The organism is Mesorhizobium sp. NZP2298, assembly GCF_013170825.1.
Taxonomy (GTDB): domain Bacteria; phylum Pseudomonadota; class Alphaproteobacteria; order Rhizobiales; family Rhizobiaceae; genus Mesorhizobium.
The window spans coordinates 5,722,188-5,778,411 of sequence record NZ_CP033365.1 but is presented as its reverse complement, the minus strand read 5'-3'; the positions used below and the strand labels follow the sequence as shown (position 1 = coordinate 5,778,411).

The 56,224-nt window shown below is 63.6% G+C and carries 54 protein-coding genes (2 of these 54 only partly in view); 26 read left to right on the top strand and 28 right to left on the bottom strand.

All coding sequences use genetic code 11. The features are described 5' to 3' along the window. Both EB231_RS27940 and EB231_RS27935 read right to left on the bottom strand, forming a co-directional pair. Window positions 1-1,342, bottom strand: the 5' portion of a protein-coding gene (locus tag EB231_RS27940) for an NAD-dependent succinate-semialdehyde dehydrogenase (protein ID WP_172351653.1). 152 nt of this gene lie to the left of the window's left edge; only the first 1,342 of its 1,494 coding nucleotides appear in the window; the start codon lies at window positions 1,340-1,342; its stop codon lies beyond the left edge, outside the window. Between the two features lie 130 nt (window positions 1,343-1,472). Then, window positions 1,473-1,964: an Lrp/AsnC family transcriptional regulator gene (locus EB231_RS27935; RefSeq protein ID WP_172351652.1), complete on the bottom strand. Its 492-nt coding sequence runs from the start codon at window positions 1,962-1,964 to the stop codon at window positions 1,473-1,475. An 83-nt stretch (window positions 1,965-2,047) separates the two neighbouring features. Between EB231_RS27935 and ehuR the strand changes: the two genes are divergently transcribed. From ehuR to EB231_RS27870, 13 genes are all read left to right on the top strand, one after another. Further along, window positions 2,048-3,433 (top strand): MocR-like ectoine utilization transcription factor EhuR, encoded by a 1,386-nt coding sequence (gene ehuR / locus EB231_RS27930; RefSeq protein ID WP_172351651.1) that lies wholly within the window; start codon window positions 2,048-2,050, stop codon window positions 3,431-3,433. Window positions 3,434-3,558: 125 nt separating this feature from the next. Next, window positions 3,559-4,344 (top strand): ectoine/hydroxyectoine ABC transporter ATP-binding protein EhuA, encoded by a 786-nt coding sequence (gene ehuA, locus EB231_RS27925; RefSeq protein ID WP_281411402.1) that lies wholly within the window; start codon window positions 3,559-3,561, stop codon window positions 4,342-4,344. Window positions 4,345-4,423: 79 nt separating this feature from the next. Continuing rightward, entirely contained in the window at window positions 4,424-5,275 is an 852-nt protein-coding gene (ehuB, locus tag EB231_RS27920) for an ectoine/hydroxyectoine ABC transporter substrate-binding protein EhuB (protein WP_172351650.1), read from the top strand. A gap of 120 nt (window positions 5,276-5,395) precedes the next feature. Continuing rightward, entirely contained in the window at window positions 5,396-6,055 is a 660-nt protein-coding gene (gene ehuC, locus EB231_RS27915) for an ectoine/hydroxyectoine ABC transporter permease subunit EhuC (protein ID WP_172351649.1), read from the top strand. Window positions 6,056-6,088: 33 nt separating this feature from the next. Next, entirely contained in the window at window positions 6,089-6,748 is a 660-nt protein-coding gene (ehuD, locus tag EB231_RS27910; protein WP_172351648.1) for an ectoine/hydroxyectoine ABC transporter permease subunit EhuD, read from the top strand. A gap of 3 nt (window positions 6,749-6,751) precedes the next feature. After that, window positions 6,752-7,531, top strand: a complete 780-nt coding sequence (gene eutA / locus EB231_RS27905; RefSeq protein WP_172351647.1) for an ectoine utilization protein EutA — start codon at window positions 6,752-6,754, stop codon at window positions 7,529-7,531. 5 nt (window positions 7,532-7,536) lie between these two features. Further along, the gene (gene eutB / locus EB231_RS27900) at window positions 7,537-8,523 is read left to right on the top strand and encodes a hydroxyectoine utilization dehydratase EutB (RefSeq protein WP_172351646.1); all 987 of its coding nucleotides are present in this window, start codon (window positions 7,537-7,539) and stop codon (window positions 8,521-8,523) included. Continuing rightward, window positions 8,520-9,512, top strand: coding sequence for a cyclodeaminase (locus tag EB231_RS27895; protein WP_172351645.1), 993 nt, complete (start codon window positions 8,520-8,522; stop codon window positions 9,510-9,512). The genes eutB and EB231_RS27895 overlap by 4 nt, the downstream gene beginning before the upstream one ends. Window positions 9,513-9,601: 89 nt before the next feature. Beyond that, window positions 9,602-10,780 carry an ectoine hydrolase DoeA gene (gene doeA / locus EB231_RS27890; RefSeq protein WP_172351644.1) on the top strand — a complete coding sequence of 393 codons (1,179 nt, stop codon included), beginning with the start codon at window positions 9,602-9,604 and terminating at the stop codon, window positions 10,778-10,780. A 5-nt stretch (window positions 10,781-10,785) separates the two neighbouring features. Beyond that, a complete protein-coding gene (gene doeB / locus EB231_RS27885) occupies window positions 10,786-11,787 on the top strand; it encodes a N(2)-acetyl-L-2,4-diaminobutanoate deacetylase DoeB (protein ID WP_172353042.1) in 1,002 nt (333 codons plus the stop codon). Between the two features lie 98 nt (window positions 11,788-11,885). Continuing rightward, window positions 11,886-12,593: a GntR family transcriptional regulator gene (locus tag EB231_RS27880; RefSeq protein ID WP_246740732.1), complete on the top strand. Its 708-nt coding sequence runs from the start codon at window positions 11,886-11,888 to the stop codon at window positions 12,591-12,593. A gap of 86 nt (window positions 12,594-12,679) precedes the next feature. Next, complete coding sequence (locus EB231_RS27875; RefSeq protein ID WP_172351643.1) at window positions 12,680-13,474, top strand: DeoR/GlpR family DNA-binding transcription regulator; 795 nt, start codon at window positions 12,680-12,682, stop codon at window positions 13,472-13,474. 77 nt (window positions 13,475-13,551) lie between these two features. After that, a complete protein-coding gene (locus EB231_RS27870) occupies window positions 13,552-16,026 on the top strand; it encodes a GcvT family protein (RefSeq protein ID WP_172351642.1) in 2,475 nt (824 codons plus the stop codon). Here EB231_RS27870 and EB231_RS27865 read toward each other — a convergent pair. Beyond that, the gene (locus EB231_RS27865) at window positions 16,023-16,892 is read right to left on the bottom strand and encodes a LysR substrate-binding domain-containing protein (protein ID WP_172351641.1); all 870 of its coding nucleotides are present in this window, start codon (window positions 16,890-16,892) and stop codon (window positions 16,023-16,025) included. The genes EB231_RS27870 and EB231_RS27865 overlap by 4 nt on opposite strands. Before the next feature lie 266 nt (window positions 16,893-17,158). Here EB231_RS27865 and EB231_RS27860 point away from each other — a divergent pair, with 266 nt between their 5' ends. The 9 genes from EB231_RS27860 to EB231_RS27820 all read left to right on the top strand — a co-directional run bounded on the left by EB231_RS27860 (window position 17,159) and on the right by EB231_RS27820 (window position 27,920). Continuing rightward, entirely contained in the window at window positions 17,159-18,358 is a 1,200-nt protein-coding gene (locus EB231_RS27860; RefSeq protein ID WP_172351640.1) for a 2-aminoethylphosphonate--pyruvate transaminase, read from the top strand. Between the two features lie 24 nt (window positions 18,359-18,382). Next, window positions 18,383-19,642: a phosphonoacetate hydrolase gene (gene phnA, locus EB231_RS27855; protein WP_172351639.1), complete on the top strand. Its 1,260-nt coding sequence runs from the start codon at window positions 18,383-18,385 to the stop codon at window positions 19,640-19,642. Between the two features lie 261 nt (window positions 19,643-19,903). After that, on the top strand, window positions 19,904-21,361 hold the full coding sequence (gene phnY, locus EB231_RS27850; RefSeq protein ID WP_172351638.1) for a phosphonoacetaldehyde dehydrogenase: 1,458 nt from the start codon (window positions 19,904-19,906) through the stop codon (window positions 21,359-21,361). Window positions 21,362-21,433: 72 nt separating this feature from the next. Then, complete coding sequence (gene pbfA / locus EB231_RS27845) at window positions 21,434-22,792, top strand: (R)-1-hydroxy-2-aminoethylphosphonate ammonia-lyase (protein ID WP_172351637.1); 1,359 nt, start codon at window positions 21,434-21,436, stop codon at window positions 22,790-22,792. Window positions 22,793-22,794: 2 nt separating this feature from the next. Further along, on the top strand, window positions 22,795-23,805 hold the full coding sequence (locus EB231_RS27840) for a 2-hydroxyacid dehydrogenase (RefSeq protein WP_172351636.1): 1,011 nt from the start codon (window positions 22,795-22,797) through the stop codon (window positions 23,803-23,805). 255 nt (window positions 23,806-24,060) lie between these two features. Further along, window positions 24,061-25,092, top strand: coding sequence for a 2-aminoethylphosphonate ABC transporter substrate-binding protein (locus EB231_RS27835; RefSeq protein WP_172351635.1), 1,032 nt, complete (start codon window positions 24,061-24,063; stop codon window positions 25,090-25,092). Between the two features lie 32 nt (window positions 25,093-25,124). Continuing rightward, window positions 25,125-26,270: an ABC transporter ATP-binding protein gene (locus EB231_RS27830; protein WP_172351634.1), complete on the top strand. Its 1,146-nt coding sequence runs from the start codon at window positions 25,125-25,127 to the stop codon at window positions 26,268-26,270. Further along, window positions 26,263-27,120 (top strand): 2-aminoethylphosphonate ABC transporter permease subunit, encoded by an 858-nt coding sequence (locus tag EB231_RS27825; protein ID WP_172351633.1) that lies wholly within the window; start codon window positions 26,263-26,265, stop codon window positions 27,118-27,120. Before EB231_RS27830 ends, EB231_RS27825 begins: the two co-directional genes overlap by 8 nt. Before the next feature lie 2 nt (window positions 27,121-27,122). Beyond that, window positions 27,123-27,920, top strand: a complete 798-nt coding sequence (locus tag EB231_RS27820; protein WP_172351632.1) for an ABC transporter permease subunit — start codon at window positions 27,123-27,125, stop codon at window positions 27,918-27,920. A 14-nt stretch (window positions 27,921-27,934) separates the two neighbouring features. Here the strand turns inward: EB231_RS27820 and EB231_RS27815 are convergent, their stop codons facing one another. From EB231_RS27815 to EB231_RS27780, 8 genes are all read right to left on the bottom strand, one after another. Next, on the bottom strand, window positions 27,935-28,390 hold the full coding sequence (locus tag EB231_RS27815) for a MaoC/PaaZ C-terminal domain-containing protein (protein WP_172353040.1): 456 nt from the start codon (window positions 28,388-28,390) through the stop codon (window positions 27,935-27,937). Continuing rightward, window positions 28,387-29,463, bottom strand: a complete 1,077-nt coding sequence (locus EB231_RS27810; RefSeq protein WP_172351631.1) for a Gfo/Idh/MocA family protein — start codon at window positions 29,461-29,463, stop codon at window positions 28,387-28,389. Before EB231_RS27810 ends, EB231_RS27815 begins: the two co-directional genes overlap by 4 nt. Further along, a complete protein-coding gene (locus EB231_RS27805; RefSeq protein ID WP_172351630.1) occupies window positions 29,456-29,785 on the bottom strand; it encodes an L-rhamnose mutarotase in 330 nt (109 codons plus the stop codon). The genes EB231_RS27810 and EB231_RS27805 overlap by 8 nt, the downstream gene beginning before the upstream one ends. A 9-nt stretch (window positions 29,786-29,794) precedes the next feature. Beyond that, window positions 29,795-30,907 carry a mandelate racemase/muconate lactonizing enzyme family protein gene (locus EB231_RS27800; protein WP_172351629.1) on the bottom strand — a complete coding sequence of 371 codons (1,113 nt, stop codon included), beginning with the start codon at window positions 30,905-30,907 and terminating at the stop codon, window positions 29,795-29,797. A 3-nt stretch (window positions 30,908-30,910) separates the two neighbouring features. Then, a complete protein-coding gene (locus EB231_RS27795; RefSeq protein ID WP_172351628.1) occupies window positions 30,911-32,008 on the bottom strand; it encodes an ABC transporter ATP-binding protein in 1,098 nt (365 codons plus the stop codon). Window positions 32,009-32,012: 4 nt separating this feature from the next. After that, complete coding sequence (locus EB231_RS27790) at window positions 32,013-32,879, bottom strand: carbohydrate ABC transporter permease (RefSeq protein ID WP_172351627.1); 867 nt, start codon at window positions 32,877-32,879, stop codon at window positions 32,013-32,015. Then, window positions 32,879-33,775 carry a carbohydrate ABC transporter permease gene (locus tag EB231_RS27785; RefSeq protein ID WP_172351626.1) on the bottom strand — a complete coding sequence of 299 codons (897 nt, stop codon included), beginning with the start codon at window positions 33,773-33,775 and terminating at the stop codon, window positions 32,879-32,881. Before EB231_RS27785 ends, EB231_RS27790 begins: the two co-directional genes overlap by 1 nt. 124 nt (window positions 33,776-33,899) lie before the next feature. Continuing rightward, window positions 33,900-35,219, bottom strand: a complete 1,320-nt coding sequence (locus EB231_RS27780; RefSeq protein ID WP_172351625.1) for an ABC transporter substrate-binding protein — start codon at window positions 35,217-35,219, stop codon at window positions 33,900-33,902. Window positions 35,220-35,386: 167 nt separating this feature from the next. On the opposite strand from EB231_RS27780, the gene EB231_RS27775 reads away from it, so the two are divergent. After that, a complete protein-coding gene (locus EB231_RS27775) occupies window positions 35,387-36,172 on the top strand; it encodes an IclR family transcriptional regulator (RefSeq protein ID WP_172351624.1) in 786 nt (261 codons plus the stop codon). A 66-nt stretch (window positions 36,173-36,238) separates the two neighbouring features. Next, window positions 36,239-37,078: an amidohydrolase family protein gene (locus EB231_RS27770; protein WP_172351623.1), complete on the top strand. Its 840-nt coding sequence runs from the start codon at window positions 36,239-36,241 to the stop codon at window positions 37,076-37,078. Between the two features lie 6 nt (window positions 37,079-37,084). On the opposite strand, the gene EB231_RS27765 is transcribed toward EB231_RS27770, so the two are convergent. From EB231_RS27765 to EB231_RS27730, 8 genes are all read right to left on the bottom strand, one after another. After that, entirely contained in the window at window positions 37,085-38,053 is a 969-nt protein-coding gene (locus EB231_RS27765; protein WP_172351622.1) for an ABC transporter permease, read from the bottom strand. A 1-nt stretch (window position 38,054) separates the two neighbouring features. Beyond that, entirely contained in the window at window positions 38,055-39,005 is a 951-nt protein-coding gene (locus tag EB231_RS27760) for an ABC transporter permease (RefSeq protein WP_172351621.1), read from the bottom strand. Further along, entirely contained in the window at window positions 39,002-39,751 is a 750-nt protein-coding gene (locus EB231_RS27755) for an ATP-binding cassette domain-containing protein (RefSeq protein WP_172351620.1), read from the bottom strand. The genes EB231_RS27760 and EB231_RS27755 overlap by 4 nt, the downstream gene beginning before the upstream one ends. After that, the gene (locus EB231_RS27750) at window positions 39,744-40,481 is read right to left on the bottom strand and encodes an ATP-binding cassette domain-containing protein (RefSeq protein ID WP_172351619.1); all 738 of its coding nucleotides are present in this window, start codon (window positions 40,479-40,481) and stop codon (window positions 39,744-39,746) included. The genes EB231_RS27755 and EB231_RS27750 overlap by 8 nt, the downstream gene beginning before the upstream one ends. Window positions 40,482-40,547: 66 nt before the next feature. Beyond that, entirely contained in the window at window positions 40,548-41,735 is a 1,188-nt protein-coding gene (locus EB231_RS27745) for an ABC transporter substrate-binding protein (RefSeq protein ID WP_172351618.1), read from the bottom strand. 24 nt (window positions 41,736-41,759) lie between these two features. Beyond that, entirely contained in the window at window positions 41,760-42,905 is a 1,146-nt protein-coding gene (locus tag EB231_RS27740; RefSeq protein WP_172353039.1) for an extracellular solute-binding protein, read from the bottom strand. Between the two features lie 14 nt (window positions 42,906-42,919). Continuing rightward, window positions 42,920-44,080: a CaiB/BaiF CoA transferase family protein gene (locus tag EB231_RS27735; protein WP_172351617.1), complete on the bottom strand. Its 1,161-nt coding sequence runs from the start codon at window positions 44,078-44,080 to the stop codon at window positions 42,920-42,922. A gap of 2 nt (window positions 44,081-44,082) precedes the next feature. After that, a complete protein-coding gene (locus EB231_RS27730; RefSeq protein WP_172351616.1) occupies window positions 44,083-44,634 on the bottom strand; it encodes a MaoC family dehydratase in 552 nt (183 codons plus the stop codon). Window positions 44,635-44,832: 198 nt separating this feature from the next. Here EB231_RS27730 and EB231_RS27725 point away from each other — a divergent pair, with 198 nt between their 5' ends. Next, window positions 44,833-45,930: a lactonase family protein gene (locus tag EB231_RS27725; protein ID WP_172351615.1), complete on the top strand. Its 1,098-nt coding sequence runs from the start codon at window positions 44,833-44,835 to the stop codon at window positions 45,928-45,930. A 36-nt stretch (window positions 45,931-45,966) separates the two neighbouring features. Here the strand turns inward: EB231_RS27725 and EB231_RS27720 are convergent, their stop codons facing one another. From EB231_RS27720 to EB231_RS27710, 3 genes are all read right to left on the bottom strand, one after another. Continuing rightward, window positions 45,967-46,968, bottom strand: a complete 1,002-nt coding sequence (locus EB231_RS27720) for a Tim44 domain-containing protein (RefSeq protein WP_172351614.1) — start codon at window positions 46,966-46,968, stop codon at window positions 45,967-45,969. A 75-nt stretch (window positions 46,969-47,043) separates the two neighbouring features. After that, entirely contained in the window at window positions 47,044-47,337 is a 294-nt protein-coding gene (locus EB231_RS27715) for a TFIIB-type zinc ribbon-containing protein (RefSeq protein ID WP_172351613.1), read from the bottom strand. A gap of 229 nt (window positions 47,338-47,566) precedes the next feature. After that, a complete protein-coding gene (locus tag EB231_RS27710; RefSeq protein ID WP_172351612.1) occupies window positions 47,567-48,556 on the bottom strand; it encodes a zinc-dependent alcohol dehydrogenase family protein in 990 nt (329 codons plus the stop codon). Between the two features lie 102 nt (window positions 48,557-48,658). On the opposite strand from EB231_RS27710, the gene EB231_RS27705 reads away from it, so the two are divergent. Then, window positions 48,659-49,561 (top strand): LysR family transcriptional regulator, encoded by a 903-nt coding sequence (locus tag EB231_RS27705; protein ID WP_172351611.1) that lies wholly within the window; start codon window positions 48,659-48,661, stop codon window positions 49,559-49,561. Window positions 49,562-49,582: 21 nt separating this feature from the next. Here EB231_RS27705 and EB231_RS27700 read toward each other — a convergent pair whose 3' ends face one another. The 6 genes in view from EB231_RS27700 to EB231_RS27675 are tightly spaced (at most 52 nt apart) and all read right to left on the bottom strand, a layout consistent with a single transcriptional unit that may run on beyond the window. Continuing rightward, window positions 49,583-51,610, bottom strand: a complete 2,028-nt coding sequence (locus EB231_RS27700; protein ID WP_172351610.1) for a CocE/NonD family hydrolase — start codon at window positions 51,608-51,610, stop codon at window positions 49,583-49,585. A 48-nt stretch (window positions 51,611-51,658) separates the two neighbouring features. Beyond that, window positions 51,659-52,636, bottom strand: a complete 978-nt coding sequence (locus EB231_RS27695; protein ID WP_172351609.1) for an ABC transporter ATP-binding protein — start codon at window positions 52,634-52,636, stop codon at window positions 51,659-51,661. After that, window positions 52,633-53,616, bottom strand: coding sequence for an ABC transporter ATP-binding protein (locus EB231_RS27690; protein ID WP_172351608.1), 984 nt, complete (start codon window positions 53,614-53,616; stop codon window positions 52,633-52,635). The genes EB231_RS27695 and EB231_RS27690 overlap by 4 nt, the downstream gene beginning before the upstream one ends. Further along, window positions 53,613-54,503, bottom strand: a complete 891-nt coding sequence (locus EB231_RS27685; protein WP_246740731.1) for an ABC transporter permease — start codon at window positions 54,501-54,503, stop codon at window positions 53,613-53,615. Before EB231_RS27685 ends, EB231_RS27690 begins: the two co-directional genes overlap by 4 nt. Next, window positions 54,481-55,428 carry an ABC transporter permease gene (locus EB231_RS27680; protein WP_172351607.1) on the bottom strand — a complete coding sequence of 316 codons (948 nt, stop codon included), beginning with the start codon at window positions 55,426-55,428 and terminating at the stop codon, window positions 54,481-54,483. Before EB231_RS27680 ends, EB231_RS27685 begins: the two co-directional genes overlap by 23 nt. A 52-nt stretch (window positions 55,429-55,480) precedes the next feature. After that, a protein-coding gene (locus tag EB231_RS27675) for an ABC transporter substrate-binding protein (protein ID WP_172351606.1) crosses the window boundary here: on the bottom strand, window positions 55,481-56,224 show its final stretch. Its footprint extends 816 nt past the window's final position; only the last 744 of its 1,560 coding nucleotides appear in the window; its start codon lies beyond the right edge, outside the window; the stop codon is at window positions 55,481-55,483.

The window sequence follows — 56,224 nt, the reverse complement described above, 5'->3', positions numbered from 1 at the left end:
CGAGCGCCCGGCCCATGCGCTGCTGGCGCGCGCCGTTCTCTGTCACGACATAGGCGACCAGGCCGTATTCGGTGGCGTTGGCGCGTCCGATGACCTCGTCCTCGCTGTCGAAGGGCGTGACCGCCGCGACCGGCCCGAAGGTCTCTTCGTGCATGATCAACGCCTCATCGGCGACATCGGCCAGCAGTGTCGGCTGGTAGAACAATGGCCCAGCCTGATGCCGCTTGCCGCCAGTGAGACAGCGCGCGCCATGGGCAAGCGCATCGGCGACCTGTTCCTCGACCTTTGCGACGGCGCGCTCATGCATCAGCGGTCCGATGTCGGTTTTATCGGCAAGGCCGTTACCGGTCCGCAGCGCCTCGATGCGCCTCGCAAAGGCGGCACAGAAGCGCTCGTAGAGCGGACGCTGGACATAGATCCGGTTGGCGGCAAGGCAATCCTGGCCCGATGTGGCGAATTTGGCATCGATGGCAATGCCTACCGCTTTGTCCAGATCGGCATCGGCAAAGACGATCAGTGGCGCGTGGCCGCCAAGCTCCATCACCAGCCGCTTCATCGTCGGCGCACTCTGTGCCGCGATCAGCCTGCCGATCTCGGTCGAGCCGGTAAAGCTCATGCCACGGATTCGCGGATCCTCGCACATCCGCCCGATGATGGTCGCGGCCCTGCCTGTGACGATGTTGAAGACCCCGGCCGGCAGACCGGCGCGCTCGCCAAGTTCGGCCAGCGCCAGCGCCGACAGCGGCGTTTCCGAGGACGGGTGCGCGACGATGGTGCAGCCGGCGGCAAGGGCGGCGGCCGCCTTGCGGGTCAACATGGCCGACGGAAAATTCCACGGTGTGACGACGCCGACGACGCCGAGCGGTTCGCGGCGTATCATCATTTCCGCGTTCGGCAGATGGCTGGTGACGCTCTCGGTGTTGAGGCGCTTGGCTTCCTCCGCGTACCATTCGACGAAGGAGGCGGCGTAGTCGATCTCGCCGAGCGACTCCTGCAGGGGCTTGCCCTGCTCCAGCGTCATCAGCAGAGCCAGATCGTCTTTCGCTGCGATGATCAGCTCGAACCATTTTCGCAGGATTCTTGACCGCTCCTGCGGCAGCAGCGACCGCCAGGCAGGAAAGGCGCATGCGGCGGCATCGATCGCTTTTGTCGTTTGCCGCGCATCCAGCGCGGCAACGAAGGCGACCGTGGTGCCGGTCGCCGGATCGGTGACCTCAAAACTTTCGGCGGCCTCGCTCGCCGTCCAGTGGCCGTCGACATAGGCCAACTCGCGCAGCAGCCGGCGGTCGGCGAGGCGGTCGAGCGCTTCGTGGCGATGCGAGCGGGCGAAATGCGCGGACATGGTCGAGGCCTCCCGGTTCGGACTGGTACGGGAAGACTATCCGCCATGCGCAGACAGAGAGGCTGTTTGGGCGTCCTGAAGGAGAGAGATTCTCTCTATTGTGCCGCCTCCGCAGACGATCTCTCCGGCACTACGGCGACGCCGGCAGCAACTCGGCGATGGGAAGCACGATCTCTTCCTTCACCGTCTTGGTCACGATGTAGGTGAAATAGCGGTCGATCCCGATCTCGCGCTCGAGCAAGCCGTCGACCAGCCGCTGGTAGGCATCGATGTCGCGCGCCATCACCTTCAGCAGATAATCGACGCCGCCACCCACCGACCAGCAGGCAACGATCTCGGGGATGTCGCGGATGACGCGCTCGAAGCGGTCGAAATCAGCCTGGCGGTGGCTGGCAAGCGTCACCTCCATCAGCACGGTGGCGACCGGCGCCACGACGCGCATGGCGATCCGGGCGTGATAGCCCGAAACGATGCCGGCCTTTTCCAGCTTGCGCAGCCGCATCCAGCACGGCGTCGGCGACAGCCCCACCTGCTCGGCCAGCGCCAGCTTGGTGATGCGCCCGTCGCGCTGGATGGCGTCCAGGATTTTGAGGTCGATCGCGTCGAGTTTCGCTGCAGTCATCAGAGCCCACTTTTTCGTCCACGGTAGCATGATGGCGCATTATTTCGATTGTCAATTGCACTGATTTCGATCTCTAATAAGTCATGACATTGTGGCAACCAGATCCCGCGCTCATCCGGCGGCCAGCCTATCAATCGCTGGCCGACCAGTTCGCGCGCGCCATCCATGACGGGCGTCTTGCCAATGGCGCCCGTCTGCCCACGCATCGCCGGCTGGCCGATGACCTCAAACTGTCGGTGCAAACGGTCAGCCGCGCCTATGAGGAACTGATCCGGCGCGGCCTGATTTCGGGCGAGATCGGCCGTGGCAGCTTTGTCCAGACGCAGCGCCGCGAACCGGAACCGCCCTATCTGCCGGAGCGTCTTGGCGAGGTCATCGACCTTTCCATCCTGAAGCCGGTCTGCGAGCCGATGCATCTGGAGCGGTTGAAGCAGGCATTGGGGTGGCTCGCCGAAAACCTGCCGTCGAGTTCGGCGCTATCCTTCCGGCCGAATATGGTGTTTCCGCGCCACCGTGCCGTGGCGGTCGAATGGCTGAAACTGTGCGGGCTCGATGCCTCCGCGCAGAATATCAGCCTGACCAACGGCGCCACCGCCGGCATGACGGTGGCGCTGATGAGCGTGGCGCCGCCGGGATCGACCGTCGCCACCGAGGCGATCGGCCATCACACGCTGGTGCCCCTGGCGCGCTATCTCGGCTTCAACCTCGAAGGCCTGCCGATCGACGACAATGGCCTGATCCCGGAAGCGCTGGACGAGGCCTGCCGGCTTTCCGACATCCGCGCCGTGTTTGTGCAGCCTTCGGTGATCAATCCGACGGCAACGCTGATGGATGCGGCTCGACGCGCCGAGATCGCCGCGGTCGCGCGCAAGCATGACATCGCCATCATCGAGAACGATGTACTAGGGCCGTTGGTCGAGGACCGGCCGCCGCCGGTCGCTGCCTTTGCCCCGGAGCGCACGCTCTACGTCACCTCCTTCACCAAGATCACCGTGCCAGGTCTGCGCATCGGCTATCTCGCCGCGCCCGACCGCTATGTCGCCGCCGTCGCCAACCGGCACCTGGTCTCCAACTGGATGGCCACGCCGCTGGTGGCCGAGATCGCCACCAAATGGGTGACAGACGGCACCGCGATGGAACTCGTCCGCTGGCAGCGCACGGCCCTGCGGCGGCGGCAGGATATCGCAGCGGAGGTGCTTGCCGGGATTGACTATCGCGCACGGCGCGACGGGCTGCACGTCTGGCTGCAGCTGCCCGACGACCGCGCCGAGGAGGGCTTTGTCGCCCAGGCCCGGCTGCAGGGCGTGGCGATCGCCCCTGGCACATCTTTCCGCATTTCGGATGCGCCGTGGCATCCGGCGGTCCGTATCTCGCTGGGCTCGACCACCGAAGGGGAACTGCGCGCCGGTCTCGGCGTTGTCACCAAGCTCTTGCTTGGCGATCCGGAGCATCTGCTGCTGGCGATTTAGGCCGACTATGCTTCGAAATTGTGCGGAATCAGAATAATTGTCATGATATTATTTTCCTAATTGACATGATTTGGCTCGTTCCGCATCGTTAAGGGCACAGGCTTCTCCAGCACGGGGAAATTCATTTGTCCGCACCCATCATCAAGGTCGATGCCATTTCGAAGAGCTTCGGAGCCTTCAAGGTGCTGGACGGGCTGTCGATGCAGGTCATGCCGCGCGAGAAGCTGGCGCTGATCGGCCCCTCCGGCTCGGGCAAGACCACGATCCTGCGCATCCTGATGACACTGGAGCGCATCGACGGCGGTCACATCCAGATCGAGGGCGAGCATCTCTACCACATGGAGCGCAACGGCCAGTTGCTGCCGGCCGACGAGCGGCATCTGGCGCGGATGCGCCAGAAGATCGGCATGGTCTTCCAGCTGTTCAACCTGTTTCCACACAAGAGCGTCATCGACAATGTGACGCTGGCGCCGATGCTGACCAAGGGCACGCCGCGCGCCGCCGCCGAGAAGAGGGCGATGGAGCTGCTCGACATGGTCGGCATGGCCGACAAGGCCAAGGCGATGCCGGCGCAACTGTCCGGCGGCCAGAAGCAGCGCGTGGCGATCGCCAGGGCACTCGCTCCGCAGCCCAAGATCATGCTGTTCGACGAGGTGACATCGGCGCTCGATCCGGAGCTGGTGGAGGAGGTGTTGAACGTCTTGTGGCGGCTCTGCGCCGAGACCGACATGACCATGCTGCTGGTCACTCATGAGATGGGCTTCGCCCACGATTTCGCTGACCGGGTGCTGTTCTTCGATCGCGGCAAGATCGTCGAGGAAGGCAAGCCCGACGAGATTTTCCGCCATCCCAAACAGGAGCGCACGCAAGGCTTCCTGAAGAAGATCATCGCGGCCGGACACCGCGTCTGACCGCCATGCCCGAGGGAAGGCGAAGCCGTCCCTCAATCAAAACCAAGATGACAAAACCAAGAACAAGGAGTTGGGAACAATGAAGAAACTTGGCATTCTGGCCGGCGTCGCCGGCCTTGCACTGACGGCAGTCCTGGCCGCCTCGATTCCGGGCTCGGCCGACGACAGCAAGCTCGAGCAGCTCAAGTCGCAGGGCTTCGCCCGTCTCGCCATCGCCAATGAACCGCCCTATACGGCGGTCGCCGCCGACGGCAAGGTTTCGGGCGCCGCGCCCGACGTGGCGCGTGAGATCTTCAAGCGGCTTGGCGTCGCCGATGTCGTCGCCTCGATCTCGGAATATGGCGCCATGATCCCCGGTCTGCAGGCCGGTCGCTTCGACGTCGTCACCGCCGGCTTGTTCATGAAGCCGGAGCGTTGCGCCGCGGTCGCCTATTCCGAGCCGGTGCTGTGCGACGCCGAGGCGATGCTGGTGAAGAAGGGCAATCCGAAGGGCTTCAAGAGCTACGAGGACGTTGCGAAGGACACATCAGCCACCATCGGCGCGCCCGGCGGTGGCACCGAGGAGAAACTGGCGCTCAACGCCGGCGTACCGCGCGAACGCGTCATCGTCGTGCCGGACGGCCAGAGCGGCCTGAAGATGGTACAGGATGGCCGCATCGACGCTTACTCGCTGCCGGTCCTGTCGATCAACGATCTGATGAAAAAGGCCAATGATCCGAACCTCGAGGTCATCGCGCCGGTGCAGGGCGCGCCGGTCTATTGCGATGGCGCCGCCTTCAAGAAGGGCGACGAGGCGCTGCGCGATGCCTTTGACGTCGAGCTCGCCAAGATGAAGAAGTCGGGCGAGTTCGCCAAGATCATCGAGCCCTACGGCTTCTCGGCCGCGGCCGCGATGTCGACGACGCGCGACAAGCTCTGCGCGGTGAAGTGATTTTTGCCTTCTCCCCGTTCACGGGGAGAAGGTGTCACGAAGTGACGGATGAGGGGCGGCGCCATGCTCTGCTTGGTTCGCGCTGCCCCCCATCTGCCTAACGTTGGAACCTCTAATCGAATGACCCAGTGGTCCGGCTATTTCGGCCTGATATTGCAGGGAGCGCTTGTCACCATCGAGCTGACGCTGATGGGGTCGGTGCTTGCCCTTGTGATGGCCTTTCTTGCCGGCATGGGGCGGCTGTCGCGCTTCTTCGCGCTGCGCGCGCTTGCCACCGCCTACATAGAATTCTTCCGCGGCACCTCGATCTTCGTGCAGCTGTTCTTCGCCTATTTCGTGTTGCCCTTGGTGGGTTTCGAACTGACCCCGCTCCAGGCCGGCGTGCTGGCGCTCGGCTTGAATGTCGGCGCCTATGCCGCCGAAGTGGTGCGTGGCGCCGTGCAATCGATCGGCCGCGAACAACATGAAGCCTGCATCGCGCTCAATCTCGGCCGCTGGCAAGGCTTGCGCCATGTCATCCTGCCGCAGGCATTTCTGGTGATGCTGCCGACCTTCGGCAACAACGTCATCGAATTGCTCAAGGCGACGTCGGTGGTCTCGCTGATCTCGCTCGCGGATCTCACCTTCCAGGCGCAGGTGGTGCGCGCCCAGACCGGCAACACCATGGTGCCCTTCGCCACCATTCTGGTCATCTATTTCATCCTGGCGCTGCTCATCTCATGGGGCGTGCGCTCGCTGGAGCGCCGCATGGCGCGCGGCCTTGACGGAGTGCGTGTCTGATGGCCGGGGCGCGCTGATGGCCAAGGTTCGCTGATGGATTGGGATTGGGATTTTGTCCGGCAGATCCTGCCGACGATGATCCAGGGGGTGAAGATCACCATCCTGGCGACGCTGCTCGGCTCGGTGCTGGCGGCGATCGTCGGGCTGGGCATCGCGCTGGCGCGCCGCTCGCCCAACAAGGTGCTGTCGCGTACCGTCGGCTGGGCGGCCGAATTCATCCGCGGCACACCGCTCCTGGTGCAACTCTATTTCATCTTCTATGTGCTGCCCGACATCGGCATTCTTCTGCCGCCGCTGGTTGCCGGTGTCATCGGGCTCGGGCTGCATTACGGCACCTACACGGCGGAGGTCTATCGCGCCGGCATCGAAAACGTGCCGCGCGGCCAGTGGGAGGCCGCCAAGGCCTGCAACCTCAACGCCAGGCAGACCTGGACGCACATCATCATCCCGCAGGCCATCCCACCGATGATCCCCGCGCTGGCCAATTATTTCATCGCCATGTTCAAGGAGACGCCGCTGCTCTCGGCGATCACCGTGCTGGAGCTGATGAACCAGGCGAAAAGCGTCGCCAACACCTACTATCGTTATCTGGAGCCGATCACGCTGGTCGGCGCCTTCTTCCTCGCCATCAGTCTTTGTTCGGTCGTGCTGCTGCGCTGGCTGGAGCGTCGTTACGGCAAGATCGAGAGGTAACCGATGAAACCCTTGCCCGAAATCACAGTCCATCCGAAGCGGCCATTGCTCGATGATCGTCCGCTCGACCAGCGTATCGGCCTGATCATCCTGGCCACGGATCACACCAGCGAACCGGACTTTCGCCGCATGGTCGCGAGCGAGCGCATCGGCGTCTATGTCGCGCGCATCCCCTATGCCAATCCGACAACACCGGAAAACCTGCGCAAGATGCAGCCGGCGCTGACGTCAGGCGCTGCCCTGATCCTGCCCGACGAGAAGCTCGACGCGATCTGCTATTCCTGCACCTCGGCTTCGGTCGTGATCGGCGATGCCGAGATCGAGGTGGCGATCCAGGCCGCCAAGCCGGGGGTTCCCGTGGTCACGCCGCCGATGGCGGGCGTGCGCGGGCTGAACGCCTTCGGCGTGCGTCGCATCAGCATTCTGACGCCCTACACGGTCGAAACCTCCAGGCCGATGGCGACGTATTTCGCGGCGCGTGGCTTCGAGATCGCCAGCTTCACCTGTCTCGGCTTGGAGGACGATCGCGAGATGGCGCGCATTCCGCCAGCGGCGCTTATCGATCTCGCGCGCCAGACGACCGATGCGAGCGCGGAAGCGCTGTTCGTGTCCTGCACGGCGCTGCGCGGTGCGCTTGCCGTCACTGGGATGGAACAGGCGATCGGACGCCCGGTGGTCACCAGCAATCAGGCCAGCGCCTGGAATTGTTTGCGGCTGTGTGGCGACGACACAGCCCATCCTGAATTCGGCCGTCTGATGACGCTGCCTTTGCCGCGCGACTGACGATCATGGCGACAGTGATGCTGAGCGATATTAGTGCCGCGCGCGAGCGAATTCACAACAAGGTCGAGCGGACACCAACCGTCACGTCCCAGAGCCTTTCGCAACGCTTTGGCGTGCCGGTTTACCTCAAGCTCGAGCACCGCCAGATCACCGGTAGTTTCAAGCTGCGCGGCGTCTCGAATGCCGTCGCTTCGCTGAGCGCGGAAGAGAGGACGCGCGGTGTCGTTGCTGCCTCGACCGGCAATCACGGTCGGGCTCTAGCGCACGCGGCGAAACTCGAAGGCATGCGCGCCGTGATCTGCATGTCGCGTCTGGTGCCCCAGAACAAGCTGGACGAGATCCGCCGACTCGGCGCAGAGGTCCGCATCGTCGGCAACAGCCAGGACGACGCGCAGCATGAGGTCGAGCGGCTGGTGGCGCAGGAGGGGCTGGTCATGCTGCCGCCCTTCGATCATCCCGCCATCATCGCCGGGCAAGGCACGCTCGGGCTGGAGATGATCGAGCAGGCTCCGGATGCCGCTATGGTGCTTGTGCAACTCTCCGGCGGTGGCCTGGCCTCAGGGGTTGCTGCCGCCGTCAAAGGCGTCAGCCCAGGCACAAAAGTCATCGGCGTCTCGATGGCGCGTGGTGCTGCGATGAAGGCGAGCCTCGATGCCGGCCGGCCTGTCCTGGTGGAGGAACTGCCGACGCTGGCGGATTCGCTCGGCGGCGGCATTGGCCTCGACAACAGGCTGACCTTCGCCATGTGCCGCGACCTGCTCGACGACGTCATCCTGCTCAGCGAGGACGAGATCGCCGCCGGCATCCGCCATGCCTATGCACAGGAGCGCGAGATCGTCGAGGGCGCCGGCGCGGTCGGCATCGCCGCGCTGCTCGCTGGCAAGGTCAGGACGAAAGGGCCGGTGGTGGTTCTGCTCTCCGGCCGCAACATCGACATGAATGCGCACCGCGGGATCATCTGCGGTGAGGCGATCGCGGAGCGTGCCGCATGAGCCGGATGACGATCCTCATCGAGAGAGAACTGCGCAAGATCGTGATGCTCGACCTCGACGCCATTGCCTGCGTCGAAAACGCTTTTCGCGCGCTCGCTACCTTGCCGGTGGCGATGCCGCCGATCCTGCGGCTCGATATCCCCGAGCATCGCGGCGAGGTCGACGTAAAGTCCGCGTACGTACCCGGTATCGACGGCTTCGCCGTTAAGATCAGCTCCGGCTTCTTCGACAATCCGAAGCTCGGCCTGCCGAGCGGTGGCGGCATGATGGTACTGCTTTCGGCAAACACGGGTGTGGTCGAGGCGCTGCTGCTCGACAATGGCTACCTGACAGATGTCCGCACCGCTGCGGCAGGCGCGGTCGCGGCGAAGCATCTGTCGCGCGAAGACTCCACCGTGGCGGCGATTTTCGGCGCCGGTTTGCAGGCAGGTCTGCAATTGGAAGCATTGCGCCTTGTCAGGCCGATCGAGGAAGCACGCATCTGGGCGCGCGATGCCAGCAAGGCCGAAGCGACTGCTGCCTGCTTGCGCGAAAGACTGGGCATCGTCGTGCGCGCCGAGCCCGACGCGGCAAGCGCCGTTGCCGGCGCCGACATCATCGTTACCACCACGCCGTCGACCGAGCCGTTGATCAAGGCCGGCTTCGTCGCCGCCGGGCAGCACATCACCGCCATGGGCTCGGATGCCGAGCAAAAGAACGAGATCGCGCCTGCGATCCTGCGCATGGCCGATCTCTATGTCGCTGATAGCGCCCACCAAACACGGCGGCTGGGCGAACTCCACCATGCAATCGCGGCGGGAGTGATGGCGGCTGATGCTGAAGTCATCGAACTCGGCCAGATCATCGCCGGCGTCAAACATGGCCGGCGCTCGGCCAGCGACATCACCATCGCCGACTTGACCGGCACTGGCGTGCAGGACACCGCGATAGCCGCGCTCGCCCGCGACCGCGCGCTGGCGACCAACTCCGGAACCATTTTTGAAAGCTGATGCGGGTCGCTGGAGCATGATCCGGAAAAGTGGAAACCGGTTTTCCGAAAAAGATCATGCGCAAGCTCCAACAAACGAGGACCAAGAACATGCAACCAAACCTGAAATTCTCGCGCGGCGAATTTGCCGATCGCCTCGCGAAAACGCGGAAAGCCATGGAGGTCAGGGGCGTCGATCTCCTTGTTGTCAGCGACCCCTCCAACATGGCCTGGCTGACCGGTTATGACGGCTGGTCGTTCTATGTGCACCAGGCGGTCATCGTGCCGCCTTCGGGCGAGCCGGTTTGGTATGGCCGAGGCCAGGATGCCAATGGCGCCAAGCGAACCGCCTATCTCGCGCATGACAACATCGTCGGCTATGCCGACCATTATGTGCAGTCGACCGAGCGGCATCCGATGGATTTCCTGTCGAGCGTGCTTGCCGATCGCGGCTGGGGCAAGCTCACCATCGGCGTCGAGATGGACAATTACTGGTTCTCGGCCGCCGCCTTCGCCTCGCTGCAGAAGCATCTGCCCAATGCCCGCTTCGTCGATGCCACCGCGCTGGTCAACTGGCAGCGCGCGGTGAAGAGTCCGACCGAGATCGACTATATGCGCAACGCCGCCCGTATCGTCGAAGCCATGCATCAGCGCATCGTCGACAAGATCGAAGTCGGCATGCGCAAATGCGATCTCGTCGCCGAGATCTATGATGCCGGCACGCGCGGCGTCGACGGTATTGGCGGCGACTATCCGGCGATCGTGCCGCTGCTGCCGTCGGGCGTGGACGCTTCGGCGCCGCACCTGACCTGGGACGACCAGCCGATGAAGCGGGGCGAGGGTACCTTCTTCGAGATCGCCGGCTGCTACAAGCGCTACCATTGCCCGCTGTCGCGCACCGTGTTCCTCGGCAAACCGACGCAGGAATTTCTCGATGCCGAGAAAGCGACGCTGGAAGGCATGGAGGCGGGGCTTGCGGCCGCAAAGCCCGGCAATGCCTGCGAGGACATTGCCAACGCCTTCTTCGCCGTCCTGAAAAAGTACGGCATCGTCAAGGACAACCGCACCGGCTACTCGATCGGCCTATCCTATCCGCCGGATTGGGGCGAGCGCACCATGAGCCTGCGCCCCGGCGACCGCACCGAACTCAAGCCCGGAATGACCTTCCATTTCATGACCGGCTTGTGGCTGGAGACGATGGGTCTGGAAATCACCGAATCCATCTTGATCACCGAAACCGGTGTAGAGTGTCTGGCCAATGTGCCGCGCAAACTGGTGGTGAAGAATTGAGCCCGCTGTCCAGCCTCCGACCGTCGCCGATTGCACCGACCGTCGATTTCGACCGCGACGGTGTCCAGCATGGTTTCCTGCGCCTGCCCTACAGCCGAGACGACTCTGCGTGGGGTTCGGTGATGATCCCGATCTGCGTCATCCGCAACGGCAAGGGACCGGCGGCGTTGCTTTCCGGCGGCAACCATGGCGACGAGTATGAAGGGCCGCTGGCGCTCTACGATCTCGCCCGTACGCTCGATCCCGCGCAAGTCAGCGGCACGGTGATCATCGTGCCGGCAATGAACTATCCGGCTTTCAGAGCCGGCACGCGGACGTCGCCGATCGACAAGGGCAACATGAACCGCAGCTTTCCCGGCCGGCCGGATGGTACGGTGACCGAGAAGATCGCCGACTATTTCCAGCGTGAATTGCTGCCCCGCGCCGACATCGTGTTCGACTTTCACTCTGGTGGAAAGACGCTGGACTTCGTCCCGTTCTGCGCCGCGCACACTGTGCCCGACAAGGCGCTCGAGCAGAAAGCCTTCGATGCGGTGGCGGCATTCTCTGCCCCGTTCTCGATGCGCATGATCGAGATCGATGCCGTCGGCATGTACGACACGGCAGCGGAGGAAATGGGCAAGGTCTTCGTCAGCACCGAGCTTGGCGGCGGCGGCACCTCACGCGCGCAAACGGTGCGGATCGCGCGGCGCGGCATTCTCAATGTGCTGCGCCACGCCGGCATTGTTGCTGGTGCGGTCCAGAAGGGTAGAACTCAATGGCTGGACATGCCGTCCGGCGATTGCTTCTCTTTCGCCGAGGACGACGGCATGATCGAGACCATGGTCGATCTCGGCGAGCCCGTCCAGGAAGGCTCGGTTCTGGCGCGCATCCATTCTACCGGCCGCACCGGCATCGTTCCGCAGGAGATTCGGGCAAAAATGTCGGGCATGCTCGCGGCGCGGCATTTTCCCGGCCTGGTCAAGGCCGGCGATTGCGCGGCGGTGGTTGCTGTGCAGGTCGATTGATCAAGCGGTTCCCGGCCAAGCCCAATCCTGTACACGAGGATACTTATATCCTCGATGCTTTTCCACTAGGCTGATGCCATCCGAGGTGGGAGCATCGATTGCGCGGATTTTCCGAAGGCCTGATTGAGAGGCCGCAGACCGTGGCGGAGCAGGTTGCCAATGTCCTGCGCGAGGCCATAGCCAGCGGGACGCTGAAGGCGGGAACCACGCTGCGCCAGGACGACTTGGCCGAGCAGTTCGGCTTCAGCCGCATGCCGATTCGAGACGCCCTTCGCCAATTGGAGGCGGAGGGCATTGTCTCCATCCATCCGACCAAGGGAGCGCATGTCGCCCGGATGGACGGCGCCGAAATCAGCGAGATCTACGCTGTGCGCGAATTGCTCGAATGCGAAGCGCTGCGGCTGTCCGTGCTGGCTTTGTCGGACAGCAAGCTCGATGAGGCCGAACAGGCGCTCGATCAGATCGATGCGGAGCGCAATGTCGGCCGCTGGGGTGTCCTGAACCGCACCTTTCATCTGTCGCTCTACAATGCCTGCGGCAACCAGCGTCTGCTCGGCCTGATCGAGGCGCATCACAACGCCGCCGATCGCTATGTCCGCATCCTCTTGTCGAACCTCGACTATCGTACGCGCTCGCAGAGCGAGCATCGCGACCTGTTGGCCGCCTGCCGCCGGCGAGACGGCGAGACGGCCGTAAGTATTCTGCGGCGGCATCTGGGCGAAGGAAGCGAGACGCTCGTCAAAGCGATAGAGGGCGGCGGTCTGTCGCGAAAAATACGAGCCTCGACAGGCAGCGCCGAGGGCTGATCAAATACCGGAACGCCAGGTGCAGTTGCGTCAATATCCGTTCGCTGCCACATATTGCAACATCAATGCCCTCCGCGAGGATCGCCATGTCTCCCGTCAGTCACTTGCCGGCGCGCGCCCTTGCCCCGCGCCGCCACGACGAGATCCTCAGGCGGCTGAGCGCCCAGGGTTCCGTCAGCGTCGCCGAACTGGCCGAGTTCTTCGATGTCTCGCGCGAAACCATCCGGCGCGATTTGAAGCTGCTTGCGGACCAGGGCAGGCTCGGCATCGTGCATGGCGGTGCCGCCCGCTTCGAGCCGAGTGAACCGGCGATGAGCCTGCGCAGCCAGGAAAATACCCCAGGCAAGGCTGCAATCGGCAAGGCCGCCGCCGGCCTGATCAAGGACGGAATGGTTGTCTTCCTCGATTCCGGCACCACCACTTTTGCCGTCGCGCAAGCCATGGCCGGGCTGCGCGATCTCACCATCTGCACCGCCAGCCTGAAGATCGCGCTGCATCTGTGCCATGTCCCCGGCATGCGCGTGCACATGCTGGGTGGCGAGATCGATCCGGGCGAGGAAGCGGCTTTCGGCATCGACACGCTCGATGCCATGTCCCGCTTTCGCGTCGACATCGCCTTTCTGGGCGGCGGTGCCCTGTCGCCGGACGGAGAGGTGACCGACTTCACTCGCGCCGGGGCCGAGCAACGTGGCCGCATGATCGCGCTCGCAGGCAGGGCCTATTTCGTGCTCGACAGCAGCAAGTTCGGCAAGCTGACGCCGCTCAGGATTCCAAACTTCGACCGCGCCGCCGGCGTGATCGTCGACGCCAGTCCCGAACCGGCGCTTGTCGAAGCGCTTTCGAAAAAGGGCCCCGGACTCATCGTGGCGATATTGATGTGATATTTTGTGACTTTTTGAGTTGATATTTGACCTTCCTGTGATAGTGTGCCGGCCATTCCTCACGTGGCGGACCGCTCATGGCACATGAATTTCCAACCCAGGCACGTGTCGTCATTGTCGGCGGCGGCATCATCGGCTGTTCGGTCGCCTATCATCTGACCAAGCTTGGTTGGACCGATGTTGTCCTGCTCGAGCAGGGCCAACTTAGCGGCGGCACCACCTGGCATGCCGCCGGCCTGGTCGGGCAGTTGCGCAGCCACTCCAACATGACCAGCCTGATCCGCTATTCCACGCAGCTCTACAGCGAACTAGAGGCCGAGACCGGTCTCGCCACCGGCTGGAGGAATTGCGGTTCGCTGTCGGTGGCGCGTACCGCCGACCGGATGACAGTGCTGAAGCGCACGGCCGCTTCGGCCCGTGCTCAAGGGGTGGAGATCGATGTCATCTCGCCCAGGGAAGCCGGAAATCTATGGCCGGTGATGGCGACGGACGATCTGGTCGGCGCCGTCTGGTTGCCGGGCGACGGCAAGGCCAATCCAACGGATCTGACGCAATCGCTGGCCAAGGGCGCGCGCAACCGCGGGGCGAAAATCTTCGAGCGGGTCAAGGTCACCGGCATCAGCATCAGGAACGGCGTCGTCTGTGGTGTCGAGACCGATCGTGGCGACATCGCAGCTGAGATCGTCGTCAACTGCGCCGGCCAATGGGCGCGCAAGGTCGGACTGATGTGCGGCGTCTCGGTGCCACTGCACTCGGCCGAGCATATGTACATCGTCACCGGCCGGATCGAGGGCGTGCATCCGGACCTGCCAGTCATGCGTGACCCCGACGGCTTCATCTACTTCAAGGAAGAGGTCGGCGGCCTGGTCATGGGCGGCTTCGAACCGCACGCCAAGCCATGGGGTATGAACGGCATTCCCGAGAATTTCGAATTCGCGCTGTTGCCTGACAATTGGGACCAGTTCGAGATCCTGATGGAAAACGCGCTGGTCCGCGTGCCGCAGTTGGCGCAGGCCGAGGTCAAGAAATTCTACAACGGTCCCGAGAGCTTCACGCCCGACAACAATTTCATCCTGGGCGAGGCGCCGGAGCTGAAGAATTTCTATGTTGGCGCAGGCTTCAATTCAATGGGCATCGCCAGCGCCGGCGGCGCGGGCAGGGCGCTCGCCGAATGGATCGTCAACAGCGCGCCGACCATGGATCTCTGGCCGGTCGACATCAGGCGCTTCGCCTCCTTCAACAACAATCCGCGTTGGCTGCATGACCGGGTCAGGGAGACGCTCGGCCTGCACTACGCCATGCCCTGGCCGAACCGCGAACTGGACACCGCAAGGCCGTTCCGCCGCTCGCCGCTCCACGACCGGCTGGCCGCCAAGGGCGCTTGCTTCGGCTCCAAGATGGGATGGGAGCGCGCCAACTGGTTCGCGGCCCCGGGAGAGAAGGCCGGGAATGACTATGCCTTCGGCCGCCAGAACTGGCACGAGGCCGTTAGACGCGAAATGAAGGCGACGCGCGAGGCCGTCGCCATCTTCGACCAGACCTCCTTCGCCAAGCTTCTCGTCCAGGGCCGCGACGCCTGCGCGGTGCTCAACCGGATCTGCGCCGGCAATGTCGATATGCCCATAGGCACCTCCGTCTACACCGGTGTGCTCAACGCCCGCGGTGGCTATGAAAGCGATCTCACCGTGATGCGGCTTGCCGCCGAAAGATTCCTTGTCGTCACCGGCGCGGCGCAAGCGGTCCACGACGCCGACTGGATCGTCAAGAACATCCCATCCAATGCACATGCGATCCTGACCGACGTCACCTCGTCCTATGCGGTGCTGGCTGTGATGGGGCCGCGCTCGCGCAATCTCCTCGGCAAATTGTCGTCATCGGACTTTTCCAATGCCGTTTTCCCCTTCGCCACCATCCGCGAGATCGATATCGGCTACGCCACCGCCTATGCCAATCGCATGACCTATGTCGGAGAACTCGGCTGGGAACTGATCGTGCCGACCGAATTCGCCGTCGGCGTCTACGAGGCGCTGCATGAAGCGGGCCGTGAATTTGGGCTGATCGATGCCGGTTACTACGCGCTCGACGCCCTGCGTATCGAAAAGGGTTTTCGCGCCTGGGGCAGGGAATTGACGCCTGATATCAATCCCTGGCAGGCCGGGCTTGGCTTCGCTGTCGCCATGGACAAGCCGGGCGGCTTCATCGGCCGCGATAGGCTGGTCGAGGCAAGGTCGACGGCACCGGCAAAAAGGATCGTGCTGTTCACGCTCGACGATGCCGAGCCGATGCTGTGGGGCGGCGAACTGATCCTGCGCGACGACAAGCCTGTCGGCGAGGTTCGCTCAGCCGCCTACGGCCACACGCTCGGCCGATCGGTGGCGCTCGGGCTGATCGAGAATGAAGCCGGCGTCGATGCCGCGTTCCTCACGGGCGGCCGTTTCGAAATCGACCTTGCCGGCGTGCGCCATGCCGCCACGGCGCATCTGCGCAGCCCTTACGATCCGAAGTCGGAGCGGGTGAAGGCGGATGCGCTAGAGATCAGGGCTGCCGCTTAATCCGCCGACATCGAGCGCGCCATATCGAGAAAGGCACGCACGAGCTTGCCGCCGCTGCGTTCGCGCAGGCAGATCAGCGCTTCGTCCATCAAGGTTTCGGGCGCGTCGATGGTGATCGGTACCAGACGCGAATCCTGGCCGAACTCGGCCGCCGAGACAAAGCCGATGCCGGCACCCGAGGCAACGATCTCGCGGACGGCTTCGCGGCCCTCCGCCTCGATCACCGGCCTGAGTTCGACCTTCGACGCCGCGGCCAGGTCCTCGAGCTTCTGCCGCGTCTTCGAACCGCGCTCGCGCATGACAAGTGGCTCCTGCGCGAGTTGTTTCAGCGTCAGCGACTTCTTGCCCGACAGCGGATGGTCGATGGAGGTGAAGGCGATGATCGGCGTCGAATTCAGTTTCAGCACCTCGAAATCGCGCCCGGTCGGCACCTCGCCCAGGACACCAATATCGGCATCGTAGCTGTAGAGGCTGCTGATCACCGTCTCGGTGTTGCCGGCGCGCACCGAAACCTGGACGCCGGGATAGCGGGCCCGGAAGCTGCCGAGTATATGAAGCAAATGGTGTGCGGCATCGGCGACGATGCGCAGCGTGCCGGAACGCAGCGCGCGCGACTCCGTCAGAAGTTCGAGCGCCTGCTGCTCGGTATCGAACATGCGGTGGGTTATTTCGAGCAGCTTCTGGCCCGAATGGGTCAGCGTGACCTGCTTCTTGTTCCGATTGAAGAGCAGCACGTCATACTCTTCCTCCAGCTTGCGCACCTGATCCGATATCGCCGGCTGAGTGAGGAACAGCGCTTCGGCGGCCCGCGAAAAACCACCGGAGATCGCTACTTGATGAAAGGCTCGTAGCTGGACATAGCGCATCTTTTTCACCTCGGTGCCGGAATCGCAGGGTAATTTATCATAAGCCTGGATTTTCAAAAGTCAGAGATTAACGATTTGTCTTATGTAACCAAAGCGGACTTATCCGGCTTCACAACCGTGTCATGACCGAATGCAATTTGTGCCGCACGACCCTTACGGACTATCGTCAGAATCGATACTTCGATACAAAATAACGATTTTACAAATATGTCATTCGGGCCAAGAATGAGGCCACATCAAAAAGCAGCGATCTGTCGGAGGACACCATGCTCGCCGAGACGAAATTTGCCGCGGAGCCGCTGGCTAGGCCGGCGCTGGGCGAGCCGTATCTGTTGACCCCGGGCCCGCTCACCACGGCCTGTTCGGTCAAGCAGGCGATGCTGCGCGACTGGGGATCCTGGGACGGCGACTTCCGGGCCATGACATCAGACATGCGCCGCCGCCTGCTGGCGCTGACCGGGGACGCAAATGACGAGTTCGATTGCGTGCCAATGCAGGGCAGCGGTTCTTTCTGCGTCGAGGCGATGCTCGGTTCGTTCGTGCCGAGGGACGGCAAGGTGCTGGTGCTGGCCAACGGCGCCTACGGCTTGCGCGCCGCGCAGACCATGCAATATCTCGGCCGCGACTATACGCTGATCGACAAGGGCGACTATCTGCCGCCGCGCGGCGACGAGGTGGCGGCCGCTCTCGAGGCGGATCCCGCCATCACCCATGTCATCGCCATCCATTGCGAGACCAGCTCGGGCATCCTCAACCCGGTCGCCGAGATAGCCGAAGCGGTGCATGCAAAGGGCCGCAAGCTGCTGGTCGATTCGATGAGCGCCTTCGGCGCCGTTGCGCTCGACGTCAACGAGATCCGCTACGAGGCGATGGTTTCCTCCGCCAACAAATGCATCGAGGGCGTGCCGGGCTTCGGCTTCATCATCGCCCGCAAGAGCGAACTTGAAGCCGCCAAGGGAAGCAGCCATTCATTGTCGCTCGATGTCCATGCGCAGTGGGCGCACATGAACAAGACAGGCCAGTGGCGCTACACCCCGCCGACCCATGTCGTCGCCGCTTTCCTCGAAGCACTGCGCCAGCACGAGGCCGAAGGCGGCGTCGCCGGCCGTGGCGCCCGCTACACCAGGAACCGTGACGTCATGGTCGCCGGCATGCGCGAGCTCGGCTTCGAGACTTTGCTGAAAGACCGCTGGCTGTCGCCGATCATCGTCACCTTCTTCAATCCGGCCCACGCCAACTTCGCCTTCGATCGTTTCTACGAAAAGATGAAGGACAAGGGCTTCATCATCTATCCGGGCAAGCTGACCGTCGTGGATTCCTTCCGCGTCGGCTGCATCGGCCAGATGGACGAACATGTGATGCGCCGCGTCGTCGATGCGGCGGCACGGTCTTTGAAGGAAATGGGCGTCGACACCGCCGCACCACCCGCCGCGGCAATCGCCGAGCGCGCCAAACTCGCCGCCTGACGCGGCCGATTTCGAGGATTTTCGATGAACCAGATGTCTCCCATCAACGTCGCCGTCAACGGCCGCACCTACGCCTGGCCGCGCGTGCCGGCGATCGCCATCTGCCTTGACGGCTGCGAACCGGCCTATCTCGACGAGGCGATCAAGGCCGGGCTGATGCCGGCTTTGGTCAGGATCAAAGAGAAGGGCACGGTGCGTTTCGCGCACTCGGTCATTCCGAGCTTCACCAACCCCAACAATCTGTCGATCGCCACCGGCCGCCCGCCCTCGGTGCATGGCATTTGCGGCAACTATCTCTACGAGCGCGAGACCGGGAAGGAAGTGATGATGAACGACCCGCGCTTCCTGCGCGCGCCGACCATTTTCCAGGCCTTCTATGATGCTGGCGCCAAGGTTGCCGTGGTCACCGCCAAGGACAAATTGCGTGCGCTGCTCGGCAAGGGACTGGCTTTCGATGAGGGCCGTGCACTGTGTTTCTCGGCGGAAAAGTCCGACACCACCACCAAGGTCGAGCACGGCATCGACAATGCCTCCAAGCACTTCGGACTGCCCGTGCCTGAGGTCTATTCGGCTGAACTGTCGGAATTCGTCTTCGCCGCCGGCGTCCGGCTGCTTAGGGAATTCCGTCCTGATGTCATGTACCTGACCACCACCGACTATGTGCAGCACAAATATGCGCCCGGCGTGCCCCAGGCCAACGCCTTCTACGAGATGTTCGACAAGTACCTGACCGAGCTCGATGCGCTGGGCGCGGCGATCGTCGTCACCGCCGACCATGGTATGAAGCCCAAGCACAAGGCCGACGGTTCGCCAGATGTGGTCTATGTCCAGGACCTGCTCGACCAATGGCTTGGCAAGGACGCCGCCCGTGTCATCCTGCCGATCACCGACCCCTATGTCGTCCATCACGGAGCGCTCGGCTCCTTCGCCACCGCCTATCTGCCTGATGGCGCCGATCAGGCCGGCATCATGGCGCGGCTCGCCAAGACAGACGGCATCATGCTGGTCGTCGACAGCCCGACTGCCTGCGAGCGCTTCGAGCTTCCAGCCGATAGGATCGGCGACATCGTGCTGATCTCGACGGAGAACAAGACGATCGGCACGTCGGAGCATCGCCATGATCTGGCGGCCCTCAACGAGCCGCTGCGCTCGCATGGCGGACTGACGGAGCAGGAAGTACCGTTTATCGTTAACCGCGTGCTGCCTGACCTGCCCAACGAGCCGACGCTGCGCAATTTCGACGCCCTCTACTACGCGACGATGGCGGCGGCACTGGCGGGCTGATTGAATTGGGCGCCGGCGGGTGTGTGGCCGTCCATGATGGCGCTGGTCGACCCTCACTCCGGCCCTTCGGGCCACCTCTCCTCTGATCGACGGGGAGAGGAAGGGTGCTGATCTGGCCGACCTTTGCTCCCTTCCTCTCCCTCCGGAGGGGCGAGAGGTGGCGCCGCGAAAGCGGCGACGGAGAGGGGGAAGCCATTGCCGAGACGCGATGGCCTCGCTGATAAAAGATCAATGTTGCGTACTGAGCACCGGGAACTCGAAATGACCAAGCTCGACACCTCAATCAAGGTCCGCCACGAGCCGATGCGCATAGCGGGTCGCAAGGTCGACGCCGATGGCGTCGTCCCGGTCCATTACCCCTACACCAATGCAGTCATTGGCACCGTGCCAGCCGGTCACGCCGAGCATGCGCGGAAAGCCTTCGAGATCGCCGCTGGCTACAAGTCGAAACTGACGCGCTACGAGCGCCAGCAGATCCTGTTTCGCACCGCTGAAGCGCTGGCGTCGCGCCGCGAAGAGGTCTCCGATCTCATCACGCTCGAACTCGGCATCTCCAAGACCGACTCGCTCTATGAGGTCGGCCGCGCCTATGACGTGTTCACGCTGTCGGCGCAGATGTGCATCCAGGATGACGGCCAGATCTTCTCCTGCGATCTCACCCCGCACGGCAAGGCGCGCAAGATCTTCACCACCCGCGAGCCGCTGAAGGCGATCTCGGCGATTACGCCCTTCAACCATCCGCTCAACATGGTCTCGCACAAGGTGGCGCCGGCGATCGCCACCAACAATTGCGTGGTGGTGAAACCGACCGAATTGACGCCGATGACCGCGCTGCTTCTGGCCGACATTCTCTACGAAGCCGGGCTGCCGCCGGAAATGCTGTCGGTGGTGACCGGCTGGCCGGCCGAAATCGGCAACGAGATGATCACCAACGAGAACATCGATCTCATCACCTTCACCGGCGGCGTACCGGTCGGCAAGATGATCGCCCGCACCGCCGGCTATAGACGCCAGGTGCTGGAACTCGGCGGCAACGATCCGCTGATCATCCTCAACGATCTCTCTGATGACGATCTCGCCAAGGCGGCCGATCTCGCGGTGGCCGGTGCAACGAAAAACTCCGGCCAACGCTGCACGGCGGTCAAGCGCATCCTTGTCCAGGAAAGCGTCGCCGACCGTTTCGTCCCACTGGTTTTGGAGCGGGCGAGAAAAATCCGCTTCGGCGACCCTATGGACCGCTCGACCGATCTCGGCACTGTCGTGCATGAGAAGGCCGCGGCATTGTTCGAAAACCGCGTCCACATGGCCGCGGAGCAAGGCGGCGAAATTCTCTACAATCCGGGCCGCCAGGGTGCGCTGCTGCCTCCGATCGTCGTCGATCGCGTGCCGCATACGTCTGAACTGGTGATGGAAGAAACGTTCGGGCCGATCATCCCGATCGTGCGCGCGCCGGACGATGACGAGGCGCTGATCGCACTCTCCAACTCGACCGCCTTCGGCCTGTCCTCGGGTGTCTGCACCAACTCCTTTCCGCGCATGCAGAAATACATTGCGGGCCTGCAGGTCGGCACGGTCAACATCTGGGAAGTGCCCGGCTACCGCATCGAGATGTCGCCCTTCGGCGGCATCAAGGATTCGGGCAACGGCTACAAGGAAGGCGTCATCGAAGCGATGAAGAGCTACACCAATGTGAAAACATTCTCGCTGCCTTGGTCGTGACCGGGCAGTGTCGACTGGCAGAATAATCGAGGGGGCGTTCCACGCTCCCTCATTCGCGTTTCGGAGATGATGATGGCCGCAATATCAGAGCTTGTGCATATCGAGGGCGATTCAAACACCACGGCGGCACGCGGCCACTGGGACGCCGGCCAGGACGATCCCCGCATCCGCGGTCTGCTCGATCGCGACGCGGCCGCCTTCATGCACCAGAGCCTCTCCAGCCCCTGCCTGTCGACGATCGCCAGGGCGGAAGGCATCTGGATCGAGGACACCGCCGGCCGCCGCTTCATGGATTTCCACGGCAACAGTGTGCATCATCTTGGCTACGGCCATCCGAGACTGGTCGCCGCAATCAAGAAGCAGCTTGATGAGCTCTGCTTCGCGCCGCGCCGCTTCACCTGCGAACCCGCCGTCGAACTGGCGGAGAAGCTCGCGGCGCTGGCGCCGGGCGATCTTGGCAAGGTGCTGTTCACAACGGGTGGTTCGGACGCCATCGAGGTGGCGCTGAAGATCGCGCGCGCCGCGACTGGCCGCTTCAAGACGGTGTCGTTCTGGGATGCCTTTCACGGCGCGGGCTTCGGCGCGGCAAGCGTTGGCGGCGAGGCGACCTTCCGCTCGCACATATCAGGCCCGATGATGACCGGTACCGAGCATGTCGCGCCCTGGGACGGCTATCGCTGCCCCTATGGCCACGATTCCCTTGAAGCGTCCGGGCTCGCCTGCGCCAACATGATCGCCTATGTGCTTGGCCGCGAGCAGGATGTGGCCGCAGTCGTCGCTGAACCGATGCGGGCGACGCCCAACCCGCCGCCGCCTGGCTTCTGGAAGCGGGTGCGCGAAGCCTGCGACCGGCACGGCACGCTGTTGATCTTCGACGAGATCCCGACTGGTCTCGGCAAGACAGGTAAGTTTTTCGCCCACGAACATGACGGCGTGACGCCCGACATCGTCGTCCTCGGCAAGTCGTTGGGCGGCGGCATCCTGCCGATTGCCGCCGTCATCGCGCGCCGCGACCTCGACGTCGCCGGCGGCTTCGCGATCGGTCACTACACCCACGAAAAGAACCCGGTGACGACGCGGGCCGCGCTGACCACCATCGACATCATCCTCGAAGAGGGGCTGGTCGAACGGGCGGCCGAACTCGGCCGGCATATGCTTGGACGCATGCAGGACCTGATGGCGCGTTCGCCTGAAGTCGGTGACGTCAGGGGCAGGGGGTTGATGGTCGGCGTCGAACTGGTCGAGGATCGAGCCACGCGCCAGCCGGCGCGCGATCTCGCCGAACGCGTCTTCTATGCCTGCCTGGAGCAGGGCCTGAGCTTCAAGATCAGCCATGGCAATGTGCTGACGCTGTCGCCGCCGTTGGTCATCTCGAAAACCGATCTCGACCGCGCGCTTGACATCGTCGAGCGCGCCGTGCTTGCAGCCTGACCATGAAGGCAGTGCGTACCGATCGGGAACTCGAATGCCCAGGCATCGATGCCGGCTTGCGGGCAAGCGGCGTTGAACTGGTGACGCTGCCGGACGGCATTGCCGAAGCGGACTTGATCCACGCCGTTGCCGACGCCGATCTCCTTCTCATGTGCTACACGCCTATCACCGCGCCGGTGATCGACGCAGCGCCGAAATTGAAGGGCATCGTCAAATACGGCGTCGGCATCGATGCGATCGACATCCCTGCCGCGATGCGGCGTGGCATTCCCGTCGTCAACGTGCCCGAATACGCCGAGGAAACCGTGGCCGAGGGCGCTTTCGCGCTGATGATCGCGCTTGCCAAGCGATTGCCGGCGATCACAGCGGCGGTATCGCGTGACGGCTGGGTCTGGCCCGAGCAGCGCTGGCTCGGCCGAGACATGTCCGGCGCCACGCTGGGGCTCGTCGGCTGCGGCAAGATCGGCCGCAGCATGGCGCGCATGGCGGGCCAGGGGTTTCATACCCGGGTTCTCGGCTTCGATCCCGGTGTCGATGCCACGACGATACACGCCGCCGGCATCGAGAAGGTTGACGACCTCCAGGCCATGCTGCGCGCCTGCGACTTCGTTTCCCTTCATTGCGTGCTCAACGAAAAAACGCGCGGCCTGATCGGCAAGGCCGAACTCGCTTGCCTGAAACCCTCCGCAATCATCATCAACGTCTCGCGCGGCGCGCTGATCGACGAGGCGGCGCTTGTCGAGGCGGTCGTTGCCGGCAGCATCGGCGGCGCCGCGCTTGACGTCTATTCGGTCGAGCCATTGGCCAGGTCAGGCCATCCGATGAGCACCCTGTTCGATCGCGACAATGTGATCCTGTTTCCGCATCTTACCTTCTTCACGCATGAGGCGATGCGGCGGCTCGAAGACGACACGCTCGCGCGCTGCTTCGAGATCCTGGAAGGTCGGCCGGTGACCATCCGCTCGCAGGATCCGCGTTTGCGGGCGCAGATCTCGGGCGTTTCGTTCAACTGATAGATTTAATTTTTCAAATAGATAGCTGCCTTCGGCGCAACGGTGATCACGCCCAAGACAGGGATGCGACAGTTTCATGACAAATATCAGTAGAATCTTGTCTGTCATAAAATAAATAGATTTTACTTATCGATCTCCGATCCCCAAAGTTGTCACAACGACGACATCCAGTCGGCTCAACGTCCGCCAGAGATCCGAAGCCGATTGGTCCTAGTGCATCGAAGAATGTGCCAACAATCACAGGGGAACTGATCCATGAAATCGCGCAATGCAACCATCGCCATGGCTTTCGCCGCGTCGCTCCTGGCGTCGTCAGCTCTCGTCGGATCGGCATTCGCCGACGGCGTCGTCACCATCTATTCCGCCGACGGCCTGCATGACGGCAATGGCAGCTGGTACGAGACCGAGTTCGCCGCCTTCACCAAGGCGACCGGCATTACCGTGCAGTATATCGAGGCCGGCTCCGGCGGTGTTGTCGAGCGTGTCGCCAAGGAAAAATCGAACCCACAGGCCGACGTGCTGGTGACCTTGCCGCCCTTCGTCCAGCGCGCCGCCGCCGACGGCCTGCTGCAGGATTACAAGCCGGCAGGCGCCGACCAGATCGACGGCGGCGCCGACAAGTACCGGCCGCTGGTCAACAACTACATGAACTTCATCTACAACAGCGCCGTGCTGTCGGAAGCACCCAAGAGCTACAACGATCTGCTCGACCCGAAGTTCAAGGGCAAGATCCAGTATTCGACCCCCGGCCAGGCCGGTGACGGCACCGCCGTCATGCTGCAGATCATCCATGCTTTCGGCGGCGAGGATGCCGGCTTCGAGTTCATGAAGAAGCTGCAGGACAACAATGTCGGCCCGTCCGCGTCGACCGGCAAGCTGACCGCGCTGGTCAACAAGGGCGAACTGCATGTCGCCAATGGCGATCTGCAGATGAACATGTCGCAGATGGCCGACAATCCCAACATCAAGGTGTTCTGGCCCGCCGGCCCGGATGGCACCCGCTCCACCTTTGCGCTGCCCTATGAAATCGGTCTGGTCACCGGCGCACCCAATGCCGACAACGGCAAGAAACTGATCGACTTCCTGCTCTCCAAGGAAGCCCAGTCCACGGTGAGCTCGGTTGCGCTCGGCCTGCCGGCCCGCAAGGACGTGAAGCCGGATGACGCCAACTTCGCAAAGGCGCAGGAGGCGATGAAGGGCGTCACCATCTGGTCGCCGAATTGGGACGAGGCGCTGAGCAAGCTTCCCGACTACGTCAAGAAGTGGAACGAGGCGACCGGAAGCTGACACCCGAGGGCAGAGATCCGGAGGACCAAGCCATGTCGGCCGCGGCCTTTACTGGTACCAGTGTCATGGACATCGACGCCGCGAAAATTCGCGGCGCCGGCTCCAATGTCCACTTCGACAAGGTCAGCGTCGCCTATGGCGCGCATGTCGTCCTGCATCCGCTGACCCTGGATATCGCGCCCGGTGAAATCCTGGCGATGATCGGCCCGTCCGGCTCCGGCAAGACCACCGCCTTGCGGGCCGTCGCTGGTTTCGTGCGGCCGGCAAGTGGCCGCATCCGCATCGGCGCGACAGACGTGACCGACCTGCCGCCTTACGAACGCGGCCTCGGCATGGTGGTGCAGAACTACGCGCTGTTTCCGCATATGCGGGTTGAAGACAACGTTGCTTTTGGCCTGCGGGCACAGGGCTCCGACAAGGCGCTGATCGCCGAGCGGGTCAGGGATGCGCTCGGCACCGTCGGCATGGCGACTTTTGCCCGGCGTTATCCGCGCGAGCTTTCGGGCGGCCAACAGCAGCGCGTCGCGATTGCCCGCGCCTTGGCTGTGCGCCCGCGTGTGCTGCTCCTCGACGAGCCTCTGTCGGCGCTCGACGCGCAGATCCGCCGCAACATGGTCGAGGAGATTGCTCGCCTGCACCGCAGCCTGCCGGGCCTGACCATCCTCTATGTCACTCACGACCAGACCGAGGCGCTGACGCTCGCCGACAAGATCGCCATCATGCGTGACGGCAGGGTCTGTTCGCACGGACCGACAACCGAACTCTACCGCCGCCCGCCGAACCGGTTCACCGCCGAGTTCCTCGGCCGCGCCAATCTCCTGCCGGTGACGGTCGCCGAGGGCGTTGGGTCGAAAGGCTTTGCCACGGCAAGGCATGGCGATGCGGTGCTCACAGGCGCCGGTCGCGGCGAGAAGGCCGGCGACAAGAGCTTGCTCTGTATCAGGCCGCAGCATCTCAGCCTGACGGCCGACAGCGAGCACACCAACCGCATCGTCGGCACGTTGAGGGAAGTGCACTGGCAGGGCGAACTCACCCATCTCGTGCTCGATGTCGAGGGCACGCCGGTGCGTGTCTCGGCGACGAAGCTGCCGATCGCCTTGCCCGAACCCGGCGCCCAGGTGCCGCTGTTCTTCGCCCCTGCCGACACCTCGCTTCTGCCGGAAGACACCGGTGTCTGAGGCGGTCGCCCTCGACGCGCCAGCGACTAGGCGGGAACCCGGCAAATTCTGGATCGTGCCACCGGCGGCTCTGCTGGCGCTGCTGTTCTTCTATCCTCTGGCGCTCATTGCCCGGCAGGCTTTCCTTGACGACAGTGGCGTTGCCAATGCCGCCGAGATTTTTCGCGTCCTGCATTCGCGGTTCTTCCTCAACGCGCTGATAAACACGGTGACGATCTCGGTCGCGGCGACGGCCGGATGCCTCATCGTTGGCCTCGTGCTGGCGCTGATCCTGGCCTTCGTGCCGTTCCCCGGCAGTGGTTTCATCGCCCGGCTGATCGACACCTTCATCGCCTTGCCGACCTTCCTGGTGACGCTTGCCTTCACCTTCCTCTACGGCTCCGCCGGCATGCTCAACACCGGGCTGATGGAAGCCTTCTCGCTGCCGCTGCCACCCGTCGATTTCCTCTATTCGACATGGGGCGTGGTGCTGGCCGAAGTCACGGTCTACACACCCTTCATCCTGCGGCCGCTGCTCGCTGCCTTTTCGCTCGTCGACCGGGGCCAGATCGAAGCGGCAAGCGTGCTCGGCGCCAGGCCGTTCCGGATCGTGCGCCAGGTGATCCTTCCGGCGGCGGTGCCCGCGCTCATAGCCGGAGGGAGTCTCTGTCTGCTGTTGACCGTCAACGAATTCGGCATCGTGTTGTTCATCGGCGCCAAGGGCGTCATCACGCTGCCGCTGCTGATTTACGGCAAGGCGATCCAGGAATCGGCCTATCAGGTGGCCTGCATCATTGCAGTGGTCAACATCGCGCTGTCGCTCGGCCTGTTCGGGCTCTACCGTTTCGCCGCCGGCCGGTTGGGGGGCTAGCCATGCTGGTCTGGTCACGCCCTGGTCGCATCATGCTGTGGTTGCTTCTTGCGCTGATCTTCGGCGTGCTGTTCCTGGCGCCGCTTGCTGTGATCCTTCTGTCCAGCCTTGCCGACCAGTGGAACGGCGTGCTGCCCAATGGCCTGACGATGGAGCATTACACCGATGTGATCAAAGGGTCGGCCTGGAACTCGATCAAGGCCAGTCTGATCACCGGCTTCCTGGCCAGTGCGCTTGCATTGGTCAGCGGTACCTGGGCGGCCCTTTCGCTTCGCCTTCAATGGCACGCCTTGCGGCGTCTGCTCGGCCTGCTGTTCTTCATTCCCAGTGCGGTGCCTTCTGTGTCGGTCGGCCTTGGCCTGCTGGTCGCGTTCAGCCATCCGCCGCTGCTGCTCAACGGCACGGTGGCGATCGTCATGATCGCGCATTTCGTGCTGATCTCCGCCTTCACCTTCGGCAATGTCTCGGCAGGCCTGGCACGGCTTTCGCCCGACTTCGAACAGGTGGCATCAAGCCTCGGCGCGCGGCCGGCCTATCGGCTTTGGCACGTCACGCTGCCGCTGCTGGCCCCCTATCTGGTCGCCGCTTTCGGCTTGAGCTTCGCGCTGTCGATGGGCGAACTCGGCGCCACCGTCATGGTCTATCCGCCGGGCTGGGTGACACTGCCGGTGTCGATCTTCAGCCTTACCGATCGCGGCGACATCTTTGCCGGTGCGGCGCTCACCATGATCCTGGTGGCGGCGACGCTGGTCCTGCTGCTTGGGCTCGAGCGCATCACCGCACGCGCCACCGGTTCTTGAGGATCGCCTGAGCTTCAGCTCTGCGCCGGTTTGCGTTCGACGATGTAGATGTGGTCGGCCGCCAGCACCACTTCGCCACGCTGGTTTATCACCTCGCAGCGTTCGATCACGCGTCCGGAACCCGGTCGCTTGGGGTCGTCTTCCCTGGCCGTGATGGTGGTGCGCGTGCGGATCGTATCGCCGATGAACACCGGCTTGATGAAGCGCAGCCGGTCATAGCCATAGGAGAAGGCGACCGGGTTGATGATGCTTGCGGTCAAGCCGATGCCGACCGAGAACACCAGCGTGCCATGCGCGATGCGCTGGCCAAACGGCGTCGTCTTCATGTACTCGGCGTCCATGTGATGAGGGAAGAAGTCGCCGGTGTGGCCGGCATGGACGATGAAATCCGTCTCTGTAATGGTGCGGCCGCTGGTCAGGCGTGACGAGCCGATCTCGTACTCCTCGAAATATTGAATCTGTTCCATCAGGGTCTTTCCGCGATCGGTGTCGCTGGCGCCGCACTCGATTTATAGGCGGCTTCCACCAGCGCCATGGTGTTCCAGGCGTCCTCGACCGAGCTGACCAGTTCGTCGTCTTCTCCGGCCGCAAAGCGCTGCACATTGGCCATGCGCCCGACGAAAGCGTCGGGGAACCATTCACCGGCAAGCGGCACGGTAACCCAGTCCGTTCCGCCCTTCGGATGGATTTCCAGGATATCCGGCTCGCCAGTGGGATAATCGAGATTGAGGCCGAGCTTGAGGTAGGCCGCACCATCGGTGCCGCAGATGCGGAATTCGCAGGCCTGGTGCCGGCGGCCGAACTTATGGTCGTGATTGATCGACAGCGCGCAGCGCACCGTGTCGCCATAGTCGAGAATGGCGCTGGTGCGCGTCTGCGCGACCTTGTGGTTGGGATGGCCGAGCGTCTTGGCGTGCACGCCACGGGGATCGCCAAGCAATTGCCTGACGAGGTCGAGATAGTGGATCGAGTGCATGGCGATCTCGACGCGGGGCGCCTTGAGCAGGAACTCCCACAATTGCCACGGCGTCGCCAGCGCCAGCCAGGCGTCGAAATCGACGACCTCGCCGAGCCAGCCCTTGGCGACGGCATCCTTGAGCGCCAGCATCATCGGCGCGAAGCGCAGCTGGAAGTTCACAGCCGCCTTGAGGTTCTTGGCGCGGCAGATTTCAAGGATTTCGGTTGCCTCGCCGAGATAGTTGCCCATCGGCTTCTGGATCAATGCGACCGCGCCGTCCGGGAGAGCTTCCAGGATCTCGGCGTGCCGTCCCGGCGGCGTTGCCAGATCGAAGATCGCATCCTTGATGGTGGCCGCTTCTTCCACCGAGCGAAATGTGGCGACGCCCCATTTCTCGGCCAGGGTCCGCGCTTTTGTCTGGTCCGGATCATAAAGTCCGGCGACCGGAAAACCTGCCTTTCTGTAGGCTGGGAAATGCGCATCTCCGACGATCGAACCTGCACCGAAAGTGACGATCGGCCGGGGCTTCGAGGGTTTGGGCCAGGACTGGATGAGCGAGGCAGGGTCGAAACCGCCCTCAGTCATGATGGAAGACCTCGTCCATCGAAGCCCACCACTCACCATCCTTGCGGGTCGCCAGCGGCTCCTGGCACGGCATGCAGACCGCCCACCATTCCTGCGTCTTCGGGTCGGCTGTCATCTTGGCCATGTCGGCCGCGTAGTCGGTGCCGTGATACTCGAAATAGGAAAACAAGAGATTCTCGGGCCGCTTCAGGTAGATCGAATAGTTCTTGATGTTGCAGGCCGATATCATGGTCAGCACGTCGGGCCAGACGGCGGCGTGGAGGCGGACGTACTCCTCGACTTTTTCCGGTTTCAACCCCAGCATCATCCCCATCCGCTGCATATCCGTCTCCTATTTGGTGATCGCCGTGGTGAATTCGGCGATGCTCATGGCCTTGACCGCGTCCCAGTCCCAATCGATGCCGATGCCGGGCTCGTCGGGCGCCAGTGCATGCCCATCCTCGATGCGCATGCGCTTGCCGGTCAACTGGTCGAGCTGCGGAATGTACTCGACATAGCGGCCGTTCTGAACAGCGCAGGTCAGGCTGACATGCAGTTCCATCAGGAAATGTGGGCAGATCGGAATGTCGAAGGCCTCCGCCGCGTGGGCGATCTTGAGCCAGGGCGTGATGCCGCCGATGCGGCCGACATCGACCTGGACGATCGAACAGGCGCCTTTCTGCATGTATTCGCGGAAATGGCGCATGGAATAGAGCGACTCGCCGATCGCAATCGGCGTCGGCGTCGAATTCGACAACCGCACATGCCCGTCGATATCATCGGCGGGCAACGGCTCCTCGATCCAGGCAAGGTCGAGTTCGCGCAGCCTGGCCGCACGCCGGATCGCCTCGTCGACGGAAAAACCCTGGTTGGCATCGGTCATGATCTCGTAGCCGTCGCCGACAGCCTTGCGGACGGCGGACAGGCGCGCGAGATCCTCCGAACCGTGCGGCTTGCCGATCTTCACCTTCGAGCCGCGAAAGCCCTTGGCCTTGGCGGCCAGGGCATCGTCGACAAGTGCGGCCGTCTCGATGTGCAGCCAGCCGCCCTCGGTGGTGTAGAGCGGGCAGCGGTCCTTGGCGCCGCCGGCCAGTTTCCACAGTGGCAGGTTCTGTTTCTTCGCCCTGAGATCCCAAAGTGCCGTATCGATCGCTGCGATCGCGATAGCGGTGATGGCGCCGATCGTCGTCGCATGGGTGGCGAATTCGAGATCGTGCCAGATCGCCTCAATCATGTCAGGATCACGGCCGACCAGGCGCGGCGCCAGATGATCGGACAGGAGCCGCATCACCGACGAACCCCCGGTGCCGATCGTGTAGCTGTAGCCCGTACCGACCGCGCCGTCGGAATCGGTGATCGTGACGATCGGCGTTTCCTGGCTGACGAAGCTCTGGATCGCGTCGGTTCGCTTGACCTTGGGCACAAGGTCTACCATCCGCAGTTCGATTTTCTCGATTCTAGCCATCGGTCAGCTCCGCAATGTCTTTCCGGTCTCAGTGGCAAACAGATGTGCCTGCGACAGGTCAAGGCTCATGGCGACCCGCTCGCCCGACTTGAGCGGCCTCGGGTTCAGCATGCGCGACACCCAGTCGCTGCCGTTGAATTCGACGAACACCAGCGTCTCGTTGCCGAGCGGTTCGGTGACCGTGATCGGCAGTTCGATCTGGTGGACATCTGCCGCGCCGCCGGAGCTGATGCCGTGGCCGGTCGGATAGATGTCATCCGGCCGCAGCCCGAACACCACTCTGTCGCCGGTCGCGACATTGGCCTTGAACTGGCCGGGCAAAGGCAGTTTCTCGCCACTGGCGAACACCATCTGGCCGTCATCGATTGTCGCCTCGTGCAGGTTCATCGGCGGCGAGCCGATGAAGCCGGCGACGAAGCGTGTCGCTGGTCGCCGGAAAACCTCGTCGGGCGTGCCGACCTGTTCGATGTATCCGTCGCGCATGATGACGATGCGGTCGGCGAGCGTCATCGCCTCGACCTGGTCGTGGGTGACGTAGATCACCGTCGACTGCACCTTGGCATGCAGCTTCTTGATCTCGGTGCGCATCTGCGTTCTGAGCTTGGCGTCGAGATTGGACAGCGGCTCGTCGAACAGGAAGACGTCGGGGTCGCGCACGATGGCGCGGCCCATGGCGACGCGCTGGCGCTGCCCGCCGGACAATTGCGACGGTCGGCGGTCGAGCAGCGTGTCGAGGCCGAGAATGGCCGAGGCCTCGGCGACGCGGCGGTCCATCTCTTCCTTGGCAGCACCGGCGATCTTCAGGGAGAAGCCGAGATTCTCGCGCACCGTCATGTGCGGATAAAGCGCGTAGGACTGGAACACCATCGAGATGTTGCGCGAGCGCGGCGGCAGATCGTTGACGACACGCCCGCCGATCTCGATCGAGCCGCCGCTGATCTCCTCCAGCCCGGCGATCATGCGCAGCGTCGTCGACTTGCCGCAGCCGGACGGACCGACCAGCGCGATGAATTCGCGGTCGGTGATATCGAGATCGATGCCGTGCACGATCTCGATATTGCCGTAGCGCTTGGTCAGCTTTTTGAGAGAAACCGTTGCCATGGGATCAGCCTTTCACCGCGCCGGAGGTCAGGCCGCCGACAAGGTGTTTCTGGACGATGTAGGTGAGGGTAAGCGCCGGGATGATCATCACCACCGCGAGCGCGCACATGCCGCGCCAGTCGATGGTGAACTCGGCCGTGTAGTCGAGCAGACCGACCGGCAGCGTCTTGGCGCTGACCGAACGGGTCAGCTGCGAGGCCAAAGCAAACTCGTTCCAGCAGGTCAGGAAGGCAAAGATCGCGGCCGAAGCAATGCCCGGTCCTGCAAGCGGAAACTCGACCTGCCAGAAGGCCTGCCAGCGCGTGCAGCCATCGATCTGTGCCGCTTCCGCCAAATCCTTGGGCACCTGGCGGAAGAAGCCGTCGATCAGCCAGATCGTGAACGGCACGTTGAGCGCGACATAGGCAAGGATCAGCCCGAAATGCGTGTCGATGATGCCGAGCCGCACATAGAGGAAGAACAGAGGCAGCGACAGCGCGATGCCGGGCACCGTGCGCGTCAGCATGAGGCCAAGGAAGACGCTGGACTTTCCGCGAAAACGATAGCGCGCGAAGGCATAGCCGCCGGCCATGCCTATAGCGACCGCGATGACAGTCGAGGTCACCGAGATGATCAGCGAGTTGCGGAAATATTCGATGACGGGGATGCCGCCCTTGCCGATGCCCGAGAACATCGCGACATAGGCGTCGAGAGAAATCTCCTGCGGAATCCACACCGGCGGCTTGGCCATGATCTCGACCGTCGGCCGCAACGACGAGATGACGATCCACAGGCCCGGCAGGCAGATGGTCAGCATCGCCAGGAACAGGCCGATGCGATGGACGACGCCCAGCAGCCGGCGCTTCAGGCGGGCGGAAGAATTCTCGTCCATCACCACTCCGCACCGATCTGCGTGCGCGCCGCGGCGAGCTTGTTGAAGAAGTAGACGGTGAAGGCGATCGAGAGCAGGATCGAGAAATAGGCCATGGCATTGGCCATGCCCATGCGCCCGTCGCTGTAGGCGGTGCGCGCCACCAGCGTCCAGAGCAGCTCGGTGCGGCCGGCCGGTCCGCCGTCGGTCATGATCTTGACGATGTCATAGGCGCGCGCCACGTCGAGCGAACGGATGGTCATGGCGATGTAGGCGAAGGGCATGACGAACGGCCAGGTTACATAGCGGAATGTCTGCCACGGCGTGCAGCCGTCGACGCGCGCCGCCTCGATCGGCTCCTTGGGCATGGCGAGCAGGCCGGCGAGGATCAGGATGGCGAAGATCGCCGTCGACGACCAGATCTCGGCGATCGAAATGGCGATGAAGGCGAGGTGGCCCTCGATCAGCCATGGAATAGCGTCCTGCGTGAGCCCTAGCGACTGCAGCGCGTTGTTCACCAGGCCGATATTGTCGTTGAACATGAACTTGAACTGGAAGCCGACGAGGATCGGCGAGAACATCATCGGAAACATCATCAGCGTGCGCAGGATGCGCTGGCCGCGCGTCGCCTTCTCGACCAGCATGGCGAGACCGAGGCCAAGCAGCATTTCGAGATTGAGCGCGATGGTCAGCAGCAGCACCGTGCGCCCGAATGCCCACCAGAAATCGGTGTTGCCCAGGATCGAGAGATAATTCCGGAGACCGATGAAGACATAGAATGTCTCGGGCTTGGTCAGGCGGAAGGGTGTGAAGCTGGAATAGAGCGACAAGAGCAGCGGCACGACGACGACCGCCGCCAGCACGATGAAGGCCGGAAGCAGCAGCAGGAACGGCGCCGATGGCTTGAAGCCCTTCATCAGAATCCTTTGGGGTTTTGCATTGCGTGGGCGGGACGCCGAAAGGCGATTTCCATTGCGGAGCCTCCGACAAGACGCGATCGCCTCCCCCATCACGATGGGGGAGGCAGCCTTGGGAGAGGTTCTAAAGCTTGCCGGCGTCCTGGAGGATCTGCGTCGCCTTGGCGGCCGCTTCGTCCAGCGCCTGCTTGGAGGTCTTGTCGCCAAGGATCGCCGCCTGCAGTTCGGGATAGACGGCATTCGAGATCTCGATCCATTCAGGCGTCTGCGGCACGGCGAAGGCGTGCTTGGCTTCTTCCTGGAAAGCGGAGAGGACCTCCTTCTTGTAGGGATCGTTTTCGGCCTGCTTCAGGTCCCAGTCCCAGACCGCTGTGCGGGTCGGCAGCGGGCCCGCGGCGGCTTCCAGCTTCTGGCTGTCCTCATTGGTCAGCCACCACACCAGCGAGGCCGCGGCTTCCTTGTTCGGGCAGTTCTCTGTCACCGAGAAACCGTGGAAGCCCGACCAGCCGGTGCGCTTGCCCGAAGACCCCTTCGGCGCGACCTTCACGCCGACATTGCCGGCGACCTTCGACGATTTCGGATCGTTGAAGAAGCCGGCCCAGCCCGGCCAGTCCAGGTTGATGGCAACGGTGCCCGAGGCAAAGCCCTGGCCGAGATCGTCCCAGAGATAGTTGGTGGTTCCGGCCGGCACCGCCTTGGCCTTGTAGAGATTGACGAACCAGTCGAGCGCCCGGATGCCGGCCTCGGAGTTGAAGACCGGCTTGCCGTCCTTGTCGAGATATTCGCCGCCTTCGGCGACCACCATCTCGTAGAACCGTCCGTTGATCGCTTCTTCCTTGCCGGCGAACTGCGTGCCGTAGAAATTGGGCGGGTTGGCGAAGAACTCGGCCTGGTCGGTGACTTCCTTCCATGTGTCCGGCGGCACCAGGTCATAGCCGTATTTCGCCTTGAACTTGGCCTTGTTGTCGGCGTTCTCGTAGAGGCTCTTCTGGTAGTAGAGGGCAGAGACATCGAACTGGGCGCGCGGCAGCATTTCCAGCTTGCCATCGATGGTCGCGGCCTTGATCGTTGACGGCACGAAGGCGTCGATCTCCGCCTTGGGCAGCAATTTGCTGAGGTCGGTGTAGAGGTCCGTGTACTGTGGCGCGAAGGACGAATGGTTCCAGCCGACGCACCAGTTGGTGCTGCCCGAGGCGATGTCGGACTTGAGCTCCTTGTCGATGTCGAAGCCGTTCTTCTTGGTCAGGATGTTGACCTTGGCGCCGGTCGCCTTCTCCCATTCGGGAATGCGCTCGTAGAGCTTTTCATATTGTTGGCCGCCGATCAGCTTCACGTCGACGGTCACGCCTTCGAACTTGCCGGGCAGGTCACCGGCAAGGGCCGTGCCTGCACCAAATGCAAGCACCAATGCGCCGGCGGAGACGCCGGAAAGCAGTCTGTTCATTGGTTTCCTCCCTGGGTGCGCCGTGGCGCGACCGCAACTTGTCCGCGTGACAAGAAATGCTACATTCATATACAAACAAAACATTCATACGTACGTCAAGGCGAAATTTGTTTTCGCCGGCCACGTTCCTGCGTATATGAAAGGCGGAATTCACTGGAGAAATGCCCATGGATGACAGCGAAGACGAGCGCTATCGCGCGCCGGCGCTCGACAAGGGGCTCGACATCTTGGAACTCCTGGCCGGCGTCGATGGCGGCCTGACGCAGGCGGAAATCGCCAAGAAACTCGACCGCAGCCCCAACGAATTCTACCGCATGCTGGACCGGCTGGTGCGGCGCGGCTACGTCACCCGGCTGGACGGCGACCGCTACTCGCTGACGCTCAAACTGTTCGGCCTGGCGCAACTGCACGCTCCGGTGCGGCGGCTGGTTTCCTACGCCACGCCGCTGATGCGCGAACTGGCCGAGACCTCGCAGCAGGCCAATCAACTCGTTGTTTTTGATCGCGGTTCCGCCGTCGTCATCGCCCAGCAGGAGGCTCCGGACTACTGGGGCATCTCGATCCGGGTCGGCTCCCACATCAGTCTGTTCGACACCGGTTCGGGCCATGTGCTGCTCGCCTTCCGCTCGCAGGAAGAGCGGCAGATGATGATTTCCGAATACGTCCGCAGCACAGACAAGACGCCGCAATCGGCCGAGTTCTTCACTCGGCTCGACCAGATCCGCGACCGTGGCTACGAGATGATGGCCTCGATGCAGACCGCTGGCGTCTTCAATCTGTCGGCACCGGTGCGCAGTTCCGACGGCAAGGCGATCGCCGCGCTGTCGATCCCCTACATCACCGTCATCAACACGCCTGCCGCGCCCGACATCACCCGGACCATCGAGCTCTTGCTGGCAACGTGCGAGAAGCTGTCGCACCTCGCGGGCTCGACTGTCGGTTCATCGACATAAATTCTTATTTGAATGGAGAATTCCTCCGTGAGATGATTTGAAAACGCTGGAGGGAGGAGCCTCGCCATGATCATCGACACCCATCTGCATCTCATCGATCGCTCGGCCTTACGCTATCCCTGGCTCGCCGGCGTGCCGGCGCTCAACCGTGATTTTTCCTATGAGGAATATGCCACTGAAGCGCAGCGTGTCGGTATCCAGCGCGTGCTGCATATGGAGGTCGATGTCGATCCGGCCGACATCGAGGCAGAGACCGCCCGCGTCCAGGGCCTGTCGCGGCAGGCGGGCAGCATGCTGGCGGGAGTGATCGCATCGTGCCGGCCGGAAGAGGCTGACTTTGCCGACTATCTCGAAAGCCAGCGGGCAAATCCTTTCGTCAAGGGTTTCCGCCGCGTGCTCCACGTCGTGCCCGATGATCTGTCGGAAAGCGACCTGTTCCGCGGCAACATCAAGCGGCTTGGCGGCACCGGCCTGACCTTCGACCTCGTCGTGCTGCCGCACCAGATTCCCAAGGCGATCGTGCTGGCCGACCTGGCGCCCGATGTCCAGTTCGTCCTCGACCATTGCGGTGTCCCCGACATCAAGGGCAATGGCGAGCACCCATGGCGCGAGCACATGAGCGAGATCGCCCGACGCCCGAATGTCATGGCCAAGATCTCCGGCGTCGTCGCCTATGCCGATCCTGGCAACTGGACGGTCGAGACGCTGCGGCCCTATGTCGAACACACCATCGCTGTGTTCGGCTGGGACCGTGTCGTCTGGGGCAGCGACTGGCCGGTCTGCACGCTCGGCGGCGGTCTCTCGACCTGGGTGGCGGCGACCCATGCGCTGCTTTCCGGCTGCAGCGTCGCGGAGCGCGACAGGTTGTTGTCTGGCAATGCTAGCAAGCTGTGGCGGTTGAAGTAGCCGCCGTCAGATCGTCGTCGAGACGTGCCGCTCGCGGCCGTAGAGCGAGACCAGCAGCACGATGATGAAACCCAAAGCTGCTTGCACCGCCGAGGGCTGGAAGCCAAGCCCGATCAGCAGCGTATTGATCTCGGTCAGCACCAGCACGCCCGCGATGGTGCCGAGATAGCTGCCGCGGCCGCCGACAAGTGCGGCGCCGCCGACGACCACGGCCGCGATGGTTTGGAACAAATAGGGTTGGCCGACATCGCCATAGGCCGAGCCGGTGAAGCCGAGCAGCAGCACGCCCGCGACGGCCGCGAAGAAGGCACTCGCCGCATAGGTGATCACCCACATGCGAACCGGGTCGATCAGCGCCAGGGGTGCCGCCCCCGGATTGCTGCCCAGCGCATAGAGCCGGCGGCCATAAGGCGTCCGCTCCAGCACAAGCACGACGAGCGCTGCCAGCACGACGAGGCTCGGCACCAGCCACGGCACCGGCAGTGGCCCGGCCGATCCGCCGATCGACACGAAGCTGGAAACCGCTTGCGGTGCCGAGCCTGACGGGAAGCCTGCCGTCCACAACAGCACCAGCCCTTGCACGACCATGCCGATGCCGAGCGTGACGATGAGCGGCTGGATGTCGAGGCTGCGCGCGATCAGGCCGTTCAAGCCGCCGATCAGAATCGCCAGTACGCCGACGAGGCCGCAGACCAGGACAAAATTCCAGCCATCGCCGTAGAGCTGCGCGGCCACGACATTGGCGAAGCCGATGACGAAGGGGATGGACAGGTCGATGCCGCCCATGATGACGACCAATGTCTGCCCGATCGAGGCGACCGCCAGCAGCGAGGCAAGCACCAGCATGGCGCGTATCGCGAACGGCGCTGAATAGCCGGGAATGAGAACTGTGCCGGCAAGGTGCAGAAGGGCGGCGACGCAGAAAGCGCCGACGACACGGGCATTGGTTGTCGCAAACAGGTTTCGCCCAGTCATGTCAGCGTCCCCTCGTGGCAAGACGTTCCTGCAGCGCGGTCAGCATCACCGCCAGCACCAGTATGGCGCCATAGGCGATCTGCAGCACGAAGGTCGAGACGTTGAACGTCGTCAGCACGCTCTGCAGCAGGAAGATGTCGATGGCGCCGATGGCGGCCCCCGCAACGCCGCCACGACCGCCGGCCAGGCTGACGCCGCCGAGCGCGACGGCGGCAATCGCGATCAGCGTATAAGTCGGCCCGATATTGGGGTCGGCGGAGCCGATCAGCGCCGTCAGCATCAGCCCGGCGCAGCCGCCGAGGATGCCGGTCATGACATAGGCGATGAAGCGCACGCGCGTGACATCGACACCGGCGGTGTAGGCGGCGCGATCGTCGCTGCCGACCGCCATCAACTGGTCGTAGTAGGGGATGCGCCGCACCAGCCACCAGGCAAGGAACATTAACAGCAGCGGCAGCATCGACCAGGAACCAGCCAAGGACTTGAGCCATGCCGGCGCCGGGCCGATCGGCGCCGGCAGGATCGTCAGCGTCACGCCGGTGAGGATCAGATAGGTGCCAAGCGTGGCGACGATCGGCTGGATGCGCACGATCGTCGCCAGAAAACCGTTCGCCGCGCCGACCAGCGCGCCGACGAGCAGGGCCGCCGGGACGAGCAGCAGGGGCGAGGAGATACCGGCCTTGAGGAACAGCAACTGGATCACCATCGCGTTGACGAAACCCATCAGCGGCCCGACCGAGATATCGATGCCGCCGCGCCCCGCGAGGATCACCGGTGTCGAGGCGATGGCCGCGCCGATCAAGGGCGCGGCCAATCCGACCAGCGCGCCCCATGATCCCGGCTGGAACCGCCCCGGGCTGAGGGCGAGATTGACCGCCAGCAGGACGACCAGCAGTAGGACAGCGAAACCGACGCTTCGCCCAAGCGACAGGAGGCGCGTGATAGGGCTCATGCCGCCCGTCCGAACATGGCGGAGATCACGCTATCGGTAGTCAGCGCCTCGCCGGAGATTTCCGCCGCGACCTGGTTTTCCCTGAACACCAGCACGCGCTGGCATAGGAGAAGAATCTCCTCGATCTCGCTGGACAGGATGACCAGGCCCATGCCGTCGGCCGCCAGCCCGCGAAAGACGTCGTAGAGCACATGCCGCGTCGCCACGTCGACGCCGCGCGTCGGGTCGTTGAGCAGCAGGATGGCGGGCTCCAGCGCCAGTGCCCGCGCCAAAAGCACCTTCTGCTGGTTGCCGCCCGACAAAGTGGTGATCTGTGCATCCGGCCGGGGTGCCACGATCGACAGTTTTTCGCGGTAGATGTCGTAGCGCGCCTTGCGCGCCGTTGGACTGATCAGGCCAAGCCGCGTATCGCGTGACAAGGTCGAGACGGCGAAATTGTCGAGCACCGATTGCGTGGGAAAAATACCGTTCGCGCGCCTGTCGCGCGGCAGGTAGGCGATGCCGCTGGCGACGGCCTTGCGGAACCCGGTGATCTTGCGAGACGCGCCGGAGACGCCGAGCTCGATCGAGCCACCAAGTGGCGCCACCAGGCCGGCGAGCATTTTCAGGAACAGCTCCTGGCCATGGCCGTCGAGGCCGGCAAGGCCGACGATTTCGCCGGGAGCGATGGTTTGCATTATTGCGCTGGCGCCCGGCGCGATGACGAGGTCGCGGACGGCGAGACCAGGAGCCGTGTGGTCAACCATGCGTCAGCTCCGCCGCAGTGCGTGGCGCCATGGCCTTGAGAAGTTCCGCTGGTGTCGAGGCGCCGCGCTCCTCGGTGCGCACCACGCTGCCGCCACGCAGGATCGAGATGCGATCCGACAACGACATCACCTCGTCCATGCGGTGCGTGATGAACAGGATAAGGCAGCCTTCACCGGCCAGTGCGCGCATCAGCGAAAAGACGGATTCGCGGTCGGCGAAATCGAGCGCCGCGGTGACCTCGTCGAGGATCAGAATCCTGGGATTGCGCACGATCGCTCGGGCGAGCACCACCAATTGCTGCGCCGCCAGTGGCAGCAGCCCGGCAGGCATGTCGAGAGGAACGTCAGTCACGGCGAAGCGTTTGAGCGCGGCTGCCGCCCTGTCGCGGCGCTCGTTGCGTGGCACGGCACGCCGGAGCAGCCCATCGAGGCCGAGCAGTATATTGTCCGTCACGTTGCGATCCGGTGCGATCAGCACCTCCTGGAACACAGTAGCAAAACCTTGCGCCTGGAAGGCCGACGGGTTTGCGCCCGAAAACGGCCTTCCTTGCAGCAGGATCGCGCCGCTGTCCGGCTGGACGATACCGGACAACAGCTTGACCATGGTACTCTTGCCCGAGCCGTTTTCGCCCAGGATGGTATGGATGGTCCCCGCCCGGAACGCGATAGAAGCGTCAGCCAGCGCGACCGTCTCGCCATAGCGTTTGGATATGTCTTTGATTTCAAGCATGCCGTGTTTCGAAGCTGGCAAGCCGGCTCCCCAAAGGAAGCCGGCTTGCTGGGTCTGTCGATGGCGTCACTTCGCGCAGGCGTCTGGAACTTTCGCATAATCCCAGCCCTTGGTCGGTGCCGGATTCGAGAAATAGGCGTCAAGCCATTCCTCCGGCATTGGATCCTTGGGCGGGATCGGGAAGATCGAGACGGCATCCGTCGTCATGCAGTCCTTGTACCATTGGCCGAGATCGGCGCTGTGCACCGGAGGGATCGGAATCAGCAGCGTGTTCAGCTTCGGCTTCTGGCCGTCGAGCATGCGCTCGCCGACGCGAAACAGCGTCTCGGCGGTCCAGTGCGGCAACACCGCATGGCCTTCGAAATGGTACTTGTCGGGATTGGCCTTCCAATAGCCGAGCGCGTCGCCAGTGATCGAGCCGGTGATCAGCGGCGCCGGCCGGCCGGCTTCGGCGAAGGCCTCGGCGACGACGCGGCTTTCGCTGCCGGTCGTCCACACCGCATCGATCGGCGCTGGGTTGGTGGCGATCGCCTGCAGCACGACGGTCTTGGTGACATTGGCCGTCCAGTTGCCGTTGACGTTGCGCGAAATCTTCAGCTTGGGATTCTCGGCCAACGCCTTGTCGGCACCCTGGCGTTCCTGCACCACGATCGGGTGGCCGGCAATGCCTTCGACGAGCAGGATGCTGGCGCCGTCCGGCTGCGCCTTGCCGATCGCCGTCATCATGTCATAGCCCCAGCGCGCATAGTTGGAATCGACATTGATCGCGTTCGGGCTGGTCACCGAGCCGGCCGCGGTGATGAACGGAATGCCGGCCTTGGCGGCGGCGTCGATCGCATCGTCGAGCGCCGTCGCCGAGCCCGGGATCGAGGTGATGATCGAGCACTTCTTGTCGATGAAGGCGCGGATCTGGTTGATCTGCTGGCTGGCGTCGTTGTTGGAGTCAGACACTTCGAAGCTGGACACCGTGCCGTCGGCTATCAGCCCGTCGACCAGACGCTTCAACTCCTTGGTGACCGTTACGCGCCAGGGATTGCCCTGGTAGGATTCCGAGTGGCACCATTTCCACGGCTTCGGCGGCGGCGTGAAATTGTCCCATGCCGAAGGCAGCACCTTCTGCGGCGCACCGTCATACTGTGCCTTGAGTTCGGTCGGCAGCCCGCCGATGACGCCTTGCACATCCTGGGCATGGGCAATTGTCGTGATGGATACAAACGCGGTTGCGGCCATCAGGCCGCGCATCATGTTTTTCATTGTCTCTCCTCCGTTCGGTTTCGTTCAGGCTCCTCCGCCGGCAACGCCGGACACCTGCGCAGGGGCACTCTCCCGGAACAGGCGATTGAGATCGGCAACGACCTGGGCGGCTTTGTGCCCGGAGGTCATGCCCGAAAGGATGCGGTCGGACGCCGCCTGCTGGAACGCCATGTAGCCGTCATGGCGCGGCCGCACCCATGCGCCTTCCAGCGTGGCGCGCGTGTCGCGATAGAAATTGCCGGTCGCGGCGTTGACGCTCTGGTCTTCCCAGGCTGCTGCGTGGCCGGGCTGTCCGCCGGCGGCGGCATACGGGCCGCGCTGGACATCGCCGCTGGCGACCCAGTAGGCAAAATCGATCGCGGCATCTCTTGCTTTGGAAAGGGCCGACACCGCTATGCCGGTGCCGCCAAGCGCGGAGCCGATTGGGCCGTTGGAGCCGACGGCCGGAATGTCGGTGAAGGCCAACCGGTGCGCGCGAAACCCTGATATCGCATAGGAGACGTAGCCATAGATCAGCGGCGCGCAGACGATCCGGGAACCGGCCTCCGCCATCCGTTCCGAAACAGCGATCGGATCCATCTCGAAACAGGCCGGCTCGACCAGCGCGGCGATCTCGCGCATCGCTTCGAAGACTTGGCTGCCCGCCTCGATATCGATGAGATCACCGGAAGGATCGGTGGCGCAAGCGTGTCCGAGATTGCCGGCCAGCGTGTAGAAAACCATCAGCACATGCGGTGGCCGCCACGGCAAAAGCACGCGGCCGTGCCGGGCGAGATCGAGCACCTCGCTCCAGCGGGCCGGTGGCGCATCGAGCGCATCCGGCCGCCAGGCCTGGACCTGGCTGGCGGCATCGATCGGGAAGGCCCATTGCTGCCCTTGCCAGCTATAGCTCGGATAGGATTGGCCGACGCTGCCCGAAGCGAGCGCGGTGCGCTCCGCTTCGCGGCCGGCGACATCCAGCGGCGCGAGGCAGCTTTCCGCCGTGATCTGGCCGACATGCGGATGGTCGATAACAATCAGGTCATAGGCGCGCGCCAACTCCTCGACCGGGAAGGATTCGAAATCCTGCAGCGAACGCTTGTCCCATGCGATGGCGACGCCGGTTTTCTGCTGCCAGAGCGACGAGCAGGCGACCATCGGATCGTAGCCGCGCGGATGGCTCCAGGTCATGCCTTTGAGCGTGGTCACAGGCCGAACTCCGTGCGGATTGCGGCACTGTGCTCGCCGATGCGCGGTGCCGCCCGATCGACCTTGGCCCTGATGCCGTCGACCCTGAGCGGTGAACTTGTGGTGAGGATCGAGACATCGTCCTCGCGCGTCACCGTCTGCAGCATGTCTAGCGACTGAAAACCCTCGCTTGCCAGCATCTCCGGCCAGGTCAGCACCTTGGCGCACCAGATGTCGGCTGGCTCGAGAATGGCAAGCCATTCGTCGATGGTCCTGGTGGCGATCCGTTGGGCGATAATCGCCTTGATGTCGTCGCGCGCGGTGAACCACGAGGCCGGTTTGTCGCGATAAGGCGCCAACTCACTGAGCGACAGCAGATCGGCGAGTTTCGGGATCGGCGTCATGGCGATGGCGAGGTAGCCATCCTTGGCCGGGTAGACGCCGTAGGGCGCTGACAGATAGGCATGCGCGCTGCGGAATTTGGAGCGCTTGGGCAAGCGGCGGCCGTCATTGAGATGCGTCGTCAGCACCTCGAACTGGAAGTCGACCAGCGCCTCCAGCAGGCTGGTTTCGATATGGCTGCCCTGGCCGGTGATGCCGCGCCGCACCAAGGCCGCCAGAATGCCTTGCGCGCAGGCAGCACCTGCCAGCATGTCGCCGATCGCAAGACCGAACGGCACCGGTCCCTGGTCCTCGTCGCCATTCAACCACATCACGCCGGAGCGCGACTGCGCCAGCAGATCCTGGCCGGGCCGCTTAACCCATGGACCCTCTTCGCCATAGCCGCTGATCGAGGCATAGACGAGCCTTGGGTTGATCTTGCGGACGGCCTCGTAGTCGAAGCCGAGTCGCTCGATGACGCCTGGCCGGAAATTCTGGATCAGCACGTCGGCCTTGGCCAGAATCCCGCGCAACGCTTTGAGATCGGCCTCGTTCTTGAGGTCGATGGCAAAGCTTTCCTTGGCCCGGTTGATGGCGTGGAAGATGGTGGAATCGCCACCGATCTCGGTGTCGCTGAGATAGAGCCGGCGCGACAGGTCGCCACCGTCCGGGCGTTCGATCTTGATGACGCGGGCGCCGAGATCGAGCAGCCGAAGCGAGCAATAGGGCCCGGACAGGAACTGGCTCATGTCGACGACGACGAGACCGGCGAGCGGCAATTCGGCTGCTGCCGGCATCTTCACTTCTCCGTCTTGCCGACGAAATCGGCTGGGTTGCGATACTTCACCGTCTGCAGATGCTCGCAATACAGAACGAGCTCGCCTTCGCCCTTGAACACTTCGTAGCTGGCGCGGATCAGCCCCATCTCCTTGTACCGGGGCTTCTTGTCGAGGTTGGAGCGGATCGAATAGATCGTGTCGCCAATGAAGACAGGCTTTATGAAGCGGAGCTTGTCATAGCCGTATGAAAAGGCGTTGACGCAGTTGGTGGCGACCAGCCCGAGGCCCGCTGAAAAGACGAAAGCGCCGGCGATCAGCCGCTTGCCGAAAATGCCTTCGCTCTCGGCAAACATCTGGTCTTGCACGTAAGGGTGGATGTCGAGCACCAGCGTGTTGAACAGATGGCTGTCGCCCTCGGCCATCGTGCGCCGCAAGGAGCGGATTTTCTGCCCGACCGGCCAGTCTTCGTAGAACCAGTTCTCGGCATTCCACACCGGCAGGGCGGCGTGCTCCTCGGGCATGTTCTTCGGGTGCGTCGAGGCGACCCCGACGGTGGGGGCGAAGTCGGTCATGGCTGGCTCCGGCGGTCTCGCAGAAGGCTCCAGGCAACCGCTTGAATACCGCCAAAGGCGCTTGATTGCACGACGTCTCCTCCCGTCAATCTTCTTTTGTAAATAGTATTTTCACATATGGGGTTGCGTTGCAAGCGAGGACAGGCGAAATTTTGGCCGGCCCCGCAAGCCCAGGCGCTGGCGGGCAGGGAGGAAATCATGAGCAAGGATTGTCTGGTCTTCGTTGGCAGCCTGAACCGCGAGGCGCCCTATTTTCAGGGCGCGCGGGGCGTCGGGCTCGGCGTCTACAGCTTCGACGAAGCAACGCTGGAAATACGAAAACTGGCGGAGACCAACGACGTCGACAATCCGACCTTCCTGTCGGTGACGCCGGATGGTTCGCGCATCTACGCCAATTCGGAAGTTTTCGTCTGGCGCGAGGGCACCGTCTCCGCCTACCGCTTCGATCGTGGCTCGGGCACGCTCACCTATCTGAACAAGCAGCCATCGCTGGGCAGCATCACCGCTCACAACACCATCACCCGCGATGGGACCAAACTGCTGGTCGCCAATTATGGCATGGGGGAGGGCGGTCCGGATCGTGCGGTGGCGGTCTACGGCTTTGAGAAGGACGGCGCGCTGTCGGCGCCGTTGGCCAGTGTCTCGCACAGGGGCAGCGGCCCGAACGCGGTGCGGCAGGAACGCTCGCACGCCCACAGCGTCACCGAAACCATTGCCGGCGGAACGGCCGTCGTCGCCGATCTCGGCATCGACCGACTGGTATCCTACCGCATCGGGCAGGATGGAAACCTGACGAAGCTCACCGAGTCCGCCCTGACGCCGGGCGCGGGGCCTCGTCATCTCGCACTGCATCCGAACGGACGCTTCGTCTTCGTCATGAACGAGCTGGATTCGACCGTCGTGTCGATGGCGCTGGACGAGGCATCCGGCAAGCTCTCCATCATCGATGCCAAACCGGCGGTCCCGGCCGAGGCGCGCGACAGCAATCACTGCGCTGATATCCAGATCTCGCCGGATGGCCGTTTTGTCTATGGCTCCAACCGTGGTCACGACAGCGTCGTCATCATGGCTGTCGACCAGCAGACCGGCGCGCTGAGCCTCGTCGGCTATGCCCCTTGCGGGGGTGCCACGCCACGCAACCTGGCGCTGACGCCGTCCGGCAGCCATCTGTTCTCCGCCAACCAGAATGCCGACCGCATCTCGATCTTCGCGCGTGACGCGGCGAGCGGCATGCTGACCGACACTGGACGCGCCATAGAGATCGGCACGCCCATGTGCGTCAGGATCGTGCGCTGAGGGGCTCGCAGCGACCCTTGGATGACCTGGCCGTGCTCAGGCCTGCTGTATGGCCGAGAGCTTCCAGCTCGAGCCATTCTGACGCGTGAATGTCCACAGCTCGGTCGTTTCGGTCGGATGGCCCTCGTCGCCCTCGACGACCTTGCCGCTGGCCCGTTCGCGCATCACGTCGCGAGACTCGTAGCGCAGCGCGGCCGTGGCGTAGTCGCGGTCATCCTCGCGCCAGCTTTCGGCGATGTCGGCCTGCAGCAGAGTGATGTCAGAGACCTCGTTCCTGAGACCTTTCTGGGCATTGTCGGCCAGTTCTTCCGAGAGATAGGACACCATTTCGGGTGTCGTCGCCCGGCGCAGGGCGGCATGGTCTTCGCGCCCGAATGCTTCCTGGACGTCGGTCAGCAACTGCTGGAACGCATCGAGGTCGCTCTGAGCCAGTGTGATATCCTCGGAGACAGCGGCCGGCGAGTTCCCGCCCGACCCGCCACCAAAGCCGGGAATTGTGAACGACCCTGCCGTCTGCTGCTCCGTTGCGCGGTTCTCAAATCGCGACACCTGGGCATTGCGCGACACCTGGGCATTGCCGGCACCCGCGAGTGCCGGCGCGGGGCCGCGCGCGGATTGCGACCGGAAGAACCTGATGGCCAGCATGATCGCGCCACCGATGAGCAGGGCCTGAAGCAGGAAGCCGAACATGCCGGCCAGACCGCCGAAGCCTTGTCCCAAGAGCAGCCCGATCAGGCCGCCGATCAGCAGGCCTCGCATCATCGTTCCGCCGAAGCCGCTCATGAAGCCCGGCCTCTGCGGGCCGGCCTGCGGCTGCCGGGCGGCAGAGTTCACACCGGTGTTGGGCGTCATTGAACGCTCCACCGGAGCGGTCGGCGCCGGAGCGGTCCTGGTCGGCGGCGCCGACTGGAACGTGCGCGTGCCACGACTGCCGAAACTGCCGCCGCGCCGCGCCTCGGCATGATCGATCGCGACCATGGAGAATGCGAGGAACAGTCCGGCGAACAGGGTTGCAAATCGGCTGGTGCGAGACATCATCGGAAATGAACCTTTATCGATGTGGTTTTAGAAATTTTCAGCAAACGTCGGCCCGGGCACCGGAGCGACATCCGGTCAATCGAACAATTCCTCGAAGAATGACTTCTTCCGCTTGGGATAACGGTGACCCTGCGAGCGCGAATAATCGTCATCGCGGCCATGGCCTTGCTGCGGTGGGGAAAAGGCTGCTGGCTGCGGCGCGGGCGACGCCTCCCTGCCGGAACGCTCGATGATCTTGTCGAGTTCGCCTCGATCAAGCCAGACGCCGCGGCACTGCGGACAGTAGTCGATTTCGATACCCTGGCGTTCGCTCATCACGAGCGCGACGCGGCAGGAGGGGCAAACCAGGCCAAGGAGGGAAGACGTCATACGGGGCTCCAAACCGAAAGGATTGAGCCCGCTTGACCTAAAAGGGTGGAAACGGGCCCGTTAAAGCGGTCCGACATCACGGTCGCCATTGGCGACAGTCAGAGGGGCCCGGCCCGCACCGTTCAGTTAGGAATGCGGAGCCGCGCCTTCAAGGGCGATAGTGCCGGCACGGGTGATTTGTTTGCCGTTGCTCAGACCGTCACCACGATCTCAGATCGTCACCACGATCTCAGATCGTCACTACGATCTTGCCGAACTGGTCGTTCGATTCGAGATAGCGATGCGCCTCGACGATCTGGTCGAAGGCAAAGGTCCTGTCGATGATCGGCCTCAGCGTCGCTGCCTCCAGGCCTTCGAGGATGAACGCCTTTGCTGCCTCCAATTTCGCCGGGTCGCCGGTGATCTCGTGGACGAGGTAGCCACGCAGCGTCAGCGTCTTGCCCAGCACCGCAGCCAGGGGAAACGGCGTCGGCTCCCTGCTGAGGCCGCCGTATTCGATCAGAATGCCTCCCTTTGTCATCGCTGCCGTCAGCGGACCGAAGATCGGGCCGCCGACGGCATCCAGCACGACCCGTACGCCTTTTGGTCCCACGATTGTGTTCAGCCGTGCGGTGAGATTCTCCTCGGCCAGGATCACGACTTCAGCCGCTCCGGCGTCGAGCAAGGCCTGTTTCTTCGTCGATGTCCGCGTCACCGCGATCGCCGTTGCGCCAACCTTGTTGGCGATCTGGATGGCCGCAAGCCCGACGCTGCTCGACGCCGCTGTGATAACGACGGCATCCCCACTGCCAAGTTTGGCAATGTCGATCAGCGCGCCATAGGCGGTGAGATATTGCATCCAGACCGCCGCCGCCCCTTTCCAGTCAAGCGACGGTGGGTGCTTGACGAGCTGCGCGGCGGGATAGGTGACCAATTCGCCATAAGCCGGCCAGCGCACCATCGATTGTGGAGGGATGGCGCTGACAGCGTCGCCCGGGACAAAATTCTCCACGCCTTCGCCCACTGTTTCGACAACCCCTGCCGCTTCAAGGCCAAGCCCTGAGGGCAGGGCAGCGGTCTCGATATAGGTGCCGGCGCGCAGCAGCGCCTCTGCGCGATTGATGCCGAGTGCCTTGACGCGGATTTGAACTTCGCCCGGACCCGGTGGTGAGAGGTCGACCTCCTCGATGCGCAGAACCTCGGGACCGCCATGCTGGTGGAAGCGGACGATACGTGCCATTCGGGTTACTCCAAATTATCTGAACCGAATGAGCTATGCGGATAAAGGTTTCATGGATAAATGGGCGTAGGGATAAAGCAGTAGAAACCGAAGGTTTCGAATATGGATCGGCTTGAGAGCATGGCCGTCTTCATCAAGGCGGCCGACCTTGGCTCGTTCGCGGCTGCCGCGGTCGCGCTCGACCTGTCCGGACCTATGGTGGGCAAGCATGTCCGCTTTCTCGAAGAACGGCTGGGTGTGCGCCTCATCAACCGCACCACGCGCCGTCAGAGCCTGACCGATTTCGGCCGCGCCTATTACGAACGCTGCCGGGTCGTGCTGGCCGAAGCGGAAGCCGCCGATGTGCTGGCCGCCGACCAACTCTCCGAACCGCGCGGAAAACTGCGCGTCACCATGCCGGCGCATTTCGGCCGCCACTGCGTGACCCCCGTGCTGCTGAAGCTGGCGCGACAGTATCCGATGCTGGAACTCGACCTGTCACTCAGCGACCGCTTCGCCGATCTTGCCGAGGACGGCTACGATCTCGCCATCCGGACCGGCGATCTGGACGACAAGGCTGGCGTGATCGCGCGCCGTGTTGCGCGTCAGGGCATGATCGTTTGCGCCGCGCCCTCCTATCTGCAACGCCATGGCGAACCGCGGCGGATCGAGGACCTCGCCGATCATCAGGCAATCGTCTATCGCCGGCTCGGCCAGGTCGTTCAGCCCTGGCTGCTTGCACGTGAAGGGCAAGCAGCGCAGGAGATCGTGCCCAGCGGCCGGCTGCGGCTCGACGATCTCGATGCCATCGCCGATGCTGCGGTCGAAGGCATGGGGCTGGCGTGGCTGCCCTGGTGGTTGGTTCGCGAGCGCATTCGAGCCGGTGCGCTGGTGTTGCTGTTATCGGACAAGCCGCGCTATCTGTATGACTGCCACGCCCTTTGGCTGCGGACGCCGCATCTGCCGCTCAAGGTGCGGCTCGCAGTCGATGCGCTGGCGGCCGCCTTGCCGAAATTGATGGCGTGATCGCGAGCCGCGCCGGGCCTCTCAGTTGAGGTCGCGCGGATACTCCTTGACCTCGCTTCGGTCGACGACCACCTCGTTGCGATCATGCGCGGTGATGTGGGTCTCGATCCGCCAGACATCGCGCAGCCCGCGCACCGTCGCCTTGACCGAAACACGCGCTTGCCAGTCGCCCCTGCCGTAGGATTTCTCCCATGTACAGGTGCCGACCGCCGTGTTCGGATCGTCGGGGTGGATGGTGAAGCGGTCGACATGCCTTGCCGAAAGGGTCATTCCCGTATGCGGGTGCCGCACCGTACCGCCGTCATTGATCACTTGGTAGACGGTCTCGCCGGTGATCTGGTCGGTCGACACCGAGCGCTGGAAGCCGTCGCCCTTGGCCAGCACCTCCTGCTCCATCGGGCTGGCGCTCTCCGGGCCGAGGAATGCTCCCAGCGTGTCGTCCAGCTTTTGCGGTGCTCGCACCGGCAGGATCAGCCGGCTGTCGCCGCAATGGATCGACAGCGTCGCCTGTTCGGCCGTCGGGAAGACGATCGGCCAGTGCGACGTCGCCAGCGCCAGCCGGATGCGCTCGCCGGCCTCGAAACGCTGCCCGCAGCAGCGCAGCTTGATGCGCACTATTTCCGCTTGCCCTGGCACCAGCGGCTCGATCTCCAGGTCGCCGTTGCGATGGCTGAGGTTGAGGATACCGTAGCTGACACGTGAGGCCGCGCCGTCCGCGAACACCTGCGACAGGGTAGCGGAGAGGAGCGCGACCGGTTTGTCGGAGGCGAGCTTGACCTCGAATTCGGGGAAGCCGAGGATCTCGAGCGCTTCGGTCAAAGGCGCCGTCTCGAAGATGAGGGCGTTGCCTTCCTCGGTCCGCTGGTCGACCGGCAAGGTCGGCATGACGCCGTAACCACACCAGGCGCCTGAAGACAGGCCGGCCGTCTGTGGCGATGAAATCTCCAGGATCGCGTTATCGCCCTTGGCCTCGCTCAGCACATGGGGTGCAAGGTTCAGCACCTTTTGCCCGACGCCCGGTCCCGGCCAGGACGGCTCGGCCACCCAGCGGCCAGGCCGCTCATCATAGATCGCTGCCGGCCGCGCCGGATCCTGGATCCATGCGCGCAGCATAGGCTCGTCGGCAATGCCGGTGTCGATCCCCTTCAGATACTGGTCCCACCAGCGCAGGCATTCCTGCAGGAAGCCCATGCGCGGGCCGGGCATGGCGAAGTGGGGATATTTGTGCCCCCAGGGGCCGATCAGGCCCTTGCGGGGACCGGGCAGATTTTCCAGCATGCGGAAGATCGGGTTGGGATAGCCGTCGGCCCAGCCGCCCACGGCGTAGACCGGGATTTCGACATCGGCATAGTCCTCGCAGATCGAGCCATGCTTGTAGAAATCGTCGCGGCGCTGGTGTTCGAACCAGTCCTGCATCCATATGCCGTTGCCATTCAGTCGCTGCTCCCAGAGATCGCGCCAGCGGTCGCCGACGATCAGCGGATCAGGTGGCGTCATGGCGATTGCCCAGGCAGTCGTTCCCCACATCAGATTGTCGCACATCATGGCGCCGCCAAGGTAATGCACGTCGTCATTGTAGCGGTCGTCGGTCGAGCACAGCGAGATGATAGCCTTCAGCGCCGGCGGGCGCCGGGCGGCGACCTGCAGTCCATTGAAGCCACCCCAACTGATGCCGATCATGCCGACACTGCCCGAGCACCAGGGTTGCCGGGCCAACCATTCGATCACCGCCAGGCAGTCGTCCTGTTCCTGCTTCAGATACTCGCCCTTGCACAGCCCTTCGCTGTCGCCCGAGCCGCGCATGTCGACACGCACGCCGGCATAGCCGTGCCCGGCGAAATAGGGGTGCGTCAGCGCATCGCGCTCCACGGTCCCGTCGCGCTTGCGATAGGGCAGGTATTCAAGGATCGCCGGCACCGGATCGGCGTCGGCGTCTTCCGGCAACCAGATGCGCGCCGCCAGCTTGACGCCGTCCGGCATCGGAATCCAGAGGTTCTCGATCTCGCGCACCTTGCGCGGAAAATCGGTGATGACGCGGATATCTTGCATGGCGGCTCCTCTCAACGCCCCGGCCAATATTTGTGCCGAGAGCTGTCCTTATGTGTTCAGCGGGAAATGGCAGGTCAGACGGCTGTCGCCTACAGCGGCCGGGATAGGGGCATCGACCGCGCAACGGTCTTGTGCTTGCGGGCAGCGTGTATGGAACTCACAGCCCTTGGGCCGCGCCAGCAGCGACGGCACGTCCGCCGGCAGCGTGATGCGCTGGTGCATCCTGTCGGGATCGGGCTCCGGATTGGCCGATAGAAGTGCCGCCGTATAGGGATGATGCGGCGCGCGGAAGATCGCTTCGGTCTCGCCCTGTTCGACAAAGCGGCCGAGATACATCACCGCCATGCGGTCGGCGATCTGGCGCACCACATGCAGATTGTGGGTGATGATCAGCATCGACAGGCCCATGTGGTCGCGCAGATCGTTGAGCAGGTTCAGCACCTCGCCCTGTACGGAAACATCGAGGCCGGCCGTCGGCTCGTCGGCAACCACCAGCACCGGATCGAGCGCGATCGCCCGCGCGACGCCGACGCGGCGTGCCTGGCCGCCGGACAACTGGTGCGGATAGCGGTCGGCGAACTCGCGCGGCAGCCCGACCAGCGTCAGAAGCCGTGTGACCTCGGCGTTGAGATCACGGTTGGAGAGCCCATGGATGACGAAGGGCTCCGACAGCAGCGATCGCACGCTGAGCCGTGGCGACAGCGACCCGATCGGATCCTGGAACATCATCGGCATGCGCCGCCGCACCGGCTTCATCTCGGCGTTGGAAAGACCTTGCAACTCCTGTCCTTCGAACAGGATCGTGCCTGATTTGACGGGCTGAAGACCATTGATCGTGCGTGCGAGAGTGGTCTTGCCAGAGCCGGATTCGCCCACCAGCGCGAAAGTGGTCCCGCGCCGCAGGTTGAAGCTGACACCGGAAACCGCCTCGATCTCCGTGGCGCGGCCAGCCAGCTTGGCGGTCAGCCCGCCAACCCGGAACGAGACGCGTAAATCGCTGACGCGGAGCAGGTCATCGGAGCTCATGCGCTCATCACCCCCAGGGGAACGTCCACGTGCCAGCATCGGGCAATATGAGATCCGCCAAGTGGAGCGTTGGGAGGCGTCGTCAGGCATTGCGCATCGGCGCGGTCGCAACGCGGTTGGAAGACGCAGCCGCTCGGCCGCCGGCGCAGGTCCGGCAAGGTTCCAGCGATGGTCGGCAGGCGGGCGACCCGGTGCGACAGCCGCGCCGGATCGCAGGCGAGCAGCTTTTGCGTATAGGGATGACGCGCATCATGGAAGATCTCGCGGGTCGTGCCGCTCTCCACCACTTCGCCGGCATACATGACGATCATCTCGTCGCAGAGTTCGGCGATAACCCCCAGGTGATGCGAGATGAAAAGCACCGAGCAGCCGATCTCGCGCTGCAGGTCCTTGAGCAACTCGATGGTGGCCACCTCCAGCGTCGCGTCGAGCGCGGTGGTCGGCTCGTCGGCAATCAGCAGCGCCGGCTCCATCATCAGCGCCATGGCGATGGCGATGCGCTGCTTCATGCCGCCGGAGAATTCGTGCGGAAACTGCGCCAGCCGGCTTTCCGGATCGGGAATGCGGACCTTGCGCAGCATGGCGACCGAGCGCGCGTCCTTGTCCCGCTTCGACAGGCCTGAGCGATACTGGATATCACGCATCTGCCGTCCCACCGAAAGCACGGGATTGAGCGCGCCCATCGGATCCTGGAACACGGTGGCGATCCTGCGGCCACGCAGCCCGCGCATCGCGGTCTGGTCAAGTCGGGTGAGGTCTTTGTCGCCTTCGAAGACGATCTCGCCCGACGAGATCTCGCCATTATCGGCGAGCAGGCCGAGTATGGCGTTGATCAGCGTCGACTTCCCGCAGCCGGATTCGCCGACCACGCCGACGCTGCGGTTGGAGGGTACGGAAAAGCTGACGTCTTTCAGCGCCTCCAGCCGGCCGCTCTCGGTGTGGAAGGCAACGCTGAGATTCTTGACCGCGAGAACCGTCATGACCGTCCCTTCAGCCGGGGATCAAAGAGATCGCGCAAGGTCTCGCCAAAGAAGGTGAAGCCGAGTGTGGTCAGCACGATCGGCAGGCCGCCGGCGATCACGATCCAGTAGGAATCACGGATGTTGGCGAAGCCGTCATTGAGGATTGCGCCCCAACTCGGTGTCGGCGGCCGCACGCCAAGCCCGAGGAAGCTCATGCCGGCCTCGATCGCCACCACCACGGGGATGTCCATCGACACCAGGATCAGGATTGGGCCAATGATGTTGGGCAGGATATGGACGCGCAGGATGCGGCTGGCGCTTGCGCCCATCGAGCGGGCCGCCATGACATGTTCGGCGGATTTGAGCACCAGCGTCTGGGTGCGGATGATGCGCGCATAGCCCGGTACGTTGACCAGCATCACCACCAGCACCACCGCGTAGAGCGAAGGGCCGAACAGGGTGACCAGCGTCAGCGCCAGCATGACGGTCGGGAAACTCTTCACCGCATCGAAGATAAGCAGCAGCACATTGTCTAGCCATCGCGGGCCATAGCCGGCGATCAGGCCCAGCACCACGCCGACAATCAGCGACACCAGGGTTGAACCCAGCGCGATCATCAGCGCGACGCGTCCGCCGTAGAGAACCCGGGTGAAGAGATCGCGGCCGAGATGGTCGGTGCCGAGCAAGTGCATAAGGCTGGGCGAGGCGAAGCGCTCGGCCGGCGAAATCTTGCTCGGCGTATAGCTGGTCAGGACACCGGCGAACACAGCCGAAAGCACCACCACCGCCACCAGCGTCAGGCCGATGGCGCCGAGCGGCTCGCGCATGATGCGGCGCACGGTGCGCCACACGCCGCCGAGGCGGCTGCCGCGAAAGGACAGCTCAGTTGAAACTTGATCTGACACGGGGATCCAATAGGCCGACCAGTATGTCTGCCACTACGTTGACCAGGACGAAGAAGACCGTGGTGACCAGCACGGCTCCGGAGACGATGGGGTAGTTGCGCACCGAAATCGCTTCATAGACCAGCTTGCCGATGCCAGGGCGGGCAAAGACGATTTCGGCGAAGACCGAAGACGAAAGCATGTGGCCGATGCCGACGCCGAGCAGGGTGATGGTCGGCAGCACGGCGATGCGCAGCGCGTAGGTGTAGATGATGCGGTGTTCCGGCAGGCCGAAGGCGCGCGCCGTGCGGATATGGCTGGCCTCGAGCGTCTCCAGCATCGAGGCGCGCACCATGCGCGAGATATAGCCGATCCAGCCAAGCCCGACCGCCAATGACGGCAGGATGAGATGCTGAAGCTGGCTGGCGAGGTTTCCGGGGTCGCCGGCACCGATTGCCGGCAGCCATTGCAGGGCAACGGCAAAGACCAGTAGCGAATAGATGGCGACGACGAAGGACGGCACCGCTATCATCGCCACCGACAATACGCCGATCACTTGGTCGACGAAGCCGCCGCGCCGCACCGCCGCGATGCAGCCGAGCGGAATGCCGAGCGCCACCGACCAGGTGATGCCGCCGATGATGAGCGCCAGCGTGAACGGCAGTTGCTCCATCACCACGTTGAGCACCGGCCGGTCGGACAAGACTTCCGTGCCGAGATCGCCATGCAAGGCTGATCCATAGAAGTTCGCGAATTGCCGCCAGACGGGCTGATCCAGGCCCATGCGCTCGCGCAACGCCTCCTTCATCTCCGGCGTCGCGCGTGGTCCCAGCGCGACCGAGGCCGGGTCGCCGGGGATGAGGTAAACCATGGCGAACATCATCATCAGCGCGAAGCTGATGATGATGGCGCCCAGCCACAGGCGCTTGAGGGCGTAGCGGATCATGTCATTACCCGTCGGAACGTCTCCGGCGGGGGCAGCCCCCCGCGGGTCGATGTCATGCCGGTTTGAAATCGGTGAACACTGGTTCACCGTTCGGCTTCAGGCCGGCCACGACCGAGTCGCGATACATGACGCCGGTGACTTCGTGGGTGAGGAAGACGTAGTTGCCGTTTTCCTCCATCAGGTCCTGCAGCTTCTTGTAGATGACATCGCGCTTGGCCGGATCGAGTTCGACCATGCCCTCGGCATTGAGCTTGTCGAATTCCTCGCTGGAGAAACGCTCCCAGTTCCAGACGCCGATCTGGTCGCGTGTGAACCACGCGGTGGCCCAGCTTGGATCCGGCTGCATGGAGAAGCGGCTGATGATCATCTGCAGCTTCTTCCAGTAGTCGCCTTCCTTGGCGCCGAGCGTCCAGAAGGTGCCGCTGTCGTTCTGCTTGATCTCGACGTTGAGGCCGACATCCTGCAGGTTCGACTGCACGACCTGAGCGGCGGTCAGGCGCTCGGTCTTGTTGAGGATGTCGAGCGTGATCGTGGTGCCGGCGAGCCCCTCCTTGGCGATCATGTCGCGGGCGCGGTCCGGATCGTAGTCGAAGAGGTTCTTCTCGCGGTGGCCGGGCAGGCCGGGCGCGATGATGCCGGTTGCGGTGGCGGCCGCGCCGAAATAGGCCGCATCGACGACCGCCTTGCGGTCCACGGCATATTGCACCGCGCGGCGCATGTTCGGATTGTTGAACGGCGCGACATCCTGGTTCATGCCCAGCCAGACGAAGGCCAGCGACGGCTTCTCGACGACCTT

What these genes read in the sequence shown, in the direction of transcription:
- EB231_RS27735 (WP_172351617.1), bottom strand. Translation starts at nt 44,080, where the DNA reads ATGCCGGCAGCAGCCGAATTGCCGCTCGCCGGTCTCGTCGTCGTCGAC.
- EB231_RS27690 (WP_172351608.1), bottom strand. Translation starts at nt 53,616, where the DNA reads ATGACGGTTCTCGCGGTCAAGAATCTCAGCGTTGCCTTCCACACCGAG.
- EB231_RS27730 (WP_172351616.1), bottom strand. Translation starts at nt 44,634, where the DNA reads ATGACCGACTTCGCCCCCACCGTCGGGGTCGCCTCGACGCACCCGAAG.
- EB231_RS27750 (WP_172351619.1), bottom strand. Translation starts at nt 40,481, where the DNA reads ATGCTTGAAATCAAAGACATATCCAAACGCTATGGCGAGACGGTCGCG.
- phnA (WP_172351639.1), top strand. Translation starts at nt 18,383, where the DNA reads ATGAACCAGATGTCTCCCATCAACGTCGCCGTCAACGGCCGCACCTAC.
- eutB (WP_172351646.1), top strand. Translation starts at nt 7,537, where the DNA reads ATGGCGACAGTGATGCTGAGCGATATTAGTGCCGCGCGCGAGCGAATT.
- EB231_RS27715 (WP_172351613.1), bottom strand. Translation starts at nt 47,337, where the DNA reads ATGACGTCTTCCCTCCTTGGCCTGGTTTGCCCCTCCTGCCGCGTCGCG.
- ehuC (WP_172351649.1), top strand. Translation starts at nt 5,396, where the DNA reads ATGACCCAGTGGTCCGGCTATTTCGGCCTGATATTGCAGGGAGCGCTT.
- EB231_RS27790 (WP_172351627.1), bottom strand. Translation starts at nt 32,879, where the DNA reads ATGGACGAGAATTCTTCCGCCCGCCTGAAGCGCCGGCTGCTGGGCGTC.
- ehuB (WP_172351650.1), top strand. Translation starts at nt 4,424, where the DNA reads ATGAAGAAACTTGGCATTCTGGCCGGCGTCGCCGGCCTTGCACTGACG.
- EB231_RS27700 (WP_172351610.1), bottom strand. Translation starts at nt 51,610, where the DNA reads ATGCAAGATATCCGCGTCATCACCGATTTTCCGCGCAAGGTGCGCGAG.
- EB231_RS27795 (WP_172351628.1), bottom strand. Translation starts at nt 32,008, where the DNA reads ATGGCAACGGTTTCTCTCAAAAAGCTGACCAAGCGCTACGGCAATATC.
- EB231_RS27755 (WP_172351620.1), bottom strand. Translation starts at nt 39,751, where the DNA reads ATGGTTGACCACACGGCTCCTGGTCTCGCCGTCCGCGACCTCGTCATC.
- EB231_RS27760 (WP_172351621.1), bottom strand. Translation starts at nt 39,005, where the DNA reads ATGAGCCCTATCACGCGCCTCCTGTCGCTTGGGCGAAGCGTCGGTTTC.
- EB231_RS27770 (WP_172351623.1), top strand. Translation starts at nt 36,239, where the DNA reads ATGATCATCGACACCCATCTGCATCTCATCGATCGCTCGGCCTTACGC.
- EB231_RS27805 (WP_172351630.1), bottom strand. Translation starts at nt 29,785, where the DNA reads ATGCAGCGGATGGGGATGATGCTGGGGTTGAAACCGGAAAAAGTCGAG.
- EB231_RS27830 (WP_172351634.1), top strand. Translation starts at nt 25,125, where the DNA reads ATGTCGGCCGCGGCCTTTACTGGTACCAGTGTCATGGACATCGACGCC.
- EB231_RS27780 (WP_172351625.1), bottom strand. Translation starts at nt 35,219, where the DNA reads ATGAACAGACTGCTTTCCGGCGTCTCCGCCGGCGCATTGGTGCTTGCA.
- EB231_RS27725 (WP_172351615.1), top strand. Translation starts at nt 44,833, where the DNA reads ATGAGCAAGGATTGTCTGGTCTTCGTTGGCAGCCTGAACCGCGAGGCG.
- EB231_RS27775 (WP_172351624.1), top strand. Translation starts at nt 35,387, where the DNA reads ATGGATGACAGCGAAGACGAGCGCTATCGCGCGCCGGCGCTCGACAAG.
- ehuD (WP_172351648.1), top strand. Translation starts at nt 6,089, where the DNA reads ATGGATTGGGATTGGGATTTTGTCCGGCAGATCCTGCCGACGATGATC.
- EB231_RS27835 (WP_172351635.1), top strand. Translation starts at nt 24,061, where the DNA reads ATGAAATCGCGCAATGCAACCATCGCCATGGCTTTCGCCGCGTCGCTC.
- EB231_RS27875 (WP_172351643.1), top strand. Translation starts at nt 12,680, where the DNA reads ATGTCTCCCGTCAGTCACTTGCCGGCGCGCGCCCTTGCCCCGCGCCGC.
- phnY (WP_172351638.1), top strand. Translation starts at nt 19,904, where the DNA reads ATGACCAAGCTCGACACCTCAATCAAGGTCCGCCACGAGCCGATGCGC.
- EB231_RS27705 (WP_172351611.1), top strand. Translation starts at nt 48,659, where the DNA reads ATGGATCGGCTTGAGAGCATGGCCGTCTTCATCAAGGCGGCCGACCTT.
- EB231_RS27710 (WP_172351612.1), bottom strand. Translation starts at nt 48,556, where the DNA reads ATGGCACGTATCGTCCGCTTCCACCAGCATGGCGGTCCCGAGGTTCTG.
- EB231_RS27740 (WP_172353039.1), bottom strand. Translation starts at nt 42,905, where the DNA reads ATGACCTGGAGCCATCCGCGCGGCTACGATCCGATGGTCGCCTGCTCG.
- EB231_RS27785 (WP_172351626.1), bottom strand. Translation starts at nt 33,775, where the DNA reads ATGAAGGGCTTCAAGCCATCGGCGCCGTTCCTGCTGCTGCTTCCGGCC.
- doeA (WP_172351644.1), top strand. Translation starts at nt 9,602, where the DNA reads ATGCAACCAAACCTGAAATTCTCGCGCGGCGAATTTGCCGATCGCCTC.
- EB231_RS27695 (WP_172351609.1), bottom strand. Translation starts at nt 52,636, where the DNA reads ATGAGCTCCGATGACCTGCTCCGCGTCAGCGATTTACGCGTCTCGTTC.
- ehuR (WP_172351651.1), top strand. Translation starts at nt 2,048, where the DNA reads ATGACATTGTGGCAACCAGATCCCGCGCTCATCCGGCGGCCAGCCTAT.
- pbfA (WP_172351637.1), top strand. Translation starts at nt 21,434, where the DNA reads ATGGCCGCAATATCAGAGCTTGTGCATATCGAGGGCGATTCAAACACC.
- EB231_RS27870 (WP_172351642.1), top strand. Translation starts at nt 13,552, where the DNA reads ATGGCACATGAATTTCCAACCCAGGCACGTGTCGTCATTGTCGGCGGC.
- EB231_RS27820 (WP_172351632.1), top strand. Translation starts at nt 27,123, where the DNA reads ATGCTGGTCTGGTCACGCCCTGGTCGCATCATGCTGTGGTTGCTTCTT.
- EB231_RS27860 (WP_172351640.1), top strand. Translation starts at nt 17,159, where the DNA reads ATGCTCGCCGAGACGAAATTTGCCGCGGAGCCGCTGGCTAGGCCGGCG.
- eutA (WP_172351647.1), top strand. Translation starts at nt 6,752, where the DNA reads ATGAAACCCTTGCCCGAAATCACAGTCCATCCGAAGCGGCCATTGCTC.
- EB231_RS27745 (WP_172351618.1), bottom strand. Translation starts at nt 41,735, where the DNA reads ATGAAAAACATGATGCGCGGCCTGATGGCCGCAACCGCGTTTGTATCC.
- EB231_RS27865 (WP_172351641.1), bottom strand. Translation starts at nt 16,892, where the DNA reads ATGCGCTATGTCCAGCTACGAGCCTTTCATCAAGTAGCGATCTCCGGT.
- EB231_RS27935 (WP_172351652.1), bottom strand. Translation starts at nt 1,964, where the DNA reads ATGACTGCAGCGAAACTCGACGCGATCGACCTCAAAATCCTGGACGCC.
- EB231_RS27680 (WP_172351607.1), bottom strand. Translation starts at nt 55,428, where the DNA reads ATGATCCGCTACGCCCTCAAGCGCCTGTGGCTGGGCGCCATCATCATC.
- EB231_RS27895 (WP_172351645.1), top strand. Translation starts at nt 8,520, where the DNA reads ATGAGCCGGATGACGATCCTCATCGAGAGAGAACTGCGCAAGATCGTG.
- EB231_RS27720 (WP_172351614.1), bottom strand. Translation starts at nt 46,968, where the DNA reads ATGATGTCTCGCACCAGCCGATTTGCAACCCTGTTCGCCGGACTGTTC.
- EB231_RS27810 (WP_172351631.1), bottom strand. Translation starts at nt 29,463, where the DNA reads ATGACTGAGGGCGGTTTCGACCCTGCCTCGCTCATCCAGTCCTGGCCC.
- EB231_RS27765 (WP_172351622.1), bottom strand. Translation starts at nt 38,053, where the DNA reads ATGACTGGGCGAAACCTGTTTGCGACAACCAATGCCCGTGTCGTCGGC.
- EB231_RS27840 (WP_172351636.1), top strand. Translation starts at nt 22,795, where the DNA reads ATGAAGGCAGTGCGTACCGATCGGGAACTCGAATGCCCAGGCATCGAT.
- EB231_RS27800 (WP_172351629.1), bottom strand. Translation starts at nt 30,907, where the DNA reads ATGGCTAGAATCGAGAAAATCGAACTGCGGATGGTAGACCTTGTGCCC.